This is a genomic window from Nocardia sp. MH4 (assembly GCF_019266065.1).
Taxonomy (GTDB): domain Bacteria; phylum Actinomycetota; class Actinomycetes; order Mycobacteriales; family Mycobacteriaceae; genus Nocardia; species Nocardia canadensis.
The window spans coordinates 1-53037 of sequence record NZ_LPNR01000079.1 but is presented as its reverse complement, the minus strand read 5'-3'; the positions used below and the strand labels follow the sequence as shown (position 1 = coordinate 53037).

Annotated in this window: 46 protein-coding genes and 1 pseudogene; 31 read left to right on the top strand and 16 right to left on the bottom strand. The window is 69.9% G+C overall.

Annotated elements, in window-relative coordinates:
* Positions 1-832 (top strand): annotated as a pseudogene (locus ATM97_RS08445) (hypothetical protein); the annotation flags it as partial.
* A gap of 60 nt (positions 833-892) precedes the next feature.
* Positions 893-2695 carry a GTPase gene (locus ATM97_RS08440; protein WP_218717392.1) on the top strand — a complete coding sequence of 601 codons (1803 nt, stop codon included), beginning with the start codon at positions 893-895 and terminating at the stop codon, positions 2693-2695.
* Positions 2696-2699: 4 nt separating this feature from the next.
* On the opposite strand, the gene ATM97_RS08435 is transcribed toward ATM97_RS08440, so the two are convergent.
* Positions 2700-4667: a glycoside hydrolase family 15 protein gene (locus ATM97_RS08435; protein ID WP_218717391.1), complete on the bottom strand. Its 1968-nt coding sequence runs from the start codon at positions 4665-4667 to the stop codon at positions 2700-2702.
* A gap of 107 nt (positions 4668-4774) precedes the next feature.
* On the opposite strand from ATM97_RS08435, the gene ATM97_RS08430 reads away from it, so the two are divergent.
* Complete coding sequence (locus tag ATM97_RS08430; RefSeq protein ID WP_218717390.1) at positions 4775-5038, top strand: hypothetical protein; 264 nt, start codon at positions 4775-4777, stop codon at positions 5036-5038.
* 81 nt (positions 5039-5119) lie between these two features.
* Here ATM97_RS08430 and ATM97_RS08425 read toward each other — a convergent pair whose 3' ends face one another.
* Positions 5120-6169 (bottom strand): M48 family metallopeptidase, encoded by a 1050-nt coding sequence (locus tag ATM97_RS08425; protein WP_218717389.1) that lies wholly within the window; start codon positions 6167-6169, stop codon positions 5120-5122.
* A 74-nt stretch (positions 6170-6243) separates the two neighbouring features.
* Between ATM97_RS08425 and ATM97_RS34990 the strand changes: the two genes are divergently transcribed.
* The 8 genes from ATM97_RS34990 (at position 6244) to ATM97_RS08390 (ending at position 14838) form a co-directional block, all read left to right on the top strand.
* On the top strand, positions 6244-6333 hold the full coding sequence (locus ATM97_RS34990; protein ID WP_019045829.1) for an Ms4533A family Cys-rich leader peptide: 90 nt from the start codon (positions 6244-6246) through the stop codon (positions 6331-6333).
* 213 nt (positions 6334-6546) lie between these two features.
* A complete protein-coding gene (locus tag ATM97_RS08420) occupies positions 6547-7599 on the top strand; it encodes a sulfate ABC transporter substrate-binding protein (protein ID WP_218717388.1) in 1053 nt (350 codons plus the stop codon).
* A 92-nt stretch (positions 7600-7691) separates the two neighbouring features.
* Entirely contained in the window at positions 7692-8543 is an 852-nt protein-coding gene (cysT, locus tag ATM97_RS08415) for a sulfate ABC transporter permease subunit CysT (RefSeq protein ID WP_218717398.1), read from the top strand.
* On the top strand, positions 8540-9346 hold the full coding sequence (gene cysW, locus ATM97_RS08410; RefSeq protein ID WP_218717387.1) for a sulfate ABC transporter permease subunit CysW: 807 nt from the start codon (positions 8540-8542) through the stop codon (positions 9344-9346). The genes cysT and cysW overlap by 4 nt, the downstream gene beginning before the upstream one ends.
* A complete protein-coding gene (locus ATM97_RS08405) occupies positions 9343-10338 on the top strand; it encodes a sulfate/molybdate ABC transporter ATP-binding protein (protein WP_218717386.1) in 996 nt (331 codons plus the stop codon). The genes cysW and ATM97_RS08405 overlap by 4 nt, the downstream gene beginning before the upstream one ends.
* Before the next feature lie 172 nt (positions 10339-10510).
* Positions 10511-11908 carry an FAD-binding oxidoreductase gene (locus ATM97_RS08400; RefSeq protein ID WP_218717385.1) on the top strand — a complete coding sequence of 466 codons (1398 nt, stop codon included), beginning with the start codon at positions 10511-10513 and terminating at the stop codon, positions 11906-11908.
* A 317-nt stretch (positions 11909-12225) separates the two neighbouring features.
* A complete protein-coding gene (locus tag ATM97_RS08395) occupies positions 12226-13239 on the top strand; it encodes a diiron oxygenase (RefSeq protein WP_374104839.1) in 1014 nt (337 codons plus the stop codon).
* 12 nt (positions 13240-13251) lie between these two features.
* Positions 13252-14838 (top strand): FAD-dependent oxidoreductase, encoded by a 1587-nt coding sequence (locus tag ATM97_RS08390; protein WP_218717384.1) that lies wholly within the window; start codon positions 13252-13254, stop codon positions 14836-14838.
* Positions 14839-14904: 66 nt separating this feature from the next.
* On the opposite strand, the gene ATM97_RS08385 is transcribed toward ATM97_RS08390, so the two are convergent.
* Complete coding sequence (locus tag ATM97_RS08385; protein WP_218717383.1) at positions 14905-15666, bottom strand: SDR family oxidoreductase; 762 nt, start codon at positions 15664-15666, stop codon at positions 14905-14907.
* Positions 15667-16191: 525 nt separating this feature from the next.
* Between ATM97_RS08385 and ATM97_RS08380 the strand changes: the two genes are divergently transcribed.
* Complete coding sequence (locus ATM97_RS08380; protein ID WP_218717382.1) at positions 16192-18438, top strand: Hsp70 family protein; 2247 nt, start codon at positions 16192-16194, stop codon at positions 18436-18438.
* Positions 18439-18534: 96 nt separating this feature from the next.
* Complete coding sequence (locus tag ATM97_RS08375; RefSeq protein ID WP_218717381.1) at positions 18535-19335, top strand: HAD hydrolase family protein; 801 nt, start codon at positions 18535-18537, stop codon at positions 19333-19335.
* Between the two features lie 4 nt (positions 19336-19339).
* Here ATM97_RS08375 and ATM97_RS08370 read toward each other — a convergent pair whose 3' ends face one another.
* The gene (locus tag ATM97_RS08370; RefSeq protein WP_218717380.1) at positions 19340-19762 is read right to left on the bottom strand and encodes a VOC family protein; all 423 of its coding nucleotides are present in this window, start codon (positions 19760-19762) and stop codon (positions 19340-19342) included.
* A 90-nt stretch (positions 19763-19852) separates the two neighbouring features.
* On the opposite strand from ATM97_RS08370, the gene ATM97_RS08365 reads away from it, so the two are divergent.
* On the top strand, positions 19853-20791 hold the full coding sequence (locus ATM97_RS08365; RefSeq protein WP_218717379.1) for a YafY family protein: 939 nt from the start codon (positions 19853-19855) through the stop codon (positions 20789-20791).
* Positions 20792-20836: 45 nt separating this feature from the next.
* Here ATM97_RS08365 and ATM97_RS08360 read toward each other — a convergent pair whose 3' ends face one another.
* Together ATM97_RS08360 and ATM97_RS08355 are read right to left on the bottom strand one after the other, a co-directional pair.
* Entirely contained in the window at positions 20837-21526 is a 690-nt protein-coding gene (locus ATM97_RS08360) for an SGNH/GDSL hydrolase family protein (RefSeq protein WP_218717378.1), read from the bottom strand.
* A gap of 10 nt (positions 21527-21536) precedes the next feature.
* A complete protein-coding gene (locus ATM97_RS08355) occupies positions 21537-22955 on the bottom strand; it encodes an MFS transporter (protein ID WP_218717377.1) in 1419 nt (472 codons plus the stop codon).
* Positions 22956-23059: 104 nt separating this feature from the next.
* Here ATM97_RS08355 and ATM97_RS08350 point away from each other — a divergent pair, with 104 nt between their 5' ends.
* A complete protein-coding gene (locus ATM97_RS08350) occupies positions 23060-23668 on the top strand; it encodes a TetR/AcrR family transcriptional regulator (protein WP_218717376.1) in 609 nt (202 codons plus the stop codon).
* Between the two features lie 65 nt (positions 23669-23733).
* Here ATM97_RS08350 and ATM97_RS08345 read toward each other — a convergent pair whose 3' ends face one another.
* The 8 genes from ATM97_RS08345 to ATM97_RS08310 all read right to left on the bottom strand — a co-directional run bounded on the left by ATM97_RS08345 (position 23734) and on the right by ATM97_RS08310 (position 32924).
* Entirely contained in the window at positions 23734-24687 is a 954-nt protein-coding gene (locus tag ATM97_RS08345; protein ID WP_218717375.1) for a DUF748 domain-containing protein, read from the bottom strand.
* A gap of 112 nt (positions 24688-24799) precedes the next feature.
* The gene (locus ATM97_RS08340; protein WP_255587403.1) at positions 24800-25369 is read right to left on the bottom strand and encodes a hypothetical protein; all 570 of its coding nucleotides are present in this window, start codon (positions 25367-25369) and stop codon (positions 24800-24802) included.
* A 127-nt stretch (positions 25370-25496) separates the two neighbouring features.
* The gene (locus ATM97_RS34985) at positions 25497-26282 is read right to left on the bottom strand and encodes a pentapeptide repeat-containing protein (protein WP_374104840.1); all 786 of its coding nucleotides are present in this window, start codon (positions 26280-26282) and stop codon (positions 25497-25499) included.
* 916 nt (positions 26283-27198) lie between these two features.
* Positions 27199-27984: a sirohydrochlorin chelatase gene (locus tag ATM97_RS08330; protein WP_218717372.1), complete on the bottom strand. Its 786-nt coding sequence runs from the start codon at positions 27982-27984 to the stop codon at positions 27199-27201.
* Complete coding sequence (locus ATM97_RS08325; RefSeq protein WP_218717371.1) at positions 27984-29279, bottom strand: sulfate adenylyltransferase subunit 1; 1296 nt, start codon at positions 29277-29279, stop codon at positions 27984-27986. The genes ATM97_RS08330 and ATM97_RS08325 overlap by 1 nt, the downstream gene beginning before the upstream one ends.
* Before the next feature lie 82 nt (positions 29280-29361).
* A complete protein-coding gene (gene cysD, locus ATM97_RS08320) occupies positions 29362-30321 on the bottom strand; it encodes a sulfate adenylyltransferase subunit CysD (protein ID WP_255587402.1) in 960 nt (319 codons plus the stop codon).
* Between the two features lie 72 nt (positions 30322-30393).
* Positions 30394-31113 carry a phosphoadenylyl-sulfate reductase gene (locus ATM97_RS08315; RefSeq protein WP_218717370.1) on the bottom strand — a complete coding sequence of 240 codons (720 nt, stop codon included), beginning with the start codon at positions 31111-31113 and terminating at the stop codon, positions 30394-30396.
* A 20-nt stretch (positions 31114-31133) separates the two neighbouring features.
* On the bottom strand, positions 31134-32924 hold the full coding sequence (locus ATM97_RS08310) for a nitrite/sulfite reductase (protein WP_255587401.1): 1791 nt from the start codon (positions 32922-32924) through the stop codon (positions 31134-31136).
* A gap of 434 nt (positions 32925-33358) precedes the next feature.
* Between ATM97_RS08310 and ATM97_RS08305 the strand changes: the two genes are divergently transcribed.
* From ATM97_RS08305 to ATM97_RS08290, 4 genes are all read left to right on the top strand, one after another.
* A complete protein-coding gene (locus ATM97_RS08305; RefSeq protein ID WP_218717369.1) occupies positions 33359-33787 on the top strand; it encodes an SgcJ/EcaC family oxidoreductase in 429 nt (142 codons plus the stop codon).
* 99 nt (positions 33788-33886) lie between these two features.
* On the top strand, positions 33887-35074 hold the full coding sequence (hemW, locus tag ATM97_RS08300) for a radical SAM family heme chaperone HemW (RefSeq protein ID WP_308248415.1): 1188 nt from the start codon (positions 33887-33889) through the stop codon (positions 35072-35074).
* Positions 35075-35116: 42 nt separating this feature from the next.
* Entirely contained in the window at positions 35117-35659 is a 543-nt protein-coding gene (locus ATM97_RS08295; protein WP_218717367.1) for a DinB family protein, read from the top strand.
* Positions 35660-35860: 201 nt separating this feature from the next.
* The gene (locus ATM97_RS08290) at positions 35861-36088 is read left to right on the top strand and encodes a hypothetical protein (RefSeq protein WP_218717366.1); all 228 of its coding nucleotides are present in this window, start codon (positions 35861-35863) and stop codon (positions 36086-36088) included.
* A gap of 90 nt (positions 36089-36178) precedes the next feature.
* On the opposite strand, the gene ATM97_RS08285 is transcribed toward ATM97_RS08290, so the two are convergent.
* Together ATM97_RS08285 and ATM97_RS08280 are read right to left on the bottom strand one after the other, a co-directional pair.
* Positions 36179-37966 (bottom strand): hypothetical protein, encoded by a 1788-nt coding sequence (locus ATM97_RS08285; RefSeq protein ID WP_218717365.1) that lies wholly within the window; start codon positions 37964-37966, stop codon positions 36179-36181.
* Positions 37963-38364: a hypothetical protein gene (locus ATM97_RS08280; RefSeq protein WP_218717364.1), complete on the bottom strand. Its 402-nt coding sequence runs from the start codon at positions 38362-38364 to the stop codon at positions 37963-37965. Before ATM97_RS08280 ends, ATM97_RS08285 begins: the two co-directional genes overlap by 4 nt.
* 292 nt (positions 38365-38656) lie before the next feature.
* Between ATM97_RS08280 and hrcA the strand changes: the two genes are divergently transcribed.
* The 12 genes from hrcA to ATM97_RS08220 all read left to right on the top strand — a co-directional run.
* Positions 38657-39691 carry a heat-inducible transcriptional repressor HrcA gene (gene hrcA, locus ATM97_RS08275; RefSeq protein ID WP_218717363.1) on the top strand — a complete coding sequence of 345 codons (1035 nt, stop codon included), beginning with the start codon at positions 38657-38659 and terminating at the stop codon, positions 39689-39691.
* A 130-nt stretch (positions 39692-39821) separates the two neighbouring features.
* On the top strand, positions 39822-40976 hold the full coding sequence (gene dnaJ / locus ATM97_RS08270) for a molecular chaperone DnaJ (protein ID WP_218717362.1): 1155 nt from the start codon (positions 39822-39824) through the stop codon (positions 40974-40976).
* A gap of 4 nt (positions 40977-40980) precedes the next feature.
* Complete coding sequence (locus tag ATM97_RS08265) at positions 40981-41721, top strand: 16S rRNA (uracil(1498)-N(3))-methyltransferase (protein ID WP_218717361.1); 741 nt, start codon at positions 40981-40983, stop codon at positions 41719-41721.
* Between the two features lie 210 nt (positions 41722-41931).
* Positions 41932-42993 carry a PhoH family protein gene (locus tag ATM97_RS08260; protein WP_218717394.1) on the top strand — a complete coding sequence of 354 codons (1062 nt, stop codon included), beginning with the start codon at positions 41932-41934 and terminating at the stop codon, positions 42991-42993.
* Between the two features lie 63 nt (positions 42994-43056).
* Positions 43057-43611, top strand: a complete 555-nt coding sequence (ybeY, locus tag ATM97_RS08255) for an rRNA maturation RNase YbeY (RefSeq protein ID WP_189033070.1) — start codon at positions 43057-43059, stop codon at positions 43609-43611.
* Positions 43608-44981 carry a hemolysin family protein gene (locus ATM97_RS08250; RefSeq protein ID WP_218717360.1) on the top strand — a complete coding sequence of 458 codons (1374 nt, stop codon included), beginning with the start codon at positions 43608-43610 and terminating at the stop codon, positions 44979-44981. The genes ybeY and ATM97_RS08250 overlap by 4 nt, the downstream gene beginning before the upstream one ends.
* The gene (locus tag ATM97_RS08245; protein ID WP_218717359.1) at positions 44974-45309 is read left to right on the top strand and encodes a cytidine deaminase; all 336 of its coding nucleotides are present in this window, start codon (positions 44974-44976) and stop codon (positions 45307-45309) included. Before ATM97_RS08250 ends, ATM97_RS08245 begins: the two co-directional genes overlap by 8 nt.
* Positions 45302-46207, top strand: a complete 906-nt coding sequence (era, locus tag ATM97_RS08240) for a GTPase Era (RefSeq protein ID WP_218717358.1) — start codon at positions 45302-45304, stop codon at positions 46205-46207. The genes ATM97_RS08245 and era overlap by 8 nt, the downstream gene beginning before the upstream one ends.
* Before the next feature lie 90 nt (positions 46208-46297).
* On the top strand, positions 46298-49129 hold the full coding sequence (locus ATM97_RS08235; RefSeq protein ID WP_218717357.1) for an ABC transporter substrate-binding protein: 2832 nt from the start codon (positions 46298-46300) through the stop codon (positions 49127-49129).
* A 158-nt stretch (positions 49130-49287) separates the two neighbouring features.
* Positions 49288-50982 (top strand): serine/threonine-protein kinase, encoded by a 1695-nt coding sequence (locus ATM97_RS08230; protein ID WP_308248414.1) that lies wholly within the window; start codon positions 49288-49290, stop codon positions 50980-50982.
* The gene (locus ATM97_RS08225; protein ID WP_218717356.1) at positions 50969-52177 is read left to right on the top strand and encodes a hypothetical protein; all 1209 of its coding nucleotides are present in this window, start codon (positions 50969-50971) and stop codon (positions 52175-52177) included. The genes ATM97_RS08230 and ATM97_RS08225 overlap by 14 nt, the downstream gene beginning before the upstream one ends.
* A partial coding sequence (locus ATM97_RS08220) for a serine/threonine-protein kinase (protein ID WP_218717355.1) occupies positions 52174-53037 on the top strand: 864 nt, incomplete at its 3' end. The genes ATM97_RS08225 and ATM97_RS08220, both read left to right, overlap by 4 nt.

Here is a 53037-nt window from a genome sequence, read left to right as displayed (position 1 = left end):
CGCTCCGGCGCCGGTCGCGCCCGCCGCGCCCGCGCCGGTGGCCGTCAACCCGGTGGTCAGCACGCCGCTGCAGACGACCATCCAGCCCGACGCCGCGTCGACCCCGATCGCCAACGTCTTCGGTGGGGCGGGCGCCGCCACCTCGCCGCTGACCGCGCCCGCGGCCGCCGTGCCCGCGCTGTTCGCGCCGACCACGCCGACCAAGCCGGTGGTCGTGCCGGACATCACCGGTGGCCATACCCCGACCACCGTCCCGGTGACCGTGCCGTCCCAGCAGCCGACCGTCGACATCGACACCCCGACCACGGTGAAGCTGCCCGAGCTGCCCAAGCCGACGGCCCAGCTGCCGGACCCGACCAAGGCGGTGGTCACCGTGCCGCCGACCGCCGCGACCGGCCCGGCCAAGCCGACGGTCCCGGACGACGTCGTCACCAAGCCGGGGACCACCGGCGGCGTCACGGCGCCCTCGACCGGGGCGAGCACCCCGACCGTCGACGTGCCCGACCCGACCGGATCGCACCCGACCGCGACGGTGCCCACCCAGCAGCCGACCGCGCCCACCCACCAGCCGACGATGCCGACCAAGCAGCCGACCGTCGACATCGATCCGCCGACCGTGGTCACCCCGCCGCCGGTGGTCACCGTGCAGCCGACCCAGGTCCCGGTGAAACCGCCGGTCATCGACACCAAGCCGATCGCCGCCGACATCAGCTACACCGACGACGGCTACCATGGCGTCTCGGCTGGACTGTTCGACACCGGGGTGGGTGGCGCCGATCATCTGGCTGCCGGGTTTCCCGTCGAGCACCATGGGTATGACTTCGTCGTCTGACACGACGACGTCTGGTCCCAGCGTCTCGGCCGGACTCATGCAACGAGAGTGAGGAACAGGTTGTCAGCCGCTGCCGGACTGCAGGCCGCGACGGTGAAGCATCCGGATGTGATGGCTCCGGTCGTTTCCCTGGTCGACGAACTGCGGGAACTGGTCCGCACGGGCGGTCGTGACGACCTCGACGCCAGGCTCGGCATGGTGCGAGCCAGGCTGAGCGATCCGCGGGTGCGTCTGGTCGTGGTCGGTGAACCACAAGCCGGGATGAGCACGCTGGTCAACAGCATGGTCGGCACCCCGGTCAGCGCCACCGACGGCAAGCCGAGCGTGCCCGTGATCGTCGAGTACGGGCCCAAACCGGCCGCGACGCTGGTGAAGTCGGCGCAGCGCGGCCGTGTCGAGCGGGTGCCGGTCGACCCGCTGAATCCCGGACCCGCGCTGACCGCCCTCGGGGTGCTGCGCGCCGAATTCGCCGAGCCGAGCCCGCTGCTCGCCGACGGCCTGGTGGTGATGGACGCCCCCGGCGCGTCCGCCCACGAGAGCGCGGCCTGGTCGATGATCGCCGCCGCCGACGTGGTCCTCTACGCCGCCGACGCCGCCGCCGAGCTGACCGAGGCGCAGCTGGACTATCTGCGCCGGGTCGAGCAGGTGTGTCCGTCGGTGGTGTGCGTGCTCACCAAGATCGACCGCAACCCGCACTGGTCGCTGACCCAGCGCCGCAACCGCGCGCTGCTCGATGGCGCGGGCCTCAATTTCGCCGTCGCGCCCGTCTCGGCGGTGATGCACCGACAGGCGCAGGACAGCGGCGATCAGCAGCGCGACATCGAGTCCGGCGTACCGCAACTCATCGATCATCTGCACGACTATGTTGTCGCCCGGGCCGATTCGGTGGCCGTGGCGGCGGCGGTGCGCGACATCGCCCTGGTCACCGATCAGCTCACGCTCACCCTGCGCGCGGAGGCCGACGCCCTGCGCGACCCGCGCAGCCGGGCCGAGATCACCCAGCGGCTGGCGGCGGCCAGGACTGCGGCCGATCAGCTGCGCCAGCGCACCGCGACCTGGCAGGTCACCCTCGTCGACGGCAGCTCCGAGCTGAGCGCCGACATCGAACACGATCTGCGGCATCGGCTGCGCACGCTCGTGCGCGAGGCCGAGGCGGAGATCTCGCGCACCGACCCGGCCCGCAAGTGGAACGAATTCGCGACCGAACTCGACGCGCGGATCTGCGAGGCCGTCGAGGAGAACTTCGTGATGGCGCACTACCGCGCCGTCGAGCTCGCCGAACAGGTCGCCGCGAAGTTCCCGCCGGACAACCGCACCCCGCCGCTGCCCGAACTGCGCCTGACCAACCCCGGCGACGTGCTCGAGCCGGTGCAGTCGCTGGAGACGCTGGAGAGCGCGAAATCCAGTGTCGGACAGCAGGCGCTGTCGGCCCTGCGCGGTTCCTACGGCGGCATCCTGATGGTCGGTCTGGCCACCAGCCTGCTCGGGATGTCGCTGGTCAACTGGTACTCGGCGGGCGCGGGCGTGCTGCTGGGCGTGAACGCGCTGTGGGACGACCGCCGTAATCGCAAGCAGCGTAGGCAGGCCGAGGCCAAGGTCGCCGTCGCCCGGCTCGCCGACGACGTGATCTTCCAGGTGGGCAAGGAATCCCGGAACCGGCTGCGCACGTTGCAGCGGGTCCTGCGCGACCACTACACCGAGATCGCCGCCGAGGTGGGCCGTACCGCCGACGAGGCGCTGCGCGCCGCCGAGGAGACCGGCCTGCGCTACGGCGACCACCGCGAACTGCGGATCACCGAGATCGACGCGGGCCTGCGGACCATCGCCGGTCTGCGGGAACGCGCCGAACGGCTCGCGTACTGACCGGCTAGGGTCGGTGCGTCGGCGTGTGCGCCGGCTGGAACTGGCCGGCGTTGCGTGAGTCCTCGGCCCGGATGACGTGGGTGACCGCGTTGATCAACGCCAGATGGGTGAACGCCTGCGGGAAGTTGCCCAGGTGCCGTCCGGTGCGGGAGTCGATCTCCTCGGCGTAGAGGCGCAGCGGACTGGCCAGTCCGAGCAGGCGCTCGCACAGGTGGGTGGCCCGCTCCAGCTCACCGATCTCCACCAGCGCCGAGACCAGCCAGAACGAGCAGATGGTGAAGGTGCCCTCCTCGCCGTCGAGGCCGTCGTCGGTGGTGTCGGTGCGATAGCGCAGCACCAGGCCGTTGACGGTGAGCCGGGTCGCGATCGACAGCACCGTCGCGCGCACGCGATGGTCGTCGGGCGGCAGGAAGCGGGTCAGCACCACCAGCAGCAGCGAGGCGTCGAGGGTGTCGCCGCCGTAGGTCTGGGTGAACACGCCCTCGTCGTTCACCCCGTGTTCGAGCACGTCGGCCTTGATCTGCTCGGCGATATCGAACCACTCCGCCGCGCGCGTGTGCTGCCCGTGCAGCTGGGCCAGCCGGGCGCCGCGGTCCAGGGCGACCCAGCACATCACCTTCGAGGAGGTGAAGTGCTGTGGTTCGCCGCGCACCTCCCAGATCCCGCGATCGGGCTTACGCCAGTTCGCGATCGCCGCGTGCACGGTGCGTTCCAGCAGCGGCCACAGCGATTCCGGCACCTGCCCCCGCGATTTCACGTGCAGGTAGACGGCGTCGAGCATGGTGCCCCAGATGTCGTGCTGGTCCTGGTCGTAGGCGGCGTTGCCGACGCGGACCGGGGTGGCGCCGTCGTAGCCGGACAGGTTGGGCAGCTCGTACTCGGTGATGCGGCGCTCGCCGCCGATGCCGTAGAGCACCTGGAGCGGGAGGGCGTCGCCGTTGTCGCCGGTGGTGACATCGTTGAGGAAGGCGAAGAAGTCGTTGGCCTCCCGGTCCAGGCCGAGGGTGTACAGGCCCCACAGGGCGAAGCTCGCATCGCGAACCCAGGTGTAGCGGTAGTCCCAGTTGCGATGTCCACCTGGGGTTTCCGGCAGGGACGTGGTGGCCGCGGCGAGCAGGGCGCCGGTCGGCGCGTAGGTGAGGCCCTTGAGGGTGAGGGCGCTGCGCTGCAGGTAGCCCCGCCAGGGATGGTCGGGGAAATCGCCGAGTGTGATCCAGCGCCGCCAGCATTCGGCGGTCGCCCACATCTTCTGCGCGGCCTCGGCGAAGGTGGCGGGCGCGGGCAGCTCCGACCAGGTGAGCGCGACGAACACCTCGTCGCCTTCGGACATTCGGGTGCGGGCCCGAGCCTCCCGGCCCTCGAGGCCGAGGCGCAGATCGGTGGTGAGGACGAGCGCGGGTCCGGCGTCGGGGTCGAGCGAGGCCCTGGCCGTGGCCTGTTCGTAGACCTTGCCGGTGTACTCCCACGTCGCGCCGCCCTGGTGATAGTCGAACGAGGGCTGGCAGCTCATCTCCAGCTCGACCGTCCCGCTCACGCATTTGACCGTGCGCAGCAGGGTGTGTTCGGCATCCCAGTCCATCGGGGTGCGGCGATGGGTCTTGGACCGCTGGTTGTTGTTGTGCCAGGGCCCGAGCACGAGCGCGTCGCGCACGATCAGCCAGCCGGTCTCGGTCTGCCAGGTGGTCTCCAGGATCATTCCGCCCGGCAGGTAGCGCCGCTCGGCGGGCACGTTCTTGCCGTACGGGCCGATCCGGAAGTGCCCGGCGCTGCGGTCGAGCATGGCGCCGAAGACGCTGGGGGAGTCGGGGCGTGGCACGCACAACCACTCGACCGAACCGCTGTTGGCGATCAGGCAGCTGGTCTCGCAATCGGACAGGAATGCGTAGTCGTCGATCGGCGGGAACGCGCCACGACTGCCACTGGACGAGACCGGACTCAGAATCGGCAGGCTGTCGGCACTGGGAGACTCCATACCCCATCATCGGGGCGCGGCACCGTAGTCGTCCACCGTGCGGCGCTGACGCGCCGCTCACAGCGACGGAATTCGCCCGTTCACGCCGACCGACTAGTCTGGTCGGCGTGCAACGCATCGCAGGTTGGTGGGACGGCTTCGAACTCTGGGTAGCCGGGCTGCCCTTCATCCCCCAGTTCCTGGTCGTGCTGGTCGGCATGGTCCCGATCAGCTTCGCCATCGCCTTCGTGCTCGACCGCGCCCTGCGCGCGGTCTTCCGCCTGCTCGGCCGCGGCGATCGCCACGAGCCGTCGGCGCCGGTCGCCGCGACGACGGTGCCGGTCACCGCCGCCGCGCCGGTGCGCCCGACGGTCGGCAGCGGTGCCCGCTGATGCCTCGTTCTCGCGTTCAGCTCGCGCTGGTTGCCCTGCTCGTCCTCGTCGTCATCGCGTGGTTCTTCACCCGCTGACGCGCTAGTTCCGGCGCCAGTCGTCGAAGCGCTTGCCCAGGTCCGAGACGGTCCGGCCGACTTCCTGGCCGACGGTGCTCACTGCCGCGCCGACATCGCGGCCCAGGTCACGCACGGTGCGCACGAGCAGGTCGTCGGACTGATCGAAGGACTCCCGGTAGCTGCGGGCGGCCTGCTTCACCTCGTCGGTGATCGTGGCGTTGCGGTCGTGCTCGCGCCGCGGATAGGTGCCCCCGAGCACGCGGTCGTAGTCGCCGGACTGGATCCAGCGGCGCAGCTCGGCCGCGCGCAGCACCGAGAACGGGTGCGATTGCAGCTCCAGGTTCAGCAGCTTGAGCACGCCGTCGCGCAGGTCACCCGAGCGCAGGTAGTCGTCGGCCTGGTCGAGGAACGCGCCGTGGTTCATCTCCGACAGCCAGGTGCCGCCCGCGGTCTTTATGTGCACCCGCACCGAGGCCCCCACGTCCTGGCAGCACAGCAGTCCGGCCCGGTCGCCGGACAGTTCCGACTTGCGGCTCCACTCCATCAGCGCGGCCACGATCGCGCGCAGCGCCCACCCGCCGCCGGGCATCCAGCCGATCGAGGCCGACAGCCGCAGCAGATGCAGGAGCATCGTGCGGTACACCGCGTGCCCGGACAGCGCGTGCCCGAGCTCGTGGCCGATGACGAAGCGCAGTTCCTCGGTGTCCATCAGATCGAGCAGGCCCGTGGTCAGCACGATGAACGGCCGGTCCATGCCGATGGTGAAAGCGTTCACGGTCGGGTCCTGCAGGACGTACATCTCCGGCGTCGACCGCGCGTCGAGCACACCCACGCAATCCGCCCGCAACTGGTGCAGGGTGCGGAACTGACGGTCGTCGACCCGGACGGCCGTCGCCAGGTACAGCAACCGGTGCTGGCGCTCGCGCAGCAGGCTCGACAGCGCCTTCAGCACCGTGTCGAATCCGGTCAGGGCTCGCAGCGCGACCAGCGCCGTGCGATCGGCCGGATGTTCCCACGTACGGGTGCTGATCTCGGGAAACCGCACGCGAACGCGGTCTGGTGCCATGGTCATGGTGTGAAATTCCCCCTGGGTGTGGAACTCTCGTCGAGTCGAATCATCATGTCGCAATCTGCTACAGTCTGCCTGTGTCGTCGAGTGTCGCCCCGCAGATCCGCCATGAGCTGGCGTTGATCGCTGTCGGCAACCTCGCGGTCGCGGACATCCTCTGTCGATGATCGGCCACCGGACTCGTCTGCGCGTACTTGCCCAGTAGACTGGCGCGCGCTTTTCCTTCGCAGTCGTCGTCCGAACTCCGGGGGCCAGTGGGCCCGAGTCGCGCCAACTGTCGTGCTCATTCCCTGCACGACAGGTCTACCGATCGACAAGAGCGTTCCCTGCCGCAGCGAAAGACGTTGCGCCGCAGGTCCTTTCCCGAAAGGTTCACCCCGATGTCTCGCAACACCTGGATCGGCTCGCGCCGTCGCGCCGCCGCCGTCGCTGTCACTGCTGTCGCCGCGGTCGCCCTGACCGCCTGCGGCGGTGGCGCCAGCGACTCGACCGATGGCGGCGCTACCGTGGCCGACGGCAGCGGGGGCACCCTCAACCTGTACGCCTACGCCGTTCCGAAGCCGGGCTTCGACAAGGTCGTCCCGGAGTTCAACAAGACCGACGCGGGCAAGGGCGTGCAGATCCAGGCCTCCTACGGCGCCTCGGGCGACCAGTCGCGCAAGGTCAAGGACGGCGCCGAGGCCGATGTCGTCAACTTCTCGGTCGAGCCCGACATCACCCGCCTCGTCGACGCGGGCCTGGTGGAGTCGAACTGGAACGCCGACGCGAGCAAGGGCATCCCCTTCGGCTCGGTCGTGACCCTGGTCGTACGCAAGGGCAACCCCAAGGGCATCAAGGACTGGGACGATCTGCTCAAGCCCGGCATCGAGGTCGTCACCCCGAACCCGTTCAGCTCGGGTTCGGCCAAGTGGAACCTGCTCGCCCCCTACGCGGCCAAGAGCGACGGCGGCAAGAACCAGCAGGCCGGCCTGGACTACCTGTCCCAGCTGATCTCGCCCGAGCACGTCAAGGTGCAGCCGAAGTCGGGCCGCGAGGCGACCGAGACCTTCCTGCAGGGCACCGGTGACGTGCTGCTGAGCTACGAGAACGAGGCCATCTTCTCCGAGCGCAACGGCGACCCGATCGAGCACATCAACCCGCCGACCACCTTCAAGATCGAGAACCCGGTCGCGGTCCTGAAGAACTCCCAGAACCTGCCCAAGGCCACCGCCTTCCGTGACTTCCTGTTCACCCCGGAAGGCCAGAAGGCGTGGGCGCAGGCCGGTTTCCGTCCGGTCGATCCGAAGGTCGCCGCCGAGTTCGCCGCGGACTTCCCGACCCCGGCCAAGCTGTGGACGATCGATGACCTCGGTGGCTGGAAGGCCGTCGACAAGGACCTGTTCGCGCAGGGCACCGGCAAGGTCGCGGTCATCTACGACAAGGCGACCAAGTAACTCGTGACCCAAGACACACGCGATACTGGACAACTGTGACTGACAGCAGTGGGCACGCCGGGACCGGAGCAACCTCCGATCCCGGCGTCGCCGTGAAACTGGAGAAATCCGTGCCCGCCCCGCGTGGGCCCCGCCGGTCGTGGCTGCGCGTGACCGGTTCGGTGGGCCCGGTCGGCATCGGCGTCGCCGTGCTCTGGCTCAGCGTCATCGTGCTGCTGCCGCTGGCGGCACTGACCGTCAGCTCGTTCGAGGACGGGTGGTCGGGCTTCTGGGACGCGGTCACCGCGCCCGCGGCCCTGGACTCGCTGCGCATCACCGTCGGGGTCTCGGTGGTCGTCGCCGTGCTCAACGTCGTGATGGGCACCCTCATCGCCTGGGTACTGGTGCGCGACGAATTCCCCGGCAAGGGCATCGTCAACGCGCTGATCGATCTGCCGTTCGCGCTGCCCACGATCGTCGCCTCGATCGTGCTGCTCTCGCTCTACGGCCCCAACAGCCCGATCGACATCCACCTCAACGCCACCCAGCCCGGCCTGGTGGTGGCGCTGGCGTTCGTCACGCTGCCGTTCGTCGTACGGTCGGTGCAGCCGGTGCTGATCGAGGTCGACAAGGAAGTGGAACAGGCCGCGCTCTCGCTGGGCGCGAGCAACTGGGTCACCTTCCGCCGCATCGTGCTGCCGACGCTGGCGCCCGCGATCATCTCCGGCGGCGGCCTCGCCTTCGCCAGGGCGATCGGCGAGTACGGCTCGGTCGTGCTGATCGGCGGCAACATCCCGCGCGAGACGCAGATGACCTCGCAGTACATCCAGCAGCAGATCGAGGTGGATCGTCCGGTCAACGCCGCCGCGGTCTCGGTCGCGCTGCTGGCGATCTCCTTCGCCAGCCTGCTCGTGCTGCGGTTGCTCGCCGAGCGCACCGCCCGCAAGGAAGAGGCGGCCCGATGAAGCTGTCCCTGTTCACCCGGCTCTCGCTGCGCACGGTCGCCCTCGGCTATCTGTTCGTACTGCTGGTGCTGCCGCTGGCGATCATCCTGTGGCGCACCTTCGAGCGGGGGATCGGCGCCTTCCTGGACTCGATCACCACGCCAGCGGCCATCTCGGCGTTCCAGCTGTCGATGATCATCGTGGCCATCGTCGTGCCGCTCAACGTCGTATTCGGGGTGATCACGGCGCTGGCGCTGGTGCGGAGCAAGTTCCCGGGGCGCAGCCTCGTGCAGGGCATCGTCGACCTGCCGTTCGCGGTCTCGCCGGTCGTCGTCGGTGTGTCGCTGATCCTGCTGTGGGGTGCGGGCGGCTGGTTCGGTGGCCTGGAATCCCTGGGCTTCAAGGTGATCTTCAGCCTGCCCGGCATGGTGATCGCGACCATCTTCGTGACGCTGCCGTTCGTGGTGCGCGAGGTGGAGCCGGTGCTGCACGAGATCGGCGACGATCAGGAGCAGGCCGCGGCCACTCTCGGCGCGTCGCGCTGGCAGACCTTCTGGCGGATCACCCTGCCCGCGATCCGCTGGGGCCTGACCTACGGCGTCGTGCTCACCGTGGCCCGCGCGCTGGGCGAGTTCGGCGCGGTGATCATGGTCTCGACCGCGCTGCCCGGCAAGTCGCAGACGCTGACCCTGCTGGTGCACGGTCGCTACATCAACGACCACAACACCTTCGGCGCCTACAGCGCGGCCACGCTGCTGATGGGTATGGCGCTGGTTGTTCTTCTCCTGATGACTCTCCTCGAACGCAAGCGGGGCACCGAATGATCACCGTGACCAACGCGCGCAAGAACTACGGTTCCTTCGCCGCTCTCGACGATGTCAGCATCGACATCACTTCCGGCGAGCTGACCGCGCTGCTCGGCCCGTCCGGGTCGGGCAAGTCGACGCTGCTGCGCTCGATCGCCGGTCTGGAGTCGCTGGACTCGGGCATCGTCTCGATCGCGGGCAACGACGTCACCCACGTGGCGCCGCAGAAGCGTGACATCGGCTTCGTGTTCCAGCACTACGCCGCGTTCAAGCACATGACGGTGCGCGACAACGTCGCTTTCGGCCTGACCATCCGCAAGCGGCCGAAGAAGGAGATCGACAAGCGCGTCGACGAACTGCTCGGCATCGTCGGCCTCGACGGTTTCCAGCACCGCTACCCGGCCCAGCTCTCCGGTGGTCAGCGTCAGCGCATGGCGCTGGCCCGCGCGCTGGCCGTCGATCCGCAGGTGCTGCTGCTCGACGAGCCGTTCGGCGCGCTCGACGCCAAGGTGCGCACCGATCTGCGTCAGTGGCTACGCAGGCTCCACGACGAGGTGCACGTGACCACGGTGCTGGTCACCCACGATCAGGAAGAAGCGCTCGACGTCGCCGACCGGATCGCGGTGATGAACAAGGGGCGGATCGAGCAGATCGGCTCTCCGGAGGACGTCTACGACCGGCCCGCGAACGAATTCGTCATGTCGTTCCTCGGCGCGGTGGCCCGGCTCAACGGTCACCTCGTCCGGCCGCACGATATCCGGATCGGGCGCGATCCGAGCATGGCGATGGCCGAGCACGAAGGCACCGCGGAGTCCGCCGGCATCACCAGGGCCACGGTGGAGCGGATCGTGCGGCTCGGGTTCGAGGTCCGCCTCGAGCTACGCAATGCCGCGACTGGTGATCAGTTCGCCGCGCAGGTCACCCGCGGTGACGCGGCCGCCCTGCATCTGAGCGAGGGCGAGACCGTCTACGCCCGTGCCACCCGGATTCCGGATCTGCCGCAGAGCTGAGACCGGGGACCCCTGTTGCCCGCGCGCACCCGGTGAGACGATGGGATCCGGTGCGGCCGCACCGAACCGGGCGGGACCCGCGCCAGGGGTGTGCGCGGGTCGCGTCGACCGTGGTCGGGGACCTGGGGGTCGGCACTGCTGGGCGAGAACGCCCGGACCGGAGGAAGACGTCATGTCGACCGGGGTGTTCAGCGTAGATCTGTTACGGCGCTCGATCAGGGCGCAGGTCATCGGGCCCGCGGACGCGGGGTACGACGAGGCGCGGGCGGTGTGGAACGGCTCCATCGATCGTCGTCCGCTCGCGGTGGTGCGACCCGCCGACACCGCCGAAGTGGCCGAGGCGGTCGCCGCGATCCGGGCCGGTGGCGCCGATCTCACGGTGCGCGGCGGCGGCCACAACTACGCCGGGCACGCGGTCGCCGACGGCGCGGTGATGCTCGATCTGAGCAAGCTCGACAGCGTGCTCGTCGACCCGGTGCGCCTGCGTGCCCGGTGCGGTGGCGGCGCGACCTGGGCCGAGCTCGACGGCATGGCCAACCGGCAGGGCCTCGCGGTGACCGGGGGTTTCATCAGCGACACCGGCATCGGCGGGCTCACCCTGGGTGGCGGTCTCGGCTGGCTGACCCCGCTGTTCGGGATGTCGTGCGACAACCTCGTGGCCGCGGAGGTGGTGACCGCCGACGGACACGTCGTCGCGGCGTCGATGCAGGAGAACCAGGACCTGTACTGGGCGCTGCGCGGGGGCGGCGGCAATTTCGGGATCGTCACCGGTTTCGAGTTCACACTGCACGAGTTCGGCCCGATGGTGCAGGTCGCGCTGCTGTGGTGGCCGCCGTCGGAGGCGGTCGGTCCGCTGGTCGAGGGGCAGGCCGTGCTGATGGATCTGCCCGCCCGGCACTGCGGCACGATCAACGCGATCAGCTGCCCGCCCGCCCCGTTCGTGCCCGAACACTGGCAGGGCGTGCCCGGCTTCGTGGTCGGTATCGCCGGCGACAGGTCGGCCAACGACCTGGCCGACGCGGTCGCCCCGCTGCGCGCGCTGACCCCGACTCCGGCCTGGGAGTTGGTCGCGGAGATGCCCTACGCCGCGTTGCAGCAGCTCTTCGACGGCATCGCGCCGTGGGGCACCTTCGCCTACGAGAAGTCGCTCTACCTGGACCGCATCGATGCCGCGGTGGCCGAGGTGATGGTCGAGCAGTATCCGCGCAAGCACTCGCCGCTGTCGGTGATGCCGTCGATGCCCCTGTGCGGCCGGTTCTGTGACGTGCCCGAGGGCAACACCGCGTTCGGCGGTTCCCGCGACCCCGGCGTGCTGGTGAACATCTCCGCGTCCTGCCCCGACCCCGCCGTCTTCGCCGCGGAGCGGGAGTGGGTGCGCGAGTTCTGGGACGAGCTGCGGCCGTTCGCCCGCGGCGACGGCAGCTATGTGAACTTCCTGGCCGACCCGGGTCGGGAGCAGGTCGCCGTCAGCTACGGCGCCAAGTACCGCAGGCTGCGCACGGTCAAGGCCACCTGGGATCCGGACAACGTGTTCCGGCACAACGCGAACATCACCCCCGCCGCGCCCTGAGCGGGGCGCTGGGACGGGCCGTTCGCTGGCCGTGCGCGGCGCGGTCATCCGGGCAGCGGCCGCGCACGATATCCGGTACCGCCGGTCCGTCCGGCGAATCGCCGGATCCGGCCGCACGAATTTTCTCGACGCCGCCGCGGCCACCGGCGAACTGTGCATGACGCAGTGTCACAGGTAGAACCATTTTTACTGGTGAGTAGCTTTTCCTGGCGGTGGTTCGGCGCGCCGAACACGGGAAATCGGGAGAGGTGGGGAGTTGACGTGACTCCTCGTAGGTGTAACTATTGGAAACAGTAAACGTCCCTTGAGGAGAGGCAGTGACGACGATGTCTGCGCCCACCACCCCTGACGTCGATCCCGTAGTCGCGGAGGCTCAGGCGTACGCCGAAAAGTTGCTGATGCTGTCCGAGGCGTCGGTCGACCGGCACTTCGACCCGTTCGAGGACATCGACTGGGACAACCCCGAGTTCGACCCGAACTACAAGCCCGAGCGCTGGGTTCTGGTCACCTCGGCCGACCCGATCGGCCGCCACCCCTGGTACCAGGCGTTGCCGCTGGACAAGAAGATCGAGATCGGCAAGGTCCGCCAGGCCAATGTCGCCAAGGTCGGCCTGCAGTTCGAGGCCATCCTGATCATCGGCATGATGCAGCACATCTTCAACCTGAAGAACAACGACCCGGAGTTCCGGTACTGCTCGCACGAGATGATCGAAGAGCACAACCACACTCTGATGTTCCAGGAGATGGTGAACCGCGTCGCCGACGTGCCGGGCATGAACCCGCTCGTGCGTCAGCTGCGCCACCTGGCCGCCCCGGCCGGTGCGCTGTTCCCGAACTTCTTCTTCATGGCCGTGCTCGCCGGCGAAGAGCCGATCGACCACATCCAGAAGGACATCCTGCGCTCGGGTGACGACATCCACCCGATCATGCGCGGCGTGATGGCGATCCACGTGGCCGAGGAAGCTCGCCACATCTCCTTCGCCCACGAGTTCCTGAAGAAGAACGTCCCGGCGCAGCCCGCGGTCAACAAGTTCGTGCTCTCGGTCGCCATGCCGATCGTCATGTTCGTGCTCGGCCGGGCCATCGCGACCCCGCCGAAGACCTTCTTCAAGCAGTTCGAGATGCCCGCCGATGTCCGCAAGGAGCTGTTCTACGGTTCCAAGGAGGCCAAGCAGGTCTTCGCGGACTACTTCATCGACGTGCGTGCGCTCGCCGAGGAGATCGGTCTGATGAACCCGATCGCCAAGCGAGTGTGGAAGCTGCTCGGTATCGACGGCCCGTCCAGCCGTTACCGCTCGGAGCCCAAGCGCTCCGCCAAGCACGCGGCCTGAGACGATAGCGATATGCCATACGTCGTTACCCAGTCATGCTGTAGTGACGCCTCGTGCGTCTACGCATGCCCGGTGAACTGCATTCATCCGACCCCGGATGAGCCGGACTTCCTCAGCGCGGAGATGCTCTACGTCGATCCGGCGGCATGCGTGGACTGTGGCGCCTGCGCCACCGCGTGCCCCGTCGACGCGATCACCTCCTCGAAGAAGCTGACCGAAGAGCAGAAGCCCTTCATCGAGATCAACGCCGACTTCTACCGCGTGCAGCGGGACCGGCCGACGTTGGCTCGCCCGGTGATGCCGCCCGCGATCGACACGCAGCGTTCGCCGCTGCGCGTCGCCATCGTGGGGTCGGGCCCGTCGGCGATGTACGCCGCCGACGAGCTGCTGACCCAGCCCGGTGTCTCGGTCACGATGTTCGACCGGCTGCCGCAGGCCTACGGTCTGGCCCGGCTCGGCGTCGCGCCCGATCACAAGCGCACCCGTCAGGTCGCCGATCTGTTCGACGTGATGTCGAAGCAGGAGGACTTCGGTACTTACCTCGACGTCGAGATCGGCACCCACGTCAGCCATGCCGAGCTGCTGGAGTACTTCCACGGCGTCATCTACGCCGTGGGCGCGTCGGCGGATCGCAAGCTGGGCATTCCGGGTGAGGGCCTGCCGGGCAACGTGTCGGCCACCGACTTCGTCGCCTGGTACAACGGTCACCCCGACCACGCCGAGGACCGGTTCGACCTGAACCAGAAGCGCGTCGTGATCGTCGGCAACGGCAACGTCGCTCTCGACGTGGCCCGCATCCTGACCGTCGACCCGGCCACCCTGGCCGACACCGACATCGCGCCCTACGCGTTGAAGGCGTTGCGCGAGAGCAAGATCGAAGAGGTTGTGATCCTGGGTCGTCGTGGCCCGGCGGAATCGGCCTTCACGGTGCCCGAGTTCGTCGGCCTGCTGGCCGCCGATATCGACATCGCGATCGACGGTGAGCTGCCCGAGGTGACCCCCGAGCTGCCGTACAAGGTCGAGCAGAAGCTGCGTCTGCTGCACAGCGTCGCGCGGCGTCCGTTCGGTGAGCGTAAGCGCATCGTGTTCCGCTACCTGTCCTCGCCGGTGGAGATCCTCGGTACCGACACGGTGACCGGAGTGCGGGTCGAGCGCAACGAGCTGGTCACCGACGCCGAAGGCCGCACCAGTGCGGTGGCGACCGGGGACACGGATCTGCTGGAAGCGGGTGTCGTGCTCACCTCGGTCGGCTACCGAGGGGTGCCGACCAAGGATCTGCCGTTCGACGACGCTCGCGGCGTCATCCCGAACGAGCAGGGCCGGGTGCTGACCGCGCCCGGGGGCGAGGTCGTCGCCGGCACGTACGTGACCGGCTGGATCAAGCGTGGTCCGACCGGCTTCATCGGCACCAACAAGTCCTGCGCGCAGGAGACGGTGCAGCAGCTGGCCGCGGACTTCAACGCCGGCAAGCTGCGCGCGCCGGCGCGCGACGCGCAGGAGTTCGACCGGCTGGTGCGTGCCCGCCGACCCCAGGCGCGCGCCGGTGGCGCCGCGGCGCCCCACGGGGGACCGATCAAGCGCCTGCTGGCTCGCGGCTGACGCGACCGGCGACAGCGCCGAGGCCCGCCCCGTCGTCTGGGAACGACGCGGCGGGCCTTCGGCGTCCTACTGGGCGGTGAAGCCGCCGTCCACCGTGACCGCCGCCCCGGTGACGAAGGACGCCTCGCCGCTGAGCAGGAAGGCGCACAGCGCCGCGATCTCGTCGGGCCGGGCGATCCGCCCGATCGGGTGCAGCGCCGCGATCGCGGCCTCGCCCTCGGGCGTGGCGCCCATCGAGGCACGGAAGGCGGGGGTGTCGACCGCGCCGGAGACCAGCGCGTTCACCCGTACGCCCGCCGCCGCGGTCTCCAGCGCCACCGACCTGGTCAGACCGACGACGCCGTGCTTGGCCGCCACATACGGCGCCACCGAGGCCATCCCGACCACGCCGAGGTTGGAGGCGTTGTTCAGGATCGCGCCGCCGCCCGAAGCGGTGATCGCCGGCACCTGGTGCCGGAGCCCGTGGAACACCCCGGTGAGGTTCAGGTCGAGTTCGGCGCGCCAGGACGCGTCGTCGATCTCGGCCACCCCACCGAACGCGGTGACCGCGCCCGCGTTGTTGAACGCCGCGTCGAGCCTGCCGTACTCGGTGAGCGCCGCCTGGGTGAGCCGCTCGACATCGGCGTCGACGGTGACATCGGTGGGCACGAACAACGCCCGGCCGCCGGCCGCTCGAATCTGTTCGGCGACCCGCTCGCCCTGATCCTTGCCCCGCGAGCCGAGCACGACCGCGGCGCCTTCGGTGGCGACCCGCAGCGCGACCGCCCTGCCGATGCCGGAACCGGCGCCGGTGACGAGGACGACCTGGTCGGCGAAACGAGTGGACATCGCTATTCCCTTCTCTCCCTGGCATTTCGGAGCACGACTCGGTGTCACTCCGTGCTTCGAGTCAACCGCGGCCGCCGGGCGGGCGCTGGCGGGTATCGGCCGTGACGTTGACGCGTCATAGCTTTTGGCGTGTACTTCGGTATGTGGCACCCGAATTCGGCGAATGGCTTAATGCTGATGGCGGGAAAAGAATTGATTACCAGTCGGTAAGTGCGTTAATCACGGCCTGAAACAGACCGTAGGAATGTATTCAGCAGGCGCCCAAGTTGATTACTCGCAAGTAGCTGTATCTCGGAGTCTGTCAGTAGCTTTGGCAACGTTCAGGGGACTGGACGTCTGTCCGTATACCGGCTTACCTGGGAAGATCCCCTAACAAGGGCCAAAGGTCACGTGTTTCGTATCAATCAGGCAGCAATTCGGCTTTGGGCCGGTTAATCTGTGCGAGCTGTTTGGAAGACGACCGCGGCCACATGGTGCGCTCGCGTGCTGGACGTGGTCACGGTGCGTTGACGGGATAGCAAATACATGACCAGAGGTCTGGGCTTAAGCATCGGTACGGTCAATGCGATTTCGGCGGTGGTGGCCGATGATCCGACCAAGCCGACGGTGCGCACACGGCGTACCGCACTCACCTTCGACGACGCGGGTCGGCCCCGCATCGGAGCCATCAATGAATTCGCTTCGGCGATCACCGATTTCGCGGACCTGAGCCGCGAGCCGGAGCCGATGGTGATCGGTGGTCGCTTCTTCTCGGCGACCAACTTGATCGCCGCAGTGGTCACCGGCCTGATCGAACTGGCCGAACCGGCCGCCGGTGCCGTATTGACTTATCCGGCAGTGTATTCCGACAAGCAGGTCGCGCTGCTCGGACAGGCGCTGCACCTGGCGGGCGCCGGTCAGGTGCTCCTGGCGCCGGAGCCGGTCGCCGCGGCCGAATGGCTGGAGGCCGACCAGGGTCCGCTGGCGCCGGGCTTCGTGCTCGTCTACGACCTGGGCGCGAACAGCCTGGACCTGACCGTGCTGCGCGTCGGGCCGGACTGGCCGCACCATCCGATGGTGGGAACCCCGGTGCGCTCCACCGACTTCGGCGGCAAGCCGCTCGGTGAGATGGTCGCCCGCTACGCCGGGTCGGGCAAGGTGGGCCGTGCGGCGCCGACGCTCACCTCGATGGTGAACACCGACGCGCTGCGCGCCGAACACATCCGCGATACCTTCCCGCTGGTCAGCAAGACCGTGGCGGCGGCAGGTCTGCGCCTGGCCGATCTCTCGCGCATCCTGGTGGTCGGCGGTGCCTCGCGGCCGCCGGAGGTCGCGCGCACGCTGGCCGAACTCGGCGTCCCGTTGGTCACCGTCGCCGATCCGGGTCAGGTGGTCGCCGCAGGCGCCGCCGCGCTCGCGGCTCGGACCTTCGCGCCGGTGCAGCAGGGTGGTCCCTCGGCGCCGCACGTCGCCGTGTTCTCCAGCGCGGCGGTCGTTTCCGCGCTCGCCATGTCGGCGATGACGGTGTTCGGCAGTCCCTTCGACCCGGGTCTGACCCCGGTGCTCGACCGGTTCCCGGCCCTGGGCGCGCCCGCCGAAGCCCTGCTCTACGACATGAGCGCCGACCTCGTCGCCGCGCAGAACAGCAGCCTGCTCGGCGCTGTCGACCCGATCACCGGCCGGGTCCGCGTGGCCGGCGCCGCCATCGCGCAGAGCGCGTACGAGAGGATCGTCGCCCCCGCCAACGCGGCCCGTGGCAAGACCGCTGACGGCGGCGAACGCGGCGGATCGGACCGTCAGACCACGAGCGAGGAGTGTCGTTCACCGCTTCTCGCGCGGTCGACCTACGGTGATCCGGCGCGCTTCATCAACCCGCTGCCTTTCCGGCTCGGTACCCCCGCGCAACCGTCGAATGTGCCGACCGCGCCGAGCGATATCCCGGGAGGTGGCCCCATCACCGGTTCCGGGCCCAATGCTCCCTCGGTGCCTGCCCAGGGCACACCGACCGCGCCCGGCGCCACCACTCCCGGTACCGACCCGTCGACGCCGGGCGGTACGACCGCGCCGTCCACCGACACCGGCGCCTCGGCACCCACCGGCGGAACCGACACGGGCACAGCGCCTTCCGGTGGCGCGACGACCGGCGGCACGACCGGCGGCACGACCGGCGGCACCGAGACCGGCGGCAGCACGGGTGGCACGACCGGCGGGACGACGGAAGGCGGTTCGACCGTCGGCGGCACCACCGGCGGCAGCACTTCCGGCGGTGGAACCACCGGCGGCTCCGACAGCTCCGGTACCGGTGGCACCTCCAGCGGTGGCACCGGCGGTGCGTCCGGCGGTGGCTCCGACAGCGGCGCCTCCGGTGGTGGCGCTTCCGGCGGAAGTGCTTCCGGCGGAAGTGATTCCGGTGGTGGTGCGTCCGGTGGCGGTGCCGCGGGCGGCGGTGACTCCGGTGGCGGTGCTTCGGGCGGGGGTGCCTCGGGTGGGGGCGCGTCGAGTGGGGGTGCTTCGGGCGGGGGTGCTTCCGGTGGAAGTGACTCGGGCGGTGCTGCTTCCGGTGGTGGCGCCTCGAGCGGCGGGTCCGGCGCCTCGTCCGGCGGCGGGGCCTCGTCCGGAGGCGCGGCCTCCAGCGGAGCCTCGTCCGGGGGAGCTTCGTCCGGCGGTGCCTCGGGCGGTGGTGCTTCCAGCGGCGGCGCGTCCTCCGGCGGGTCCAAGGGCGGTGGCATGAGTGGCGGCGCCGGCGGTGGTGGCGGCGGTGGCGGCGGTGGCGGCGGTGGTTCGCGCCGCTGACCCCGGGCTGACCCGTCCACCCCTGTCCCTTGATCGTGGCTGGTAGGGCTGGTGAATTCTCGGGTGGGTGTCGGTGGGGGCGGGCACAATGGGCAGATGGCATTACTCGGGGGAGCGCCGAAACTGATCGCGCTCGATGTAGACGGAACCCTGTTGGCGACGGGGTTCGAAGTGAGCGCGCGGGTCTCGGCGGCAGTGGCGGCCGCGGTGGCGGCGGGGGCGCACGTGGTGGTGACCACCGGGCGCACCCTGCTGACCACGCGGCCGGTGCTGAAGGAACTGGGGCTCACCGAAGGACACGCGTTGTGCTCCAACGGCGCCGTGCATATCGATGTGGCGCGGGGCGAGCCGGTCGCGGTGCAGTCGTTCGACCCGGCACCCGCCATCCACGCCTTGCGTGCGCTGTTCCCGGACATGGTCTTCGCGGCCGAGCGAGTGGGGGAGGGCACCTGGGCGACGGGACACGGACCGGGAGAGTTCTCCATCGGTGAGTTCCTGCTCGTCGACCATCAGATGCTGGGCAGCGCACCGACTCCGCGACTCAACGGCTGGTGGCCCGGCGGCACCATCGAGGAGATGCTGCACCTGCTCGCCTCGCTGGAGGTGCCCGACGCCTCGTGGGTGCACGGCGAATTCGGGCCGTGGGTCACGGTATCGCGCCGGGGTGTCTCCAAAGGCTGGGCGCTGGAACGACTCCGGCTCGCGCTCGGCATCGCGCCGGACGCCACTCTCGCCATCGGCGACGGCTTCAACGACCGCGAAATGCTGCGCTGGGCCGCGCATTCCGTCGCGATGGCGGGCTCGCCGGACTCGGTGCTCGCCCTGGCCGACGAGGTGACCGGCGACGTGACCGAGGACGGTGTCGCCACCGTCCTCGAGCGCTGGTTCGCCGCCTGATGGGCTAGGCGGAGGCCGCCGCCCTCGACGCGGCCGTCATCGCGACGAAGTGCGGATTGCTCATGATCCCGAGGACATTGCCGAACGGATCGAGCACCGCCGCGGTCGCGAACCCCGCGCCTTCGCCGCGTTCGGTGATCGGCTCGTACTCGGTGGCCCCGAGCGCGAGCAGCCGGGCGAAGGTGGCGGCGAGATCGTCGACATGCCAGAACACGACACCGCCGCCACCGGGTGCGTTGCGAGCGCCCGCCGGCGCGTAGGCGCGGTTGATGAGGCCGAGCTCGGCCTGCATCGGCCCGACCCGGAACTCGTAGTAGCCGCCCGGCACCTCGTAATACGGGGCCAGGCCGAGGAACTCGGTGTACCAGTCCTTGGCGGCGGTGAGGTCGTCGGCGTAGTAGGTGGTGGTCGCCATTCCCTGCAGCATGTCTGCTCCCGATGTCGTCGTTGTGGTGAGAACGACTTTGCCAGGCAAAGTGCTCACCGAATGAGCACTTTGTTGGGCAGAATCACGAGTATGCGAGCGGACAGATTGGTGGCCACCCTGCTGTTGATGCAGGCGCGTGGCCGGGTGACGGCCGCCGAGGTCGCCACCGAGTTGGAGGTCTCGGTGGCGACTGCCCGCCGCGACCTGGAGGCACTGTCGGCTGCGGGTATCCCGGTGTATCCCCAGGCGGGCCGTGGCGGTGGCTGGTCGCTGGTCGGCGGTGCCCGCACCGATCTGTCCGGCCTGACCGCGGGCGAGACCAGGGCGCTGTTCCTGCTGGCCGGTCCGGCCGCGCAGGCCGCGCCGGAGGTGAAGTCCGCGCTGCGCAAGCTGGTGCGGGCTCTGCCGCAGACCTTCCGGGCGGACGCGGCCGCGGCGGCCGACGCGGTCGTCGTCGATCCCGCCCGCTGGGGCCGACCGGATCCCGAACCCCCCGCGGTTCTGCCCCTGCTGCAACGGGCAGTGGTCGATCGTCGGCAGGTCCGGATGGAGTACTCGCGGGCCGGGGAGCGCACCGTCCGCGTGGTGCATCCGTGGGGCTTGGTGGAGAAGGAAACGGTCTGGTACCTGATCGCGGGCACCGAGCGTGGTCGCCGGACCTTCCGGCTGGACCGGGTCGGCGCGGTCACCGTCCTCGACGAGACCGCCGATCGCCCCGCGGATTTCGACCTCTCGGCCGAATGGGCGCGGATCGTCACCCGGATGGAGCAGCGGCGGGCCGCCGTCGCCGCGACGGTACTGGTGTCGGCGACACTGGCGCCGATCCTGGCCGATCAGCAGGGCCGCAACTGCACCCTGCTCGGGCCGGTGGACGACGGCCGGGTCCAGGCCAGCGTCACCGCCGACACCGCGAAGATGGTCGCCCGGCAACTGGCGGGCTGGGGCGCCGACGTCGAAGTCGTCGGGCCACCGGAAGTCCGGGCCGAGCTCGTCGCCCTCGGCACCGAGCTGGTGCGCGGCAACAGCTGAGCGTCCGTGGTGCCGGCGGGACGCGCCGCCGACACCACGGACGGTCTAGCGCTCGAGCCGCGCGGCCAGTGCCCGCACCACCTCGGTCGCCACGACCGCGTGACCGCTCGTCGTGAAATGGATGAGATCGGCGCTCATCAGACTCGGCCGCGTCCGCACCGGGTGCTCCCAGAACTCGGTCAGCACGGCGTCGAAGTCGGCGGCCACCGCCCGCACCACCTCGTTCATCTCGGCCATGCGCGGACGCATCGGACGCATCGGCGCCATCCGCTCGATCGCCCACACATCGGCCACCGTGAACACCGACAGCTGCGCTCCCGTCGCGGCCAGCGCGGCGAACATCGCCGAGAGGTTGTTCCGCAGCCGCTCCGGGTCGCCGCCCGCCTCGAACAGGTCGTTGCCCCCGCAGCTGATGTGCACGAGATCCGGTGCGAATTCCAGGATCTCGGGCAACTGATGCTGCCGGACCTGGGTGCTGGTCGCGCCGATCCGTCCCGTATTGCGGTACACCAGTGCGGGATTCACCGTCGCCAGGGTGGCGGCGACCCGGTCGGCCCAGCCTCGGGCCGCGTAGCCGGGGCTGGGATCGCCGGTACCCGCGGCGATCGAGTCGCCCAGCACGGCGAAGCGCTGCCAGGGGGCCGCACGCAGCAACTCGACCGCTTCGTCCGGGCGCAACAACAGCGGATCGTCGGCCTCGGTGTACTGCTCGGACAACGGTGTGGTGAAAGACATCTCGCGACTCCTAACGGGTAGTACGGGCCTGCGACGGGACGAGGAGCAGCAGTGCGACCGCGAGCCCGATCACCGCGCCGACGGCGAATACCGTGTGGAAGGCGCGCACCGCGTCGTCGGGCACCGCGGTGAAGACGGCGGCCAGCACCGCCACGCCGAGCGCGCCGCCCACCTGCCGGGCGGTCACGTTCATGCCGATCCCGGCCGCGAACTGTTGCGGGGGCACCGAACTCGCGGCCGCGGTGCCGAGCACCGTGACCACGATGCCGATGCCGCCGCCGCCGAGCAGTCCGGCGGGTACCCATGCCGACCACAGCGCGGGATCGGGGCCGAACGCGTCGGTGCTCATCCAGGCCAGCGAGGCGGCGTACATCAGCGCGCCGACCACGCCGGCCCAGCGCTGGCCCCGCGGTGCGGTGATCCGGCCGACGATCACCGAGGTCACCATCGACGCCGCCGCGCCGACGGTCAGCGCCGCGGCCGATTCGAGCACCGAGTAGCCCCAGAGCGCGTCCAGGAACATCGGTCCGGCCAGCAGCCAGGCGAACATGGTCGCGCCGAAGAGCAGCGAGCCGGCATTGGCGAGCGCGAATTGCCGATTCCGCCACAGTGTTACGGCCACGGCCGGATCGGGGTGCCGCATCGAGCGAGCCAGCGCGAACGTCACCAGTACGGCGCCACCGATGAGCGCCGCGAGCGTGACCGGGGCCGTCCAGCCCCAGCTCTGGCCCTCGGTGACCGCGGCGACGAGCGCGCCGAGGCCGAGCGCGACGGCCAGGGTGCCGAGCGGATCGGGCAGGGCGGTATCGCGGCGGGCATCGTCGGTGCTCGGCAGGCGCAGGCCGGGCACGATCAGCGCGAGCGCGATCGGCACGTTGACGAGGAAGATCGCACGCCAGCCCAGGCTCTCGACGAGCGCGCCGCCGATGGCCGGACCGACCACCGCGGCGAATCCGCCCGCGGCCGTCCAGACGGCGATGGCGGAGCCGATCTTCGCGCGCGGCGTGGCTGCCAGCACCAGCGCGAGCGCGGCGGGCACCATGAACGCCGCCGTCATGCCCTGCAGGACGCGTCCGGCGATGAGCCAGCCCGCGCTCGGCGCGAGCCCGCACAGCAGCGAGGTGACGGCGAATCCCGCCAGTGCCAGGGCGAACATCCGGCGCCGTCCGAGGACGTCGGCCAGCCGGCCCGCCGGGGTCAGGAGCGCGGCGAAGGCGATCGCGTAGCCGCTGACGATCCAGGTCAGCGTGCTGGTCGCGGTGCCGGGGTAGGAGGTGGCGATGGTCGGGAACGCGATATTGACCACGGACAGGTCGATGAAGGCGATGAAGGCGGCGCCCGACGCCACGGCCAGGGTGCGGCCCGCGGCGCCGGTGTCGGGTGTCGTGCTGGTCGGCGAATCTTCGGGCCGAGCAGAAACGTCGGTCATGGGGAAGGTCCTTCACGGAGGAGAAATAAGAACGTACGATCGTTCGTAAATAAAAGTACGACCGATCGTTCGCCCATGCAAGAGGTGGTGGAACAATGGAGTTCATGACGCAGCTGTCCGAGTCCGGCGACCAACGACTGGCCAAGGGCGCGCGTGCCAGGGCGACCATCGCGCGCCGCGCCGCCGAACTCGCCTCCATCGAGGGGCTGGACGGCATCAGCATCGGCATGCTCGCCACCGACCTCGGGATCAGCAAGAGCGGCATCGCCACGCTGTTCGGCACCAAGGAGGCGCTACAGCTGGCCGCCGTGGCGACCGCCCGTGACGTATTCATCGAACGGGTGATCGCGCCGAGCCTGCGCGAACCACGCGGCGTCGGCCGGATCCGCACTCTGATCGACCGCTGGTTCGCCCACATCGAGGATCCGCCCTTCCCCGGCGGCTGTTTTCGCGTCGCCACGCTGACGGAGTACAGCAGCAAGGAGGGGCCGGTCCGCGATGCCGTGGTGGCTGACCACGACGAGTGGCTGGCGTTGCTCGCGGTCGAGATCCGCAAAGCGCAGGAAGTCGGCGACTTCGCCGGCGCCGATCCGGAACAGCTGGTGTTCGAGCTCGACGCGGTGGTGAGCGCGGCCAATATCGCGCGCCAGATCGGGGATTCGGCGCGGGTCGAGGCCGCGCGCGCCATCGCCGCGCGCCTGCTCACGTCCTAGCCTGCCCCGGTAAACGCCGATGGCGTCGTCACCCGGCTCGGGTGACGACGCCATCGGTCGGCGGCTCAGTGGTGGTGTGCGTGTCCGGCGTGCGGGTCGTGCCGCGGCGTCGCGATGCCCGCGGTGAGCGTGAACGCCGCGGTGCGGACCACCTCCCCGTGCCGGAAATCGAGGAACAGGCGGTAGGTGCCCGGGCCGGGAACCGCGGTGTGGAAGGTGATCTCGGGTCCGGCCGGGGTGACGCCGTCGCCCGGTTCACCGTTCGGGTGCACGTGTACGTAGGCGAGGTCGCCCGCGCGCAAGATCACCAGATGGCCGAAGGCGGCCAGGTAGGGCTGCAGATCCGTGACCGGCACACCATCTTTGCGCACGGTCAGGGTGAGCAGGTCGCCCTCGGCGCGCAGGTCGCCGTCGACGGTGACCTCGTACCCGTCGACCGTCGCGGTGCGCCCTACCACCGGAACCGGCTGTGGCGCATAGTGACCCGCGATCGCGAGATCGGCGCCGAGGGTGATCGTGCGGCCGAGCGCGCGCGGCGCGATATCGGTGAAGACGCGGTAGGCGCCCGCCTCGGGGAGATCGAGGCGGATCACCCAGGTGCCGTCGTCCTCGCGCACCGGATGGACGTGCCAGAACCCGGTCAGTTCCCGGCGCGCGACGATCAGATGGAGCTCGCGGTCGTGGATCGGGTCGAACTCGGTGACCGGCGCTCCGTCCGGCCCGAGGATCCGGAACCGGAAATCGATCCCGCCGGGCGCGGCGATCGTGGTGTCGAGGTCCAGGGTGTATCCGTCCTGGGTGACCAGCAGTCCGCCCGGCGCGCCCGCGCCGTGGCCGGCGTGAGCGTCGCCGTGGCCGGCGTGGGCCGGCTCGGCGGCGGCGTGCTTGCCGTGTCCCTGGTGTGCCGCGTGCGCGGTGGTATCGATGCCGTTGTCCGCGTGGTTGTTCCGGTGCGCGGCGGGCGCGGCGTCAGCGTGTCCGGCGTGGGTGTGGTGTCCGGCGTGGGCGTTGGTGGTCATCGTGGTCGCCTCTCTCTGTTCGCTGTGCGTTGCTACGAACATATACCCCTATGGGGTATGTAGTGAAGAGTGATGACCTGTGGACTGGGTCACACCGGTCCGGGCGTCCGGGTCAGTGCTGGGCGTTCCAGAAGCCGATGGCGATGGCGCCCCACCAGCAGATCTGGGAGATCGCACCGGACGCGGCGCCCCAGGCCAGCAGTCGCGGCGGCAACGGCCCGGTGGTCCGCTCGGCCAGGCGCTTGCTCAGCACCGTCGCTTGTAGCCCGTTGACGGTGAGGATCGCGGTCAGCGCCATTTTGATCTGCGTCGGAGGCGAACCGAGATCGGGCTCGAGGACGCCACCGCTGACGACCAGCGTCGCCAGGCCCAACCAGATCGGCACGTGCATTCGGGACACGCCCGCCATCGCCTCGGCCAAGGTGCTGCGCCCGGTCAGCCACAGTGCGGTCAGGTAGTCGGCGATCAGCACCCCGCCGAACCCGAGCGTCAAGCCGGCCAGGTGGACGAACAACCCGGCGGTATGCAGCGCGGGGTCCGGGTGTACGTGGGTGGCCACCCACAGGACGCCGCCGAGCAGCGCCGTCGACCCGAGTGCCGCGGCGCCGATCAGCCACCAGGAATCGAGCAGGCCGATCGGCCGCTCGGGTTCCGGCGCCGGCCAGCGGCCGCCCCGCGGCATCGGGGCCGGGGTGTGAAGCGTGCCCCAGACCGTCGGCGCTGCCGCCGCATCAGGTCGAATGACCAGCAAGTTTTCCGGCATTGATGCCTCCACCCGGTGTGTCCACAAGAGATTAGGGGAGGCTAAACTATTTCTTCGGGTCGGGTAAAGACGTTCCCGGCCGCTGTCGGCCGAGAGAGATTGGTGAGCGATGGTGGTCGGATGGGGAGTGTCCCTCGGTGCGCGCAATACCGTCTGCGTGGCGGTCGGCGGCGGCGATCCGGTGGTCCGGCGAGACCGGACCACCTCCCATGACGGCCGGATTCTCGGTTTCGCCGATCTGACCGTCGCCGGTGGGCTGCCGCAGGAGCCCCCGGCCGAAGAATTGGTCGTCCGGGTCCTCGGCGCGACGATGGCCGCCCACGGCGCGGTGGCCGAGCACACCGTGTTGGCACACCCGGCGGTTTACAGCGAGCGACACCTCGCCGCGCTGCGGCGCGAACTCGGGCGGGCGCGACTGGGCGAGGTCGCGCTGGTGGCCGAGCCGATCGCGGCAGCGGCGGCGCTCGATCGGCCGGACGAGAACGTCGATGCTGCAACGGATGTCGCGGCGCTGCTGGTGTACGACCTGGGTGCGACCTCGCTCGATCTCACGGTGGTCGTGCGTGACCGGCGGGGCCACCGGATCGCCGGCCGCCCCGCCCGGTCCTACGCCTTCGGTGGTCGCTCGACCGCCGCGGCGCTCGCGATCGCCGAGCACGACCTGGCGGGCGCGATGGAACCGGGCGCTGGGGAACTGGGTGCGATGGAACCGGACGCTACGGAACTGGCTGCGGCGGAACTGGGCGCGGCGGAACCGGGCGCGATGGAACTGGGCGCGGCGGAACCGGGTGCGATGGAACTGGGTGCGATGGACCTGGGTGCGGGTTCGGATCCACGGCGCGCGATCGCGGTGCGTGCCCAGCTCGTCCGGGATTCACTGCCGCTCGTGCACGAATGTCTGCGCACCGCAGGGCTTTCCGTCGCACGTCTCGACGCGGTGCTGCTCGTCGGGGGCGCGGCAACCCCGGACGACGTCGCGCGCACCTTGGCCGGTGCGCTGCGCTGTCCGGTTGTGCGCGAACGGGAGCCGGGCACCTCCATCGCCCGGGGTGCCGCGCTGCTCGGTGCCCGGCGCTCGGCGACGGGCACCGTGCTGGTTCCGGTGCGCCGACCGGTGTCACGCGGTGCGTTCGTCGCGGCCGCCGTCGCCGTGCCTCTGCTGTTCTCGGTCGCGCTGGGGTTGTTGCGCGCCGATGACGGGCGGGGTGGCGCGATGGTCGCCGTGCCCGGCCGGGCGTTACCGGGCGAGCGGGTCGACGCGATACCGGGTTCCGTGCTGGTCGACGCACTGCCGGCGACCCTGTGGGCCGGGGCCGCTATGCGGCCGATCGGATCGATCAGGGCGCAGCCGGACCGGACCGTGGCCGATCCCTCGGTGGCCTCACCGATGCCGGGACCCTCGTCGGGGTACGCCGCCACGACCGAATCCAGTGGTTTCGTCGAGAGTTCGGCGAGTGTCCCCGTGACCTACTCGCCGACCGCCCCGGATTCGGCCGCACCAGGACCCGGCCTCCCGGCTGCCCCGGCCCCGTTGACTCTGACGCTCGAGATCCCTGCCCCACCGGAGACGCCAGACAGCCCGGTCGATCCCGGCCACGGTGTTCCGATCGACTACACCCCGACGTCGGTTCCCGGAGAAATTCCGGGTCAAGCCTCGGTAGCCCTGCCGGATTCGCTCGCCGAAGTCCCGCCCGTCCCTGTCGCGACGGCACCCGAACCGGGAGCATCACACCCCTGAGATCGGTTGTTCAGGCGGTCAGTTCCCACTCGGCGCCGACGGTCACGTCGTAGCGATCCCACACAACGGCGGCGAGCGACGGGTGGGTACCGAGTGTCGGGGCGTGGGTGGATTCCGGTGCGGCGGTACGCAACCGGTCGGTGAGCAGGCCAGGCGCCAGGAACCACGGCGCGACGACGACGTGCTCGGCGCCACGGTCACGCAGCCGATCGGTCGCCCCGCGGACGGTGGGTTCGCTGGTCGCGAAGCAGATCTCGGTGAGCAGACCGGTGCGCCGGGCGATCCGCGCGGCCACGTCGGCGGTGCGTTCGTTGGCGCCGGGCCGCGTGGAACCGACCGCGGCGACGGCGATCCCGATCCGGCCCGCCGTGTCTTCGGGGATCGCCGCCATGATCCGGTCGCACAGTGCGTCGAGCAGGCGGGGGTCGGGGCCGAGGACATCGGCCTGATCCAGCCGGAGCAGGGGATGCCTGCGCCGGGCCGTGTCGAGCAGGCCGGGCAGGTCGACGCGGGCGTGGAACGCGCTGCCCAGCAGCATCGGTACCACGATCGCGCGGGTGAACCCCAGCGTGGCCACCCCGTCGACGACCTGGTCGACAGACGGCGCGTTGAGATCGAGAAAGGCGAGCCGGACGGTCAGGTCCGGTCGCTGCGCGGCGACCAGATCGCGCACGGCCGCCGCGTTCGCCGCCGAACGCGGGTCACGGCTGCCGTGGGCGACCAGGATCAGCGCGGGCTCGCTCCCGCCGCGCGGGGCCACAACGGCACCACGCAGCGGGGCGAGCACGGGCGACATCAGACCGCGGTACCGACCTCGACCGAGGTCAGCACATCGCCGACCAGGCCGGCGGCGAGGGTGTTGCCACCGGCGGGATCGATCAGCAGGAACGACCCGGTGTGCCGGTTGGTGCGGTAGTCATCGGCCGGGATCGGCTCGGCCAGGCGCAGCGACACGCGGCCGATATCGTTGAGCTCCAGCGTCTCCGGGCTCGGCTCGGCCGTCAGGGTCTGCTCGTCGAAGCGCTCCACGAGCGCACCGACGATCGCCTGCGTGGTCTTGGCGCCGTGCTTGAGCAGCAGCCGGGCGCCGGGGCGCAGCGACTTGTCGCCGAGCCAGCACACGGTCGCGTCGAAGGTGTCGATCGCCTCCGGGGCGTCGGCCACCGAGGCGATGATGTCGCCGCGGGAGATGTCGACCTCGTCGGCCAGGATCAGCGTCACGCTGCGGCCCACCTGCGCGACGGCGAGTTCACCGTCGGGGGTATCGATGCGCTCGACGGTGGTGCGCTTGCCCGAGGGCAGCACCACGATCTCGTCACCGGGGGAGACCGAACCGGCCGCGATCTGACCCGCGTAGCCACGGTAGTCGGGGTACTCGGCGGTGCGCGGACGGATCACGTACTGCACCGGGAAGCGCAGGCCCAGGGCGTGCGTTCCGGTCGAATCCGCGTCCACCGGCACCGATTCCAGGTGCTCGATCAGCGACGGGCCGTCGTAGTACGGGGTGTTGTCCGAGCGGCTGGCGATATTGTCGCCGTGCAGCGCCGACACCGGGATCTCGAGGACGTCCTCGTCGGCCCAGCCCAGCTTCGAGGTCAGCGCGTTGAACTCCGCGGAGATCGCGGCGAACACCTCGGCCGGATTGTCGACCAGGTCGATCTTGTTCACGGCCAGCACCAGCTTCGGCACACCCAGCAGCGCCAGCACGGCGGCGTGGCGACGGGTCTGCTCGATGACGCCCTTGCGCGCGTCGACCAGCAGGATCACCAGCTGCGCGGTGGACGCGCCGGACACCGTGTTGCGGGTGTACTGCACGTGACCGGGGGTGTCGGCCAGCACGAAAGACCGCTTGGGCGTGGCGAAGTAGCGGTACGCCACGTCGATGGTGATGCCCTGCTCACGCTCGGCGCGCAGGCCGTCGACGAGCAGCGACAGGTCCGGGGTGGACAGACCCTTGTCGACCGAGGCGCGGGTGACGGCGTCGATCTGATCGGCCAGCACGGACTTGGTGTCGTAGAGCAGCCGTCCGACCAGGGTGGACTTGCCGTCGTCGACAGAACCGGCGGTGGCCAGGCGAAGTAGGTCGCTCACTGTCGCGCCTCCGTCCGACCAGCGTGGCTGTGCCCATGGTCGTCGACAGAACCGGCGGTGGCCAGCCTCAATAGGTCGGACATCAGAAATAACCCTCTCGCTTGCGGTCTTCCATGGCGGCCTCGGACACGCGGTCGTCGCCACGGGTCGCACCACGTTCGGTCAGTCGGGACGCGGCGACCTCGGCCAGGATGGCCTCGTTGTCGGCGGCGTCGGAGATGATGGCGCCGGTGGTGGAACCGTCACCGACGGTGCGGTAGCGCACCGAGCGGGTCTCGAGGACCTCGTTCTCGGTCGGGCCGCCCCAGACGCCGGGGGTCATCCACATGCCGTCGCGCTGGTACACCGGGCGCTCGTGGGCGTAGTAGATGCTGGCCAGATCGATGTCCTCGCGGGCGATGTAGCGCCAGATGTCGAGCTCGGTCCAGTTGCTCAGGGGGAACACCCGCACGTGCTCGCCCGGGGCGTGCTTGCCGTTGTAGAGGTTCCACAGCTCGGGACGCTGGCGCTTCGGGTCCCACTGGCCGAAGGCGTTGCGCAGCGAGAAGATCCGCTCCTTGGCGCGCGAGCGCTCCTCGTCGCGGCGGCCGCCGCCGAAGACCGCGTCGAAGCGGTGCTCGGTGATGGCGTCGAGCAGCGGGACGGTCTGCAGCGGGTTGCGGATGCCGTCGGGGCGCTCGGTGAGGCGGCCGTCGGCCAGGTACTCCTCGACCGAGGCCACGTGCAGGCGCAGACCGTACTTCTCCACCACCTTGTCGCGGAACTCGAGCACCTCGTCCAGGTTGTGCCCGGTGTCGACGTGCAGCAGCGCGAACGGCAGCGGCGCGGGCCAGAAGGCCTTGAGCGCCAGATGCAGCAGCACGGTCGAGTCCTTGCCGCCGGAGAACAGGATCACCGGCCGCTCGAATTCGCCCGCGACCTCACGGAAGATGTGGATCGCCTCGGATTCCAGCGCCGCGAGGGTGTCGAACTCGGTCAGGCCGAGGTCGCGTTCGGTGGTGTTGGTACTCACAGGCTCACTCCCGGTGGTGGTGATGGTCATGCTGTGTCCTATCTGCATGCCCACGGCGCCCTTCGCGGTGACGCAGGCTTCCGCCTCCGGGCGCTGACGTGGTCATGACTGGTGCAATCCGCATTCGGTCTTGGCGAGGCCGGCCCAGCGTCCGCTGCGCGGATCGGACCCCGGCTCGGGCTTACGCGTGCACGGCGCGCAGCCGATGGACGGATAACCCTCCTCCACCAGGGGATTGACGAGAATGCCGTTGGCCTCGATGTAGGCCTGCATCTCGTCGTCGGACCACGGCGCGATCGGGTTGATCTTCACCAGTCCGAAGGCTTCGTCGAACGAGATCAGCGGTGCGTTGGCGCGGGTCGGCGCCTCGACGCGGCGGATACCGGTGACCCAGGCGTTGTAGCCGGCGAGGGACTTCTTCAGCGGAACGACCTTACGCAACCGGCAGCATTCGGCGGCGTCGCGGGCGAACAGATCCTTGCCGAGCAGCTGATCCTGTTCGGTGACGCTGTGTTCGGGGCGCACGTTGATCACGTTCACGCCGTACACGGCCTCGACCGCGTCGCGGGTGCCGAGGGTCTCGGCGAAGTGGTAGCCGGTGTCGAGGAACAGCACGTCGACACCGGGCCGGGTCTGCGCGGCCAGGTGCACCAGCACGCCGTCCTGCATGTTGGAGGCGACGATGTAGCCGTTTCCGAATGTGCGGTCGGTCCAGGCGATCAGGTCGGCGGCCGAGGCCTCGGTACCGAGCTCGGCCGCGCCTTGCTCGGCGATGGACCGCAGCTCGTCCTCGGACAGCTTCGCGGCGAGATTCGTTGTCACAGTTGAGATCCCCTCATCCACTAGCGGAGGTCGGCCTCGTCGGCGCGCACGGCCCACACCGCGAACCGCTCACCGGCTTCCCGGTTCTTGACGAAGTTGCGGACGACGCGGTCGATGTAGTCACCGAGCTCGACGCTGGTCACCTTGTGCTGACGCAGCTTGCGGCCGAATCCGGAGTCCAGGCCGAGGCTGCCACCCAGGTGAACCTGGAAACCCTCGACCTGATTCCCGTTGCCGTCGTCGACGAGCTGACCCTTGAAGCCGATGTCGGCGATCTGGGACCGGCCGCAGGAATTCGGGCAGCCGTTGATGTTGATGGTGATCGGCACGTCGAGTTCGGCGTTGATGTCGGCCAGGCGCTGCTCGAGTTCCGGCGCGAGCACCTGCGAGCGCTTGCGGGTCTCGACGAAGGACAGCTTGCAGAACTCGATGCCCGAGCAGGCGAGCAGGTTGCGCCGCCAGATCGACGGGCGGGCCTGCAGACCCAGCGGCTCGAGCTCGTCGATCAGCGCGTCGACCTGGTCGTCGGCGATGTCGAGGATGATCAGCTTCTGGTACGGGGTGAAGCGGATGCGGTCCGAGCCGTACTTCTCGGCGGCGTCGGCGACCTTGCTCAGGATGGTGCCCGAGACCCGACCGGCGATGGGGGAGAAGCCGACGGCGTTGAGTCCGTTGCGCAGCTTCTGCACGCCGACGTGGTCGATCGGCTTGGCGGGCTGCTCCGGGGCCGGACCGTCGATCAGCTTGCGCCCGAGGTACTCGTCCTCGAGCACCTGACGGAACTTCTCGATGCCCCAGTCCTTGATGAGGAACTTCAGACGGGCCTTGGTGCGCAGGCGGCGGTAGCCGTAGTCGCGGAACAGCGAGACCACGGCCTCCCACACGTCGGGCACCTCGTCGAGCGGCACCCACGCGCCGACCCGCTTGGCCAGCATCGGGTTGGTCGACAGGCCGCCGCCGACCCACAGGTCGAGGCCGGGGCCGTGCTCGGGGTGGTTCACGCCGACGAAGGCGACGTCGTTGATCTCGTGGACCACGTCCTGCTGGCCCGAGATCGCCGTCTTGAACTTGCGGGGAAGGTTGGAGTACTCCTTCTTCCCGATATAGCGCTCGACGATCTCGTCGATGGCCCAGGTCGGGTCGATGATCTCGTCGAGCGACTCACCGGCCAGCGGCGAACCGAGGACGACGCGGGGGCAGTCACCGCAGGCCTCGGTGGTGTGCAGGCCGACCGACTCGAGCCGTCGCCAGATCTCGGGGACGTTCTCGACCTCGATCCAGTGGTACTGGACGTTCTCGCGGTCCGACAGGTCGGCGGTGTCGCGGCCGAACTCGGTGGAGATGCCGCCGATGGTGCGCAGCTGGGCGACATTGAGCGCGCCGGCATCGCAGCGCACCCGCATCATGAAGTACTTGGCTTCGAGGATGTCGATGTTGTCGTCGTCGGTCCAGGTGCCGTCGTAGCCCTCTTCGCGCTGGGTGTAGAGACCCCACCAGCGGAAGCGGCCACGCAGATCGGCCTTGTCGATCGAGTCGAAGCCGCCCTTGGCGTAGATGTTCTCGATGCGCGCGCGCACGTTGAGCGGGTTGTCGTCCTTCTTGGACTGCTCGTTCGGGTTCAGCGGCTCGCGGTAGCCGAGGGCCCACTGGCCTTCGGAGCGGCGGCGCACGGGCTTGCCGGTGCGCTCGCGCGGCGCGACGGGGGCTTCGCTGCGCGGCCGATCGGGCCGGACGCGGCGTTCGGCCGCCGGGCGCTCGGGGCGGGCCGGCGACGACTGTTCGGTCGAAGCGGCGTCGGTGCTCGACGTCATGTGGGGTCGCTCCTGCGGGGTGGGTGGTACATCCGTGCTGAAGGCGCGAGGGGCTGGCTCGCGTCAGGTGGTCAGCGGGCCGATGAAAGTCGATGGCACCGGGGGATACCCGGGCGTGGACGCCGCTGCGCTACCGGGGGAAACCGGGCCGACAACAGGCGCTGCAGACGCGCTGGAAGTCGACGTGGCGCCGGGCCACGAGTCGTACTCCAGTTGCGTGCATGGGCCTATTGTGCCATGTCAGCCGGGTCGTTCCGACCGCAAGGAGATATTTCCCGCACTTTTGAGGGAAATTCCCTGGACGGTCGTCCCGTTCTGTGACGGGGGTCATAGTTCACCCGCCGGAAGCGACCCGTGATTCGTCGTGGACCCTGGATGTGCGGTGCGGCACAGCGCGTTGACCTGGAGTCTCGTTGAGGTTGCAGAGTGGTCGCATGAGCAACGATGCCACCGTGACGGGGCAGACCCCCGTCGATCTGGAGGCCGAACTCGCGGCCGTCACCGCCGTCGTCGAGTCCATCGCCCACGCGCAGGCCAACGAACTGATCGACGAGTTCACCGCCGTCTTCCGGGCGGACGCGATCTGGACCACCGGACACGGCAAGCGGCTGTACGGCAGGCCCGCCATCGCCGAGTTCACCGCCCAGGTGCTGCCCGGCGCCACCACCCACGGCAAGGCCACCTACGAGATCGAGCATGTGCTGTTCCTGCGGCCCGACGTCGCCGCCGTCAAGATCCGGCAGCGCTACTTCACCCTCGACGGGGAGTTGTCGGGGCAGGGCACGCCCCTGTACGTCATGACCAAGGAGGACGGTGCCTGGGTGCTCACCGCCAACCAGAACACCCCCGTGGTGGCCGACTGATCGTCGACCGGTGCCGAGCGCGGGCCCTGCGTGCCGGGTCCGAGGGGAGCCCGGCAGACTGGAGGGGTGACTATCAGCGCTGCTTCCGGGGCTCCCGGCGTGACACCGGCCGATGCCGATCGGCCGGTGCTGCGCGATTTCGGGGGCGGCGCGTTCGGGGTCTACGTGCACGTGCCGTTCTGTGCGACACGCTGCGGTTACTGCGACTTCAACACCTACACCGCGGGGGAGCTGGGCACCTCCGCGTCGCCGCAGTCGTGGCTCGAGGCGCTGCGCGGTGAGCTCGCGACCGCGGCGACCGAGTTCGCCGCGCTGCCGAGCGCGACGCCGCCGGTGTCGACGATCTTCGTCGGTGGTGGCACCCCCTCGTTGCTCGGCGGCGACGGACTGGCCGCGGTCCTGGACGCGGTGCGCGCGAACTTCACCCTGGCCGCCGACGCCGAGGTGACCACCGAATCCAACCCGGAGTCCACCTCGCCGGAGTTCTTCGAGCGCATCCGGGCCGCCGGCTACACCCGGGTGTCGCTGGGAATGCAGTCCGCCGCCCAGCACGTGCTGAAGATCCTGGACCGCACCCACACCCCCGGCCGCGCGGTCGCGGCGGCGAAGGAAGCCAGGGCTGCCGGGTTCGACCACGTCAACCTCGACCTCATCTACGGCACGCCCGGCGAGACCGACGCAGATCTGGACGCGAGCCTCGACGCCGTGCTGGCCGCCGGGGTCGACCACGTCTCCGCCTACTCCCTGATCGTCGAGGACGGCACCGCCTTGGCGCGCAAGGTCCGCCGCGGCGAACTGCCCGCCCCCGACGAGGACGTGCTGGCCACCCGGTACGAACGCATCGAGGCCCGCCTCGCCGACGCGGGCCTGTCCTGGTACGAGGTCTCCAACTGGGCCGCCGACGACGATGCCCGCTGCCGGCACAACCTCGGCTACTGGGACGGCGGCGACTGGCTCGGCGCCGGCCCCGGCGCGCACAGCCATGTGGGCGGCGTCCGCTGGTGGAACATCAAGCACCCCGCCCGCTACGCCGACCGCGTCGCGCTCGGCGGCCTGCCCGCCGCGGGCTGGGAAGCGCTCACCGAGGACGAGCGCTACACCGAACACCTCATGCTCACCGTCCGCCTCCGGACCGGCCTGCCGCTGGCCACTCTCGCGCCCACGGCCCGGACCGCGCTGGACCGCATCCTCGCCGACGGCCTCGCCGAGATCACCGGCGAGCACCTCGTCCTCACCGACCGCGGCCGTCTGCTCGCCGACGGCGTGGTCCGCGACCTGCTCGACTGAGCCGCCGAAATTCGGTGTCGGTCCCGCCGTCGCCGTGACACGATGCGCGGCGTGTCTTCCTCGCGGAATGAGCTGGTGCGCTGGCAGTTCGACCTGACCTGGTCGCTGCTCGAGTTCCATCTCGACCGGCTGTCGGCGGCGGACTTCCGCTGGGAGCCGACCGAACTGTGCTGGACGCTGCGGCCGGACGACACCGGCGGATGGGTCGCGGACTGGGCCGACACCGAACCCGACCCGATCCCGGTCCCGACGATCGCGTGGCTGAGCTGGCACATCGGTTGGTGGTGGAGCGTGGCCACCGACCATCTGGCCGGCCGACCACCGCGGCAGCGGACCGACATCGGGTGGCCCGGACCGGGAGCGCCGACGATCGCCTGGCTGCGTCGGCTGCGCACGGACTGGATCGCGATCCTCGACGCGCTCGACGACACCGACCTGGACGCGCCCTCGGCCTACCCGTGGCCGGCCGATGCCGGGCTGACGAACGCTCATCTGGTCTCCTGGGTCGATGCGGAACTGATGAAGAACGTGGCCGAGATCGGTCAGCTGCGACTGCTGCGGGCGGCCCGGACACAGGTCGCTTGACACCGATTCGTGACCGGAATTCCGGGGCTTTCGGGTGGCGCGGACGCCATCGAGGATCGCCCGGTCAGCGTGATGAGCGGACGTGATGCACACCTCACCGGAGGGCCCGCGCACCGGGGTCCGCAAGCGCGAGGTTCGGTGGGTTCGGGGCCGAAGATAACGATTGGGGGCGTAGGCTTCGACTCGATCCTAGGGAGCTATATGTCCACCGAACGGCACATCACCCTCGTCCACGAGCAGAGCGAATTCGCTGAGGCGCGCTCTGCGGAGAAGGCGGAGAACGCGCGGCAGTGCGCGGTCGCCGCCCGCACGGTCGCGTCGCATTCCAACGACGCGGAAGATTGCGTATCGCTGCTGGCGATGCTCGGCCTGGATGCCCTCGCGGGCAAGCAGGTGGGCGCCGCTTCCACCGCCGCCGCCCGGAGCTGAATCGGATCGGACCGCCCCCTCTGGGCGGTCCGAGCCGGCGGCCGACCGGATCGGCCGCACAGACTCGATGCCTTCGGCTCACTGACATGGTCAGACCCGAGCCGAGGCCGCGTGCTGCGCGTCCGGCCCGCCGCCGTCCGCGCCACCGATCACGCCCCCGACCACCGTCGGCCGCCTGTCGCCGAGGAGTGCGTCGGTATTCGCCTGCGTGATCAGGTATTCCGGCACCGCGCGCTCCGTCTCACCGGTCGGTGGCAGCCCGGGCCCCAATGGTCCGGCGTAGTACCACCGATCGAGTCCACGGGTCGGCGCCGGGACAGTCGGCGGATTCGCGCCGATGACCGGACCCACCGCCCCGGGCACGCTCCGTCCGGCTTCCGGACGACCGCAGGCGCCGTTGTCCACAGGACCGATGCCTGCCCCCGCCCCACTGCGCCCTCCCGGATGGAGGAAGGTGCCATCGTGTGCCGGCCGATAGTGAGTGCCGGCCGCCGGGCGATCTCCCACCGCGGTCGCCGGCATCGACGATCCAGCCCTGCTGTCGCTGAGGTCGAGGGCGGCGCGGCCGAGCGAAGTCGCCGATCCCTCGATACCCGGGAGCGCGGGCACTGAAGAAGCCACTCCCGGACCACCCGGTTGCGAAAACCCCGGACCGCCGGGCGCCCCCGAGAACGCGGTACTCACGCCCGCACTCGACGACGACACCACGGTGGACCCCGCCACCGACTCCACGTCCGGACCCAGGTCGCCGCCCGATCCGAACGCACCCCGATCCTCGACCTCCGAGCCCGGATCACGCCACCCTGCCAGCTCCGAGCCAGGGCCACCCCACCCCGGCGTCTCCGTGTCAGAGCCACGCCAGTCCGCCGCCGAGTCGGTGACCGTCGACCTTCCGATCGTCGAGCCGCTGTCATCCGCCGTGCCATCGCTCGTCGCCCTATCGTCCGCCGCGCCGATGCCCGGTGACGAGACCTGAACCGGCCGGTCCGCTGTGGTCGCTGAGGAACTCGTCCCACCACTCGCCGACACGGAATCCTCGCCTTCCACCGAGCCCTGGTGGTCGTTACCCGTCGCTGATGGGTGGTTGCCTGCTGTCGGCTGTGCGCGGGCGGTTCCCGTCGCCGGCGGGTCGCTGCGCGTCGGAAGCGCGTGGTCGCCACTCATCGTCGGCGGGTGGTTGCCTCCCGTCGGCAGCGCGTTCTCGCGGTTCGAACTCCCGACGATCACCCACTGTCGGCCGGCATATGTGTCGGAAACGCACCGTCGAATCGGCATGGGCAGCACCGGAATCCTGCCGTCGATAGCACCGAACGGCACCACATATCGCTCCCGCATCGCGATCCTCGCGTTCTCCTCCGCGGACGCTGCCGCACGATGTGCGGTTGCCGCGTCCATCGGTGACATCGGATGCGCGGCGGCCCCGCTCATCGGCGACATGGCTGCCTCACCCATCGGTGGCAGCATCGGAGACTCGCCCCCGACGCTCATCGAGGAGATCGAGGTTCCCGCGCCGTCCACGACCAGCTCGGGGATCGCGTACTTCGTGGCGACGATCGCCTCGGCCGCGGCCCGGACCAGGCCCGGAAGCTCCAGCAGTGCCGGCGTCAACTCCCGCGCCTGCGTCACATACGCGCGCACGGCCGCTGCGGCCGCCTCGGCCGCCACTCCCGCCCATGCCGTCGCGAACGAGCCGTGCACGGCTCGTTCGAAGGCGTCCAACCCCTCGGCCCACCGTGCCGCGATCCGTTCGAACCGATCCGCCTGCGTGACCGCGTCGGTCACCTCGCGCGAGGTGAACGCCGCCACGATCTGCGCGTGACGCCAATTCCAGGCGTTCTCACCGCCGTCGGGAATCGTGCGCGGCTCGTGCTCGGTCATGGCAGTCGCTGCCGGAAAGTTGGTTGTCCCGCATCGGTTTCGGCCGCGCCGACCTGTCCGGCCCAGTCGTCGTCGGTGCGTATCAGCTCGTCCCGCGCGGACCGGCACGCGGACCGGAGTTCGGCGACGATGTCGGCATGAGCCGCCAGCACCGCGGCGATGCTGTTCGCGTCGCCGTCGGCCTTGGCGCGCAGCCGGGCCACGACGGTGGCCGCGGAGATCAACCTCGCGTCGTCCTCACCCAGACCCCATCGCGTCCGCGCGCCGATCTCCCCGGCCAGCGCGATGAGCTGGCCGATCACGCGCAAGAACTCCGCACACCCCCGATCGAATCCGGCGAACTCCGCCGGATTCAGCGGCACCCCCGTGGCGCCGTCGCTGCCGTTCCGCTGCATCACAAAGCCCCTCCCCGCCCGCCGTGGACACCTGAAAAACGCTGGTAAACAGCTGAATCAGTGCCGAACGTACGCCGCAGTCGACGGCGGTACCAGACCCAGCGCGCCACCTGTGGACAAACCGCGGCCTGTGCACAACTCCGCTCCGGCACGACCATGTGAGCGGGCGATCCGGGACTGGACAATTAGACTGGACAACGAGACGCTGCGAGCGTCCGCGTGGGAGTCTGTGCGTCGAACACAGCGGTACACGCGGGCCGATGACGTACCCGGCACGAGCGAGGAGGTGGGGTCGATGGCGTCGAGCACCGAGGATCGGCGATTCGAGGTCCTGCGAGCGATCGTCGCGGACTACGTCGCCACCAAGGAACCGATCGGCTCCAAGTCGCTCGTGGAACGGCACCACCTGGGTGTTTCCAGTGCCACGATCCGCAACGACATGGCCGTGCTGGAGGCCGAGGGGTACATCACCCAGCCGCACACCAGCTCGGGCCGCATTCCCACCGACAAGGGGTATCGCGAGTTCGTCGACCGGATCGCCGAGGTGAAGCCCCTCTCGGGCGCCGAGCGGCGCGCGATCATGGAGTTCCTCGAATCCGGCGTCGATCTCGACGACGTCCTGCGTCGCGGCGTGCGCCTGCTGGCCCAGCTCACCCGTCAAGTGGCGGTCGTGCAGTACCCCACGGTGTCGGCGTCGATCGTTCGGCACATCGAGGTCGTCGCGCTCAATCCGGCGCGCCTGCTGCTGGTGGTGATCACCGATACCGGCCGGGTCGATCAGCGCATCGTCGACCTCGGCGCGGTCATCTCCGACGACGATCTCGCCGCCGTGCGCGGCCTGCTCGGTGGCGCCATGGACGGCAAGCTGCTGTCTGTGGCCAGCGCCTCGGTGGCCGGCCTGCCGGAGCGAGCGCCCGCCAAGATCAAAGACGTGCTCGTCCGGGTCTCCACGGTGCTGGTGGAGACCCTGGTGGAGCATCCCGAGGAACGGCTGGTCCTCGGTGGCACGGCCAACCTCACCCGCAATGTCGCCGATTTCGGTTTCCCCGGCTCGCTGCGGACCGTGCTGGAAGCACTCGAGGAACAGGTCATCGTGCTGAAGCTGCTGGCCGCGGCGCAGCAGCCGGGCCAGGTCATGGTGCAGATCGGCGAGGAGACCCAGGTCGAGCAGATGCGCGGCACCTCGGTGGTGTCCACCGGCTACGGCGCGGCGGGCGCGGTGCTCGGCGGCATGGGTGTGCTCGGCCCGACCCGCATGGATTATCCGGGGACGATGGCCTCGGTGGCGACCGTCGCCCGCTACATCGGCGAGGTACTGGCCGAAAGGTGACGAGGGCCGGAATCGGCCCGAACCGCAACTGTTAAGGTCGGTACTTCGGCCGGTAAAGTTGAGTGGATTCGACTAAGGATGCGCCCGGCGCTCGGCTGGACCACAGCGACCAAGGACTAGAGAACTCACAGTGGCACGGGATTACTACGGACTGCTCGGCGTCGGCAAGAACGCCACCGACCAGGAGCTCAAGCGCGCCTACCGCAAACTGGCCCGCGAACTGCACCCCGACGTGAACCCGGACGAGGCCGCCCAGGCCAAGTTCAAGGAAGTTTCGACCGCCTACGAGGTACTGACCGACCCGGAGAAGCGCCGGATCGTCGACCTCGGTGGTGACCCGCTCGAAAGTGGCGGCGGCGGAGCCGGTTTCAACGGCGCGGGCTTCGGCGGTCTGGGTGACGTCTTCGAAGCGTTCTTCGGCGGCATGAGTGGCCAGGGTGGTGGCGCGCGCAAGCCGCGCGGCCGCGTCCAGCCCGGCGCCGACTCACTGATCCGCACCCGGCTGAGCCTGGCCGAATGCGCGGTCGGCGTCACCAAGCATCTGACCGTCGACACCGCCATCCTCTGCGACATCTGTCAGGGCGCGGGCACCAACGGCAACTCCAAGCCGGTGCGCTGTGAGACCTGTGACGGTGCCGGTGAGGTGCAGTCGGTGCAGCGGTCCTTCCTGGGCCAGGTGCTCACCTCGCGTCCCTGCCCGACCTGCCGCGGCGCGGGCGAGACCATCCCCGATCCCTGCCACAAGTGTGGTGGTGACGGCCGTGTCCGCGCGCGTCGCGAGATCGCCGCGCCGATCCCGGCCGGTGTCGCCAACGGCATGCGCGTGCGCCTTGCCGCGCAGGGCGAGGTCGGCCCCGGTGGCGGCCACGCCGGCGACCTCTACGTCGAGGTCGTCGAGCAGCCGCACGACACCTTCGTCCGTGACGGCGACGACCTGCACTGCACCGTTCGGGTCCCGATGGTGGACGCGATCCTGGGCACCACGGTCGTCGTGGACACCATCCTCGACGGCCCGACCGAGCTCACCATCGCGGCCGGCACCCAGCCCGGCGAGATCATCCAGCTGCGCGCCCACGGCATGCCCCGGCTGCGTTCGGGCGCCCGTGGCGACCTGCTCGCGCACCTCGACATCGTCGTGCCGACCAAGCTGGACGGCAAGCAGACCGATCTGCTGCGCAAGTTCAAGGGCCTGCGTGACAAGGATCGCGCCGAGGTGATGTCGTCGCAGTCCGAGCACAACAGCGGCCTGTTCGCCCGGCTGCGCGCCTCCTTCAGCGGACGCTGAGGCCGTGGCCGCGACGGTCTTCTACCTCGACGAGGTGCCCGAGCCGGGTGTCGTCGCCGTTCTGGACGGTCCGGAGGGCAGGCACGCGGCGACCGTGCGCCGGATCAAGGTCGGCGAGCCGATCACCCTGTCCGACGGACGCGGTGTGCTGGCCGAATCGGAAGTTGTCGCGGCCCAGAAGGACCGGCTCGAACTCGCGGTGCACCACCGGCGGATCGCTCCGCCGGTGACCCCGCGGGTGACCGTGGTGCAGGCGCTGCCCAAGTCGGATCGGTCGGAGCTGGCCGTCGAGTTGATGACCGAGGCCGGCGCCGACGTCATCGTGCCGTGGCAGGCGGCGAGGTGCGTCTCGAACTGGGAAGCCAAGGCCGCCAAGGGTGTCGAGAAGTGGCGCGCCGCGGCCAAGTCCGCCGCGCGGCAATCCCGGCGGGCCTACATTCCCGAGGTCGCCGACCTGCACCGCACTCGCGACCTGGTGGAACTGGTGCGCAGGGCCAAGGCCGAGGGCGCGATCGTCGCCGCCCTGCACGAATCCGGCGCGGGCAAGTTCACCGAGCTGCCGCTGGCCGCGGCGCGCGAGGTCGTCCTGATCGTGGGTCCCGAGGGCGGCCTCGACGACGCCGAACTGGCCGCCCTGGCCGAGGCGGGCGCCGACCCCGTGTTGCTCGGCCCGACCGTGCTGCGCACTTCCACGGCAGCCGCGGTGGCGCTGGGAGCACTCGGCGCGCTTACCCCGCGCTGGTAGATCACGGCCCCCCGTCCGCCGCCTTCCGCTCGTGACCTGCGATCACCGGTCGATCGCGGTTCGGCCGATCCCGCCGTTATATCGCTGGGCGGTGTCGGTGCCGCGCGTTAAACTGAGCTCATCGAACACACAGTCGAGACCGGAAGCAGGCCATAGCCACTTTTGAAGAACTCAGGCGAGATCGGCGACCCCACCAACCCCGTATCAGGCATCGGCGCAGGCGGAAACAACGCGGGTCCCGCAGCGCGAACAGTGCGTTCCAGCATCGAACTCGCGCCGGAGTCTGTTTTCCCGTTCCTCGGCTCGGCCGACCAGAATCTCCGTCAGCTGGAGAAGCTTCTCCCGGCCGACATCCACGTCCGCGGCAACACTGTCACCATCACCGGTAAGGCGGGCGATGTGGCGCTGGCCGAGCGCGTCATCGAGCAGCTCGTGGCGCTGACCGGCCGCAATCGGGTGATCACCCCCGAAGCGGTCCGGCACACCGTCTCGATGCTCACCGAAGGCGTGTCCGAATCGCCCGCCGAGGTGCTGAGCCTGGACATCCTGTCGCGCCGCGGCAAGACCATCCGGCCCAAGACGCTGAACCAGAAGCGCTACGTCGACGCGATCGACGCCAACACGATCGTGTTCGGCATCGGTCCCGCCGGTACCGGCAAGACCTACCTGGCGATGGCCAAGGCGGTGCAGGCCCTGCAGTCCAAGCAGGTCACCCGCATCATCCTGACCAGGCCCGCGGTCGAAGCCGGCGAGCGGCTGGGCTTCCTGCCCGGCACCCTCAACGACAAGATCGACCCGTATCTGCGGCCGCTCTACGACGCGCTGCACGACATGATGGACCCGGAAGCGATCCCCAAGCTGCTCGCCTCCGGCGTCATCGAGGTCGCGCCGCTGGCCTATATGCGTGGCCGCAGCCTCAACGACTCGTTCATCATCCTCGACGAGGCGCAGAACACCACGGCCGAGCAGATGAAGATGTTCCTGACCCGTCTCGGCTTCGGTTCGAAGATGGTCGTCACCGGTGACATCTCGCAGGTCGACCTGCCCAACGGGCAGCGCTCGGGTCTGCGCGCGGCGGCGGAGATCCTCGTCGACATCGACGACATCCATTTCTCGGAGCTCACCAGCGCCGATGTGGTGCGGCACCGGCTGGTCTCCGACATCGTCGACGCCTACGACCGGTTCGAGTCCGACACCCGCGCGGTGCCCGGCCCGCACTACCCGGGCAACCGGGCGCAGCGGCGCGCCGCCGGGCGTGCGAACCGGGGGTAACTCACGCCACGCTGGCCCGATGCCGCTCCCGGCGGCGTCGGGTCGGCACCGTACCCTGAACAGGTGAGCATCGAGATCGCCAACGAATCGGGCATGGACGTCCCCGAAGAAGACCTGGTCAGCGTCGCACGTTTCGTCATCGGCCGGATGGACGTGCATCCCGCCGCCGAGCTGTCGATGGTGCTCGTCGATCTCGACACCATGGCCGACCTGCACGTGCGCTGGATGGACCTGCCCGGCCCGACCGACGTGATGTCGTTCCCGATGGACGAGCTGGAGCCGGGCGGTCGTCCCGACAGCCCCGAGCCCGGCCCGTCGATGCTCGGTGACATCGTGCTCTGTCCCGAGTTCGCGATGGGGCAGGCGCAGAAGGCCGGCCATTCCCTTGATCACGAGCTGGCACTGCTCACCGTGCACGGCGTGCTCCACCTGCTCGGCTACGACCACGCCGAGCCGGAGGAGGAGAAGGAGATGTTCGCGCTGCAGGCACAGCTGCTCGAGGAGTGGTACGTGAGCCTGCGCGAGGAACAGCGACGCGCCGAACTGGCCGAGCGGGATGCCCAACTCCTCGGCAAGGCAGGTTTCACCGCACCGGGTGACGCACTGGGACCCGCGTGACCTCACTGACCCAGATCCTGCTGGCGATCCTGCTGATCGGGCTCGGCGGGGTATTCGCCGGGGTGGACTCGGCGTTGAACACGGTCTCGCGCGCCCGGCTCGACGACATGGTCCGCGAGGAACGGCCCGGCGCCGCGCGGCTGCGCAAGATCGTCGACGACCGCCCCCGGTACGTCAATCTCATGGTGCTGCTGCGCATTCTGTGCGAGATCACCGCCACCGTCCTGCTCGCCGCCGCGACCCTCGAGCTGTGGAGCGCGGGCACGGCACTGCTGGTGGCCGCCGCGGTCATGGTCGTCGTCTCCTACGTGGTGATCGGCGTCGGTCCGCGAACGCTGGGCCGCCAGCACGCCTATTCGATCGCGCTCGGCGCCGCGGTGCCGCTACAGATCATCGGCGCGCTGCTCGGCCCGGTGAGCAGAGTGCTGATTCTGCTCGGCAACGCGATCACCCCGGGTAAGGGATTTCGCAACGGCCCCTTCGCTTCCGAGATCGAGCTGCGCGAAGTCGTCGACATGGCCCGCGAGCGCGGCGTGGTCGCCGACGACGAACGCCGGATGATCCAGTCGGTGTTCGAGCTCGGTGACACCGCCGCCCGCGCGGTGATGGTGCCGCGCACCGAGATGGTGTGGATCGAGGCCGACAAGACCGCGGCCCAGGCGATGTCGCTGGCGGTGCGGTCCGGGCACTCCCGGATCCCGGTGGTCGGCGAGAACGTCGATGACGTGCTCGGCGTGGTGTACCTGAAAGACCTTGTCCCGTACGCCGATCGCAGCCGCAAGGTGACCGTGCGCGAGGTCATGCGCCCCGCGGTGTTCATTCCCGACTCCAAGCCGCTCGACGATCTGCTCGACGAGATGCAGCGCCGCCGCAACCACATGGCGCTGCTGATCGACGAGTACGGCGGCATCGCGGGCCTGGTGACCATCGAGGACGTGCTCGAGGAGATCGTCGGCGAGATCGCCGACGAGTACGACACCGACGAGACCCCGCCGGTGGAGGACCTGGGCGACGGCCGCTATCGGGTGTCGGCGCGGTTGTCGGTGGAGGACCTGGGCGAGCTGTACGGCCTCGACATCGAGGACGAGGACGTCGACACCGTGGGTGGGCTGCTGGCCCACGAGCTGGGGCGCGTCCCGCTGCCCGGGTCGAAGGTGACCGTCTACGGGCTGGTCCTGCGCGGTGAGGGCGGCGCCGACGCGCGCGGGCGGATGCGGGTGAACACCGTGCTGGTGCGCCGCGAGGCCGACAAGGACAAGAAGACCGACAAGTCCCGCAAGGGCAAGACCAACGGCACCGAGCAGACCACCAACGGCACCGCGCCGACGGAGGTCACCGTGCCCGACGACAACGGAGAGACCGATGAGTGAACTGGACGCCGAAGACAACAAGCTGCTGGTGCTGGCCCGGGGCGCGCTGGGCCGCACCGGCGGTGCGAGCGGTGCCGCCATCCGCGACACCGATGGTCGTACCTACGCCGCGGGCGCGGTGGCGCTGACCGCGCTGCGCCTGACCGCGTTGCAGGCCGCGGTGGCCGCCGCGATCTCCAGCGGTGCGGAGGGTTTCGAGGCGGCGGTCGTCGTCGGCGGTGACGCCGAGGACGCGGGCATCGCCGCGGTGCGCGAGGTCTCCCCGTCGGCCGCGGTGATCCGCACCGATCGCGCCGGCGCCGTGCTGAGCGAGGTGCACGGTGGCTGAGAAGGAATTCCGTTCCGGCTTCGTCTGTTTCGTCGGCCGTCCGAACACCGGCAAGTCGACGCTGACCAACGCCCTGGTCGGCACCAAGATCGCGATCACCTCCTCGCGCCCGCAGACCACCCGGCACACCATCCGCGGCATCGTGCACCGCGACCACGCCCAGCTGATCCTGGTCGACACCCCCGGCCTGCACCGTCCGCGGACCCTGCTCGGCCAACGCCTCAACGATCTCGTGCGCGACACCTACTCCGAGGTCGACGTCATCGCCCTGTGCATCCCGGCCGATGAGAAGATCGGCCCCGGTGACCGCTGGATCGTCGAGCAGATCAAGATGATGGCGCCCAAGACCACCGTGCTCGGTGTGGTCACCAAGATCGACAAGGTGGGTCGCGATCAGGTCGCCCATCAGCTGATGGCCGTCTCGAAACTGCTCGGTCCCGAGGCCGAGGTGGTTCCGGTGTCGGCGGTCAAGGGCGAACAGGTCGAGGTGCTCGTCGATGTCATCGCCTCGAAGATGCCCGAGGGCCCGGCGTTCTACCCCGACGGCGAGATCACCGACGAGTCCGAGGAAACCCTCATGGCCGAGCTGATCCGCGAGGCCGCGCTCGAGGGCGTGCGCGACGAGTTGCCGCACTCGCTGGCCGTGGTGATCGAGGAGATCCAGCCCTACGAGGCCAACGAGGACATGCTCGAGGTGCATGCCCTGCTGTATGTCGAACGGCCGAGCCAGAAGGCGATCATCATCGGCAAGAACGGTTCCCGCCTCAAGGAGGTCGGCACCAACGCCCGCAAGCAGATCGAGCACATCCTGGGTACCCGGATCTACCTGAACCTGCACGTGAAGGTGGCCAAGGACTGGCAGCGCGATCCGAAACAGCTGGGGAAGCTGGGCTTTTGACCGTTTGAGCGTCGGCGGTACGGGGTATCGTTCGGCGAATACGCCGACAGTGCCCGGCGTGCTCGCTGATCGCCCGGGGAGGCCGTCGAAGTGCCCGATGCCAATGATGTCGGCAAGCTGCTGGAGTTGCTGCGGGCGCTGGAAATCCCCGACACCAAGCCGCGAGTGCTGCGCACGCTGCTGCGCGGACGCCGCACGCTGCCCCGGCCGATCGTCGAACTGGTCGGGGTACAGGGGCATTCCGCGCTGGTCGCCGACCTCTACAGCTGGCTGGGCGAATCGGGGGGCAGGCGGGCGACGCCGCGCGCCAAGATCGATCTGCACGCGCCGGACCTGCCGCGCACCGCGCTCACGCCCGATCTCAGCGCGGTCAGCTCGCACGACGATCAGGAGATCGCCGGGCATTGTCTGCCGATCATCCAGCAGCTCGTCGCGGGCTTCGCCGCCGACGACACCGCGATGGGCGCAATCAAGTTCCCGCGCTACCGCACCGCCGATTGGCTGACCCGCCAACGGGTCACCAGCGACGAGTCCGAGGCGCCCGACGAATTGCGGCGCCGCCTGCCGAAACTGCTGCGCAGCGGATCGCCGACGAGCCGCTCCGACACCGCCGAAGGCGTCGCGGGCGACACGATCTCGCGGGTGGTGTTCGGGGTGCTCGCGCTGTGGCCGGTCCTGCGGCTGTGGCTGTGGGTGTCCGGGCGCATTCCCGGGATGTCGAAGGTGACCAGGTGGTTCCTGCACCAGCGCTATCTCGCACCCGAATTGTCCGGCAGCTTCCTGGGTTTCGCGTCCCGCCTGACCGCCTCGCACCGGGTCGACGAGAACGAGGAGCAGGTCGCCAAGCTGCTCATCCACGCGTTCCTCGAGGATCTGCGCGACGCGTATCGGCGCCGGATCTGGCGGCCGTCGAGCTGGCGGCGCACCGCCTACCCGGTCGCGCTGCTCGGCGGGCTCGCCGAGGGTAGCGACGGCGCGCGCATCCTCACCTGGATCAACGAGATCAGGAACGAGACCGGCCATTTCGATCCGCTGGTGCTCGTCGCCTTCCGCGACGAGGGCCCGAATCGGGAGGTCGGTGAACTCGGCGACATCGGCGAGCTGCGCACCCTGCGCACCCTGGAGAGTCTGGCCGATCAGCCGTCGTCGCAACCGCCGGACCCGCTGCAGAGCTGGGTGCGCGAGATCGACAACCGGCGCACCCACCGGCAGGCCGACGCCTGGTTCCTGCCGCTGCGCGCGCTGCTGCCCGCCGACACCCCGCCGCGGATCAGCGACCCGCGCTTCCGCGGTCTCGCGCTGCCGCCCGCACCGCCGATGGCGGCGCGCAGCTGGTTCGTCGGCCTGTGCGTGCTCATCCCGATCGCGCTGGCCATCGCCGCCGCGCTGGTCTACTTCCCGCCGCTGCGTGGCGCGCCGTGCTCGCAGTGGCCATGGACCGGCGGGGTCTCGGTGAGCCTGCGCGACGGTGAGTGCGTGGGCTACAGCGACAACACCGCGCAGCTCTTCGCCGACGATCCCGAGCTGACGGCGATGCAGCGCGAGGTGTTCCGGCTCAACGAAGCGGCCGTGCAGGCCCGCGAGAGCAACCCCAACCGGCCGCTGGTCTCGCTGGTGTACTTCGCCGGTCTCAGCTATGCCGACACCAACGTGCGCTACCCGCACGCCCAGGTCGAGGAGCTGGCCGGGCTCGCGGTGCAGCAGCGCCGCGCCCTGCTGGCCTCCGACGAGTCCGAACCGTTGTTGCGTGTCGTCATCGCCAACGGTGGCTCCGACATGCGCCAGGCGACCTGGGTGGTCGAGCACGCGCTGCGCGGTCTGGTGGCCGACGATCCCAGCGTGCTCGGCGTGGTCGGTATCGATCGCAGTACCGACGAGACCCGCGCGGCGATCGCCCGGCTCGGTGAACTGGGCGTGCCCGCGGTCGCGACGACGCTGTCCGCCGACGGGCTCGACCAGGCCTCGCCCCTGTATTTCCAAGCGGCGCCGAGCAATACCGTGCAGGCCCGGCTGGTCGCCGACTACGTCCAGGGCGCGCGCGAGGCGAACGGCACCGCCCGCTACGACAAGGTGACGATCTACCACCCGGAAGCGGCCGACGACCTGTACGTGACCACACTGGTCGCCGATCTGCAGGCCGAGCTCAGCACCCGCGGTGTCGCCCAGCAGAGTCTGAGCTGGCGCGAACAGCAACAGCTCTACCGCTTCCCCGCACCGTGTGAGACCGAGGGTGCCGACCGGCGCACCCTGCTGTTCTTCGCGGGCCGCAACGACGATTTCCCCACCTTCGCCAAAGCGGTCAGTCGCGGCTGTCTGAGCGGCGCGGGTCCGGCGATCCTCGGCAACGACGCGGTCACCCGGCTGATCACCGACCCCAAGGCCACCGCCGCGCTGCCCGCCAACCTGACGGTGCGCTATGTGGCCAAGGCCGCGCCGGTGATGCTCGGCGGCGCCGACTGTGTCAGCGGCGTGGGCAAACTCGGCAATCAGCCGGTGCCCTTCGAACACGAGCAGCTGTGCGTCGAACTGGCCGGACTCATCGAGGACCTGCGCGGCTACCCGGAACTGGCCGACTACCGCCCGACATGGGCGGGTGACCGCACCGGTCTCGCGTTCGACGTGAGCGGCCTGTTCCTGCAGGCCGTGCGCGCCAGCCGGGGTGTGCTCGCCGACCTGCCGCCGAACCGCACCGCCATCGCGGTGCAGTTGCGCGAGAGCGACTATCGCGGCGTCACCGGCACCCTGGGCTTCTCGACGCGGCGCGTCGCGGACGGCTCGTCGATCGCGGTACTGGTCACCACGGCGGTCGGCGGGCCCGGTCCGCAACGCTGCCTGATGATGTTCCCGCGCCAGAGCGGTCAGGACGGCTGCCCGGCGGGGACCAAGAGCGATCTCGAGAGCTGGGCTGAACCGGGGCGCTAGTGCGGTAATGCCGGAATTCCCGGACCGCGCCGCCGGATTCGTGCTGTTATAGTCGCTCGAACATGACCTCCGGGTGGGGACCGGCTTCAGCGGCGACCGATTCGGAAACGCTGCCGGAAGGGTCCCGGTAGTGCTGTGACCGTGGGAGACCGGGGCGGGTGAGTATCGCAGAGGGCGCGGAGTTCGCCGGGTATCTGATCGAACGGCGATTGGGCGCCGGTGGCATGGGCACCGTCTACCTGGCCCGCCATCCGCGGCTGCCCCGACACGACGCGCTCAAGATCCTCGCCGACGACCACGCCGCCGACCCCGAGTTCCGCGCCAGGTTCCTGCGCGAGGCCGAACTCGCCGCCACGCTGACCCATCCGAACCTCGTCGCCGTGCGCGATCGCGGGGAGACCGACGGCAAACTCTGGATCGCCACCCAGTACGTCGCCGGTTCCGACGCCGCCGAACTCGTCCGCACCGCCCCGACGGGTCTCGATCCGGAGCGGGCGGTGCGCATCATCGGCGAGGCGGCGCGCGGACTCGACGCGGTGCACCGGGCCGGACTCGTGCATCGCGACGTGAAACCGGCCAACATCCTGGTGGCCGAGGAGCCGGGGCATGCCGACCGGGTGCTGGTCACCGACTTCGGGATCGCGCGCCGCGCCGAGGACACCGCGACGCTGTCCGCGGGCGGCGGACTCACCGCGACCCTGTCCTATGTCGCGCCCGAGCAACTGAGCGGTGACCGGGTCGACCTGCGCGCCGACGTCTACGCCCTCGGCTGCTCCCTGTTCCAATTGCTGGTCGGTACAGTGCCGTTCGTCCGGCAGACGCCCGCGGCCATCATGTACGCGCATCTGCACGAGCCACCGCCGCGACCGTCGTCGATCCGGCCGGAGCTGCCTGCCGAGTGCGACGCCGTGATCGCGAAGGCGATGGCGAAGGACCCGGCGCAGCGGTTCGCCTCCTGCGGCGAGCTGGCCGCGGCCGCTCGCGCCGCGATGGACGGGCGGGTGCTGCCGCCGGCCGGGGCGGACCCGGCGTCGTCGACGGCCATCTCCGCTCCCGATCAACCGATTCCCGTCGCCACCGCTGGTGCCCCGGTGCGGGCGCAGCCGTCGGTGCAGGACGCCCCGGCCCAGGAGCGGTCCGGTCCGTCCTTGCCCGCCGGTTCGGGCTTCGGCGGTTCCTGGCCGCCCGCCCCAATGCCCGCGGCCGACCCGTTCACCGCGGCGCTGCTGCGCCGCCGGACGCCGCTGGGCAGGCTGATCCGCCGTCGCTCCGTCCAGGTGGCGGCCGCGGTGGTCGTCGTCCTCGGCCTCGCGACGGCGGTATTGCTCACCTCCGGCCCCGACGGTTCGGCATCGCGGACGGCCGTGACCACCTCACCGCCCCCGCTGCCACCGGCGACCGCGTGGGGTGCCTACAGCTTCGTGGCCGATACTTTCCCCGACCTGCTGCCCGCCTTCCCCTTCGGCGCCGGCTACCAGGAGCTGACCGGCTGCTACATGTTCGACGAGAAGTTCGACTTCGTGCCGACCGACAAGGCGGGACCGATCGCGCGGATGAGTTGCAGCGGAAATCGTGATCCCGCCGTCGCGATCACGGTCGTCTGCAATACCGACCGCTCCCGGATGCTGGTGCAGCCCAGCACCGATCAGGTCGAGGGCAACGAGGAGTGGCGTCGCCCCTCGGGCAGCGGAAACCTGCACTGGGGCAGCAATATCGGACTGGACAAGACCGTGACCGGATTCCTGCACGTCTACTTCGACGAACCGGCGCGCTCGTTCTGCCGGATCGATGTCAACGGCGGCGACAACGGCGCCGAACTGCGCGAGAAGTGGTGGACCGATGCGCCGCTGTGATCCCCGCGCGGCACTGCGGGCGGCCGCCCTGGTCGCCGCCCTCGCACTGACCGGCTGCACGGTGACGGGTACGCCCGAACCGGACCGGGTCGACCTGTCGACGCTGGATTACGGTACCTACCAGCATGTTCCGCTGGAGGCGCCGAACGGCGACGACTACTCAGGCCGGGTGATCGAGTCGGTGCGGATCGGCGAGGTGATGATCAATCCGGCCAGGGCCGACGCCGCCCTGTCCCTGCCCGCCGAATCCAAGCCCACGGTGCCGCTGCCGACCCCGGCCAAGGTGTCCGGTGTGCTGTCGGAGCAGGCCCGCGCCGTGCTCGACAAGTACGGCATGATCGCCGGATTCCAGGTCGCCGGTACCGATTCGACCCGCGCCAGGGGATTGTCGCTGCTGGCGCTGCGCATGACGGATTCCACCGCCGCCACCAAGGCCGCCGCCGATCTGGATGCCGCCGACGCGGCGGTCAGCCCCGACAATGTCGCCGTCACCATCCCGAACTACGCTGCCGCGCGCGCTCATTGGCGACCGACCGTGGCGAGCATGGCCGCCACCGTCGCGCGCGGCTCCTTCGTGGTGAGCGTGTTGGTCACGCACCCGACGCCGGATGCCGCGGCGTTGATAGGGCTCATCGGCAAGGCCTTCGACGCGCAACTGCCCGAACTCGATCGATTCGTCGCCACGCCGGTCGACCAGCTCGCGAGCTTGCCGCTCGACGGCGAGAAGATGCTGACCCGGTTGGTCCCCGAGAAGCTGGGGCGCTGGTCGCGGCCCGCGGTGCTGCTCATCGATCGGGAACAGATCGCCGGAGGTAAGACGCTGCTGCATGCCAGCGGTGTCGTGTACGGCCCGAACGTGAGCTACCTGAACGGCACCAGGCAGCAGCGATCCTCGGCCGACGCGTTCGCGATGATCGGCTTCGACGGGCTGATGCGGTATCCCGACGCGGTGGAGGCTCGCCGCGCCTTCGATCGCGGGACCCGATCATTGGCCGCCGACGGATTGCGGACCGTCACCGGTCCGGCCGGCCTGGCCGACATCCAGTGCCTCGACGACGACACCGGCCAGCCGGCCGTCCGCTACGCCTGCCGCGTGCTGCACGGCCGCTACGTCGCCACCGTGTTCGCGCCGCAGGAGCGGCAGGTCAAGCAGAAGGCAGCGGCTCAGTACAGCCTGCTGGTGCGCGCCGGATGACCGCACGGCTGCGGCCCGGCTCGGTCTTCGCCGGCTACGTGATCGAGCGGGTCCTCGGCAGCGGCGGGATGGGCACCGTCTACGCCGCGCGCCATCCGCGGCTGCCGCGGCTGGACGCGATCAAGGTGCTGAGCGAAGCGCACAGCGGCGCACCGGAATTCCGGGCGAGGTTCATCCGGGAGGCCGAGCTCGCGGCCCGCATCGATCATCCGAATGTGGTCGCCGTGCACGATCGCGGCCTCGTCGACGGCGCGCTGTGGATCGCGATGCAGTACGTCGCGGGGACCGACGCCGCAGCGGTGCTGCGCGCCGGTGTGCCCCGCCCGGAGCACGCGCTGCACATCGTCACCGAGGCGGCCGCCGGGCTGGACGCGGCGCACCGGGCCGGGCTGCTGCACCGCGATGTGAAACCGGCCAATCTGATGCTGGAAAGGCGGCCCGGGGAACCGGACCGGGTCCTCGTCGCGGACTTCGGCATCGCCAAATCCGGCACCGACAGCACCGCGCTCACCGAGACCGGCGCCTTCCTGGCCACCCTGGCGTACGCGGCGCCGGAACTGATCCGGCTCGACGCCGTGGATCATCGTGCCGATCTGTATTCGCTGGGCTGCACGCTGTTCGAACTGCTCACCGGCCGCACGCCGTTTCCGCGCGATACCGTCGCCGCGGTGATCAACGCGCACCTGACCGAGCCACCGCCCCGGCCGACCCAGGTGAACCCGGGGCTGCCGCCGGCGATCGATGCGGTGATCGCCCGGGCCATGGCGAAGAATCCCGACGACCGGTACTCCAGCTGCGGCGCGCTGGCCGCCGCCGCGGCCGCCGCGTTGGGCGCGCCGGTGGCGCCGACGGCGCGCGTC

Coding starts and splice junctions, on each gene's coding strand:
- ATM97_RS08340 (WP_255587403.1), bottom strand. CDS start 25,369: ATGCCGCGGGGCGGCCGCTGGCCGGCGCCGGAACCCGAGCGGCCGATC.
- ATM97_RS08390 (WP_218717384.1), top strand. CDS start 13,252: ATGCCATACGTCGTTACCCAGTCATGCTGTAGTGACGCCTCGTGCGTC.
- ATM97_RS08295 (WP_218717367.1), top strand. CDS start 35,117: ATGCGCGGCGTGTCTTCCTCGCGGAATGAGCTGGTGCGCTGGCAGTTC.
- ATM97_RS08370 (WP_218717380.1), bottom strand. CDS start 19,762: ATGCTGCAGGGAATGGCGACCACCACCTACTACGCCGACGACCTCACC.
- ATM97_RS08345 (WP_218717375.1), bottom strand. CDS start 24,687: ATGACCACCAACGCCCACGCCGGACACCACACCCACGCCGGACACGCT.
- ATM97_RS08245 (WP_218717359.1), top strand. CDS start 44,974: ATGAGTGAACTGGACGCCGAAGACAACAAGCTGCTGGTGCTGGCCCGG.
- ATM97_RS08350 (WP_218717376.1), top strand. CDS start 23,060: ATGACGCAGCTGTCCGAGTCCGGCGACCAACGACTGGCCAAGGGCGCG.
- ATM97_RS08380 (WP_218717382.1), top strand. CDS start 16,192: ATGACCAGAGGTCTGGGCTTAAGCATCGGTACGGTCAATGCGATTTCG.
- ATM97_RS08420 (WP_218717388.1), top strand. CDS start 6,547: ATGTCTCGCAACACCTGGATCGGCTCGCGCCGTCGCGCCGCCGCCGTC.
- ATM97_RS08405 (WP_218717386.1), top strand. CDS start 9,343: ATGATCACCGTGACCAACGCGCGCAAGAACTACGGTTCCTTCGCCGCT.
- ATM97_RS08225 (WP_218717356.1), top strand. CDS start 50,969: ATGCGCCGCTGTGATCCCCGCGCGGCACTGCGGGCGGCCGCCCTGGTC.
- ATM97_RS08310 (WP_255587401.1), bottom strand. CDS start 32,924: ATGACGTCGAGCACCGACGCCGCTTCGACCGAACAGTCGTCGCCGGCC.
- ATM97_RS08330 (WP_218717372.1), bottom strand. CDS start 27,984: ATGTCGCCCGTGCTCGCCCCGCTGCGTGGTGCCGTTGTGGCCCCGCGC.
- ATM97_RS08385 (WP_218717383.1), bottom strand. CDS start 15,666: ATGTCCACTCGTTTCGCCGACCAGGTCGTCCTCGTCACCGGCGCCGGT.
- ATM97_RS08435 (WP_218717391.1), bottom strand. CDS start 4,667: ATGGAGTCTCCCAGTGCCGACAGCCTGCCGATTCTGAGTCCGGTCTCG.
- ATM97_RS08360 (WP_218717378.1), bottom strand. CDS start 21,526: ATGTCTTTCACCACACCGTTGTCCGAGCAGTACACCGAGGCCGACGAT.
- cysW (WP_218717387.1), top strand. CDS start 8,540: ATGAAGCTGTCCCTGTTCACCCGGCTCTCGCTGCGCACGGTCGCCCTC.
- ATM97_RS08290 (WP_218717366.1), top strand. CDS start 35,861: ATGTCCACCGAACGGCACATCACCCTCGTCCACGAGCAGAGCGAATTC.
- ATM97_RS08365 (WP_218717379.1), top strand. CDS start 19,853: ATGCGAGCGGACAGATTGGTGGCCACCCTGCTGTTGATGCAGGCGCGT.
- ATM97_RS08400 (WP_218717385.1), top strand. CDS start 10,511: ATGTCGACCGGGGTGTTCAGCGTAGATCTGTTACGGCGCTCGATCAGG.
- hrcA (WP_218717363.1), top strand. CDS start 38,657: ATGGCGTCGAGCACCGAGGATCGGCGATTCGAGGTCCTGCGAGCGATC.
- ATM97_RS08355 (WP_218717377.1), bottom strand. CDS start 22,955: ATGACCGACGTTTCTGCTCGGCCCGAAGATTCGCCGACCAGCACGACA.
- ATM97_RS08305 (WP_218717369.1), top strand. CDS start 33,359: ATGAGCAACGATGCCACCGTGACGGGGCAGACCCCCGTCGATCTGGAG.
- cysD (WP_255587402.1), bottom strand. CDS start 30,321: ATGACCATCACCACCACCGGGAGTGAGCCTGTGAGTACCAACACCACC.
- ATM97_RS08425 (WP_218717389.1), bottom strand. CDS start 6,169: ATGACCATGGCACCAGACCGCGTTCGCGTGCGGTTTCCCGAGATCAGC.
- ATM97_RS08285 (WP_218717365.1), bottom strand. CDS start 37,966: ATGACCGAGCACGAGCCGCGCACGATTCCCGACGGCGGTGAGAACGCC.
- ATM97_RS08375 (WP_218717381.1), top strand. CDS start 18,535: ATGGCATTACTCGGGGGAGCGCCGAAACTGATCGCGCTCGATGTAGAC.